This window comes from Kitasatospora sp. NPDC007106 (assembly GCF_040634455.1).
Taxonomy (GTDB): Bacteria; Actinomycetota; Actinomycetes; order Streptomycetales; family Streptomycetaceae; genus Kitasatospora; species Kitasatospora arboriphila.
Genome location: NZ_JBEYFP010000013.1, coordinates 1 through 42041 on the forward strand (window position 1 = coordinate 1; position 42041 = coordinate 42041).

Consider the following 42041-nt stretch of genomic DNA (forward strand, 5'->3'; position numbering starts at 1 on the left):
GCCCCGGCCCGCCCGGTGCGTCAGCGGCCGGTGCCGCCGTAGACCACGGCCTCGTCGGTCTCCGTGTCGAGGCCGAAGGCGGTGTGCACGGCGCGCACGGCCTCCGGGATGTCCTCGGAGCGGGTGACGACCGAGATGCGGATCTCGGAGGTGGAGATCAACTCGATGTTGACCCCGGCCTCGGAGAGCGCCTCGAAGAACGTGGCGGTGACGCCCGGGTTGGAGCGCATGCCGGCGCCGACCAGCGAGAGCTTGCCGATGGCGTCGTCGTAGCGCAGCGATTCGTAGCCGATGCCGTCCTTGGCCCGGCCGAGCGCGTCGATGGCCTTCTGGCCGTCGGTCTTCGGCAGGGTGAAGGAGATGTCGGTCAGACCGGTCGACGCGGTGGAGACGTTCTGCACCACCATGTCGATGTTGACCTCGGCGTCCGCGATGGCACGGAAGATCCGGGCCGCCTCGCCCGGCTTGTCCGGCACTCCGACGACGGTGATCTTCGCCTCGGACGTGTCGTGGGCGACTCCGGAGATGATGGCCTGCTCCATCTCGCCCCCTTCGGGCTTGTTGGGGTTGTCGGCGCTCACGATAGTCCCCGGCAGGCCGGAGAACGACGAGCGGACATGGATCGGGATGTTGTAGCGGCGCGCGTACTCGACACACCGGTCGAGGAGCACCTTGGAACCGGACGAGGCCAGCTCCAGCATGTCCTCGAAGGAGATCCAGTCGATCTTGCGCGCCTTCTTCACCACGCGGGGGTCCGCGGAGAACACGCCGTCCACGTCGGTGTAGATCTCGCAGACCTCGGCGCCGAGCGCCGCCGCCAGGGCGACGGCCGTGGTGTCCGAGCCGCCACGGCCGAGCGTGGTGATGTCCTTGCTGACCTGCGACACGCCCTGGAAGCCGGCCACGATCGCGATGTTGCCCTCGTCCAGGGCGTTGCGGATCCGGCCGGGCGTGACGTCGATGATGCGTGCCTTGTTGTGCGTGGCGTCGGTGATGACGCCCGCCTGGCTGCCCGTGAAGGACTGGGCGTCGAAGCCCAGCGTTTTGATCGCCATGGCCAGCAGAGCCATGGAGATGCGCTCTCCTGCGGTCAGCAGCATGTCGAACTCACGGCCGGACGGAATAGGGGTCACCTGTTCCGCGAGTTCGATGAGCTCGTCCGTCGTGTCTCCCATCGCGGACACCACGACGACGACCTCATGGCCGGCCTTCCTGGTGTCGACGATCCGTCGGGCGACGCGCTTGATGCCTTCGGCATCCGCAACGGATGAGCCGCCGTACTTCTGCACGACAAGGCCCACGTGCGCTCCTCGACTTGTGTCGTTTCGGGGGTGGTGGCCCCCTTCTGCGGTCGCGGCCAGTCTATCGAGCGGGGCGCGGGCGACCGGAGCCATCCATATGACGAGACGACCATATCGCCTGGTGAGCAGCGGCAACAGGCAGGTCTGCGGGCGGACGGCCGCCCGCCGAAAGAAAATCCGGGGCCGGGCACCAGCCCGACCCCGGATTTCACGATGTGGAGATTCGGTGGAACCTTCGTCACAGCCCCAGCTCGGCGGCCATCAGGTCGCCCGCCTGCTGCTCCAGCTGCTCGTCGGTGAGACCGTCCTGGTCGGTGTCCGCGCCGTCCACCGCCGCACCGATCGGGCTGTCCAGCCGGACGTGCGCGATCAGCGACTGCAGCGCCCGCAGCACCGCGGTGCAGGTCGAGCCCCAGTTGGACAGGTACGAGAACTGCCACCACCACAGCGCCTCGCTGACCCGGCCCTCCCGGTAGTGCACCAGGCCGTGCCGCAGCTCGGCGACCACGCCCGCCAGGTCGTCCGAGATCCGGAAGGCGCTCGGCTTCTCCGGCGGACCGTAGGGGTCGAAGACCTCGTGGTACACGTCGATCGGCGCCAGCAGCTCGGCGAGCCGCTCGCGCAGCTCGACGCCGTCCGGCTCCGGCCCGGTGTCCGGCTCGAAGCGGTCCTCCGGCACGACGTCCTCGATCGCCCCCAGCCGGCCGCCCGCCAGCAGCAGCTGCGAGACCTCCAGCAGCAGCAGCGAGATCGCGCTGCCCGGCTCGTCGCCCTTGGCCACCTCGGTGACGGCGAGCACGAAGCTCTCCACCGAGTCGGCGATCTGCACGGCGAAGTCGTCGGGCTCGCTGGTGTGGGCGGTGTCCCTGTGGTCAGACATCGAGCAGTCGTCTCCCTTCGAAGGCCCGGCCGAGGGTGACCTCGTCGGCGTACTCCAGGTCCCCGCCGACGGGCAGGCCGCTCGCCAGCCGGGTCACCTTCAGACCCATCGGCTTGCACAGCCGGGCCAGGTAGGTGGCGGTCGCCTCCCCCTCCAGGTTGGGGTCGGTGGCCAGGATCAGCTCGGTGACCGTGCCGTCGGCGAGCCGGGTCATCAGCTCCCGGATCCGCAGGTCGTCCGGACCGACGCCCTCGATCGGGCTGATCGCGCCGCCCAGCACGTGGTACCGGCCGCGGAACTCGCGCGTCCGCTCGATCGCCACCACGTCCTTCGGCTCCTCGACCACGCAGATCACCGCCAGGTCGCGGCGCGGGTCCAGACAGACCCGGCACTGCTCGGACTCCGCGACGTTGCCGCAGACCGCGCAGAACCGGACCTTCTCCTTCACCTGCATCAGCGCGCCGGCCAGCCGCCGGACGTCCACCGGATCGGCCTGCAGGACGTGGAAGGCGATCCGCTGCGCGCTCTTGGGCCCGACGCCGGGCAGCCTGCCCAGTTCGTCGATCAGGTCCTGAACCACGCCCTCGTACACGTCACGCCTTCCTTCGGCCGGGGCCACGGCCCGGAACCCAGTGCTCCGGGGCCCGTCGCTCCGGTGCCATCATCCAACGAATCGGGCGCCGGACACACCGTCCGGCGCCCGACTCACCCATAAATCACACAGCACCGGCGCGTACCGGCACACTGCACGCCACCGGAGTGCCACCCGCCGTGCACCGCGCGCGGCGGGCGGCCGCGGCGGTGGTGCCCGATCGGACCCGGACCCGGACCCGGACTCGGGCCCGGACTCAGAAGGGAAGGCCGGGGATGCCGCCGCCGCCCAGGCCCTGGGTCAGCGGGCCCATCCGCTCGGCCTGCAGCTTCTGGGCCGCCGCGTTGGCGTCCCGCACCGCGGCCAGCACCAGGTCCGCCAGGGTCTCGGTGTCCTCCGGGTCGACCGCGGCCGGCGCGATCGCGAGCGCGACCAGCTCGCCGGAGCCCGTCACCGTCGCCTCGACCAGGCCGCCGCCCGCCGAACCGCTCACCTTGGTCTCGGCCAGCTCCTTCTGGACCTTGCCGAGCTCCTCCTGCATCTTCTGCGCCTGCTTCAGCAGCTGCTGCATGTTGGGCTGGCCACCAGGGAACACGGCACATCTCCTGTCCTGTACGACATCGTCGCCCCCGAGCCTACGCGGCCCGGACAGCCGCCGTGGCTGCCCTGCCCACCCCGGCCGACCGGTGGCCGGTGAGCGGCCGACCGGTGGCCCGGAACGGCAGGTGAACGGCCGCCGGGGTGGCCGGAAGCCGGCCGGGACGGGCGGCTCAGGTGTTGTGGTGGATCTCCTCCAGGACGGTCGCCCCGAGCTCACGGATGATCAGCTCCTGGCCGGAGAAGGCCTCCTCGGTCAGGTCCGGGTCGTCGTCCTCCGGGACGTCGTCCTCCGGCGCGACCGGCGGCGGCTGCGGCGGCTGGTACGTCCCCGCCGCCTGCGGCGGTGCGGCCGAGGGCGGAGCCGCGGCCTGCGGGGCCGGGCGCTGCGGCTGCATTGGGGCCGCCGGCTGCGGGGCCGCGGCCTGCGGCGGGGCGGCCGGCTGCGGCTGGAACGGCTGGGCGGGCGGGGCCGCGGGGCGCTGCGGCGCACCCCAGCCACCGCCACCACCGCCGGCCTGCGGCGCCGCGGGCGCACCTGCGCCGCCGGCCCCGCCGGACGGGTCCACGATGCACTCGACCCGCCAGTCCACCTGGAGGGCGTCGGCCAGTGCCTGGCGGAGCACCTCGTCGCTGTTGCTGCCCACGAAGCTGTCCCGGGCACCGGCATTGATGAACGAGACCTGCAGCACCTTGCCGTCGAAACCGGCCACCTGGCCGTTCTGGCTGAGCAGGATCCAGGTGAAGCGGCGCCGGTTCTTCACCGCGTCCAGGATCTGCGGCCACATCTGCCGGATCTGGGCGGCGCCCTGCTGTGCGGCGGCCGACGGCTGGCTGCCGGACGCCGCGGCGGGGGCTGCCGGGGCCGGTACCTGGGCCGGCGGAGCCGCCGGCGGGGTCGGGGCCGCGGCGGATGCCTGCGGAGGTGCGGACGGCTGCGGGGCCGGCGCGGGCGCCTGGACCGGGGCCTGCCCGGAGGCCGGGAAGCTGCGCGGGATCGGCCAGGCGCCGGGCGCCGGGGCGCCCGCCGCGGGGGCGGCAGCGACCGGGGCGGCCTGGGGCGGAGCGGCCGGGGCCTGGGCTGCCGGCTGCTGGGCGGCGAACTGCGGCACCGCGGGCGCGGCCGGCAGGTCCGGCACGGCCGCCGGCAGACCGGGCATCGGCCCTGCGGGCATCTGCAGGCCGCCCGCGGGGAAGCCGCCGGCCGAGGCGCGCCGCTCCAGCTTGTCCAGCCGGGCCTGCAGCGACAGCTCGTCGCTGTACGCGCCGGGCAGCATCACCCGGGCGCAGATCAGCTCCAGCTGGAGGCGGGGGGCGGCGTTGCCGCGCATCGCGGTGAGGCCGGTGTTGACGATGTCGGCGGCGCGGCTGAGCTCGGCCGCACCGAAGCGGTCCGCCTGCGCCTGCATGACGGCGATCCGGTCGGCCGGGGCGTCGATCAGGCCCTTCTCGCCGGCGTCCGGCACTGTGGCGAGGATCACCAGGTCGCGCAGCCGCTCCAGCAGGTCCGTCACGAACCGGCGGGGGTCGTGGCCGCCCTCGACGACCTGGTCGACCACCTGGAAGACCGTCGCGCCGTCGTGCGCCGCGAAGGCGTCCACGACCTCGTCGAGCAGCGCGGAGTCGGTGTAGCCGAGCAGGGCGGTGGCCATCTGGTACGTCACACCGGCCTCGCCGGCACCGGCCAGCAGCTGGTCCATCACCGACATCGAGTCGCGGACGGAGCCGGCGCCGGCCCGGACGACCAGCGGGAAGACCGCGTCCTCGACCTGGATGCCCTCGCGGCCGCAGACCTCGACCAGGTAGTCCCGCAGGGTGCCGGGCGGCACCAGGCGGAACGGGTAGTGGTGGGTGCGGGACCGGATCGTCCCGATCACCTTCTCCGGCTCGGTGGTCGCGAAGATGAACTTGAGGTGCTCCGGCGGCTCCTCCACGACCTTCAGCAGGGCGTTGAAGCCGGCCGAGGTCACCATGTGCGCCTCGTCCAGGATGAAGATCTTGTACCGGCTGTGCACCGGCGCGAAGAAGGCCCGCTCGCGCAGCTCGCGTGCGTCGTCGACGCCACCGTGCGAGGCGGCGTCGATCTCGATCACGTCGATCGAGCCGGGGCCGCCGGTCGCCAGGTCGCGGCAGGACTGGCACTCGCCGCAGGGCGTGGGCGTCGGGCCCTGCTCGCAGTTCAGGCAGCGCGCCAGGATGCGGGCGCTGGTCGTCTTGCCGCAGCCGCGCGGCCCGCTGAACAGGTACGCGTGGTTGACCCGGTTGTTGCGCAGGGCCTGCTGGAGCGGGGCGGTCACGTGCTCCTGCCCGATGACCTCCGCGAAGGTCTCGGGGCGGTAGCGGCGGTACAGGGCTAGGGACACGCCACCGACGATATCGGGACGGGCCGACAAACGCGGCCTCCCTCGGCGCGCCCGGGGCCGCCCGCAAACGCAAGGACCCCTCGTGCACCCGCCAGAGCCCTCCTACCCTTGCTGCCTTCCGGCCCTGGGGGGGTTCAGAGAGATGACGCCACACGAGGGGCTGCCCCAAGAGTAGCGGATCGCGAGCCCCGGGTGGTCCACCCCGGCCGGTCTGAGATCCGCAGGCACCCGCGCACGACCACCTGCGGGATAGCGGTTCGCGAGCACCCCTCGACATGTACTAAGCTCTCCCACGGAGGATTCGCCTAGAGGCCTAGGGCGCACGCTTGGAAAGCGTGTTGGGGGCAACCCCTCACGAGTTCGAATCTCGTATCCTCCGCCTCCGCCCGCCAGGGCGAACGAAAGGCCCCGACCGGTTTCCGGTCGGGGCCTTCTTCGTGTCGTGGTCTCAGTTCCGGTCCCAGTTCGCCGGCACGGCGTGAACTGCTCCGGTTCCTCCGGTGACGCCGAAGCCCCGGAGAACCCGACCGCGGCCACGCACGTGCGGGCCGAACTCCCCGTGCTCCCGGACAGTCGCCGTCGTCGCCGCGAAGCCCCGCCGCCCCGGCGACGGGCGGCAACCTCCGTGGCCCCGGAGCCGCGGCTCCGACTGAGGCGGCGGCTCAGGCAGCCGTGACCGCGAGGAGGCTGGTGACGCGGTCGGCCCGGAGGACTCCGAGGATGCGGCCGTCCTCGTCGACGACGGGCCAGACCACCAGGTGTTTGATCCGCATGGCGATCGCGGCCAGGGCCAGCCCCATGGTCGGCCAGGCGAACGGGCCGCGCTGGTGGGAGGTGGCGCTGATCGCGGTTCGCTCGGCGGACCGGGAACGGGCCAGGAACGGGCGGAGCCCGGCGCGGGTGACCAGCCCCTCGCACCGGCCGAAGTGGTCGCGGACGAGCAGGAACTCGACGTCGGCGGCGCGGAGTATGTCGTCGGCCTGGTCGACGGTGCTGTCGTCGGCTATCCGGTAGTCGCAGGGGTCCATGGCGTCGGCGACCGTGAGGCCGTGGCCGGGCCGGGCGGACCGGGGCGAGTGAGTGGTCCGGGCGAACTGGGGCGAGTGAGTGGTCACGGCGTCCACCGTTCCCGTCTCCGGCTGCCCGCCGCAGCGGGGTCTGCCGGTCTGTCCTCCACCCAGAACGAAGCCGGAACGGGGACCGGGATGCGTGATGCCCTGGATGCCTTCGAGGCTACTCCCGCGGTGGGCCGCCCGGGAGGGTACGACGGAGTAGCGTGGAAGGCAACCGAGGACATTCCGCACACCGGCATCAGCGTCGACGTCGCCCTGGGTCATAACGGGTCCCTCGCGGACCGGACGGGCGGCCTCGCATGATGCCGATTCCTCTCCCCAGCTTTTCCGCTTCCAGGCCGTGGACGGTACCCGGCGCCCCGCTGCTGCCCCGCCTGGAACTCGAGCCGACGATGTCGCGGGAGGGCGTCTTCGACGGCGCCTGGTGGCCCCGCTCGAACCACGTCCGCGTCGAACTGCCGGACCTGATCACCGCGCTCGGCGCCCACTTCGGACGCATCGTCCGGGTCGGCCTCGACACTTCCGCCTGGGACGGCGTCCCCGGGGCCGTCGCAGCGAACGGGCTGACGATCAAGATCAACCGGATCACCAGCAGCGAGGCGACGATCAGCATCACCAGGGGCTTCCAGGACCACTTCCTGCTGCTGGTGGTCCCGCCCGGCACCGCCCCGGCAGCGGCCGCCTCGGCCATGGCCGGCGCCTCGGTGACCGGAAACCACACCCCGGCGGCAGAACTACTGCTCGGCTGAGCGGCCCGGACAGACGCCGGCACCACCGTGCGTCGGACCGCTCCGGGTCGGCGCGGCGGGGAGGGGCGACGCCGGTCGCTTGCGCCGGCCCTCCGGTGTCGCTTGTGCCGGGCCTCCGGCGTGAACCGGCCGTCGTCGCTCGTCCGGGCAGGCGGCCGTACCGGGGTCAGCCGATGATGGATCCGAGGGGCGCGAGACTTTCGAGGCGGCGTATGGCTGTATGGCATGTCCGGGACTTCACGCCGGACGACCTCGAAGCGGTGGTCCGGCTCGACGCCGAGAGCACCACCACGGACCGTGCCGCCGTCTTCCGGCTCTCCGACGTGGTCGCCGCTCTGCAGGCACGGAATCCGAGCGTCGTGGTGATGGCCGACGGACGTCTCGTGGGCGCGGCGGTGGGCCGGGTGGACGGGGACCGGGCATGGGTGCTGCGCATCGCCCTGCACCCCGCCTGGCGGAACCTGGGCATCGGTTCCGCCTTGCTGTCGGCGTTGGAGCGCCGTCTGCGGGACGCCGGTGCCAGGATCGTCGCGGCGCTGCTGCCCGACGAGGAGACCGGAGCCACCGCCCTGGCCAACTCCGGATTCCACCCCCACCGAGGGCTCACGTACTTCGAGAAGCCCGAGGTCGTGAGTGCTCAGGGCGCGACGGTCCTGGCGCTGCTCGGCGCGGTCATGCCCGAAGCCGGTCTCTGGGAGCGGCTCACCGGCATGGCCGACGAGAAGCGGCTCATCGAACGTCGTCTGGTGCTGCCCCTGGCGAATCCCGAGCTGGCGGACGCCCACGGGGTGGAACCACCCCGCGCGGTGGTGCTGTTCGGTCCGCCGGGCACGGGCAAGAGCACGTTCGCCAAGGCCGTGGCCGGCCGGCTCGGCTGGCCGTTCGTCGAGCTCTTCCCCTCCCGGCTCGCGGCCGAGGACGGGCTGGCCAGCGGACTCGGCCGCCGCTTCGAGGAGGTGGCGCAGCTCGACCACGTGCTGCTCTTCATCGACGAGGTCGAGGAGGTCGCCGGTACGCGCAGCCTCGCCGCCCCCGCGTCGGTCGGCGTGGTCAACGAACTCCTCAAGTCGATCGTGCGGTTCCGTGACCGCGACGGCCGGCTGCTCGTCTGCGCCACCAACTCGGTGACCGCCCTGGACCCGGCGTTCCTGCGTCACGGCCGGTTCGACTACGTCCTTCCGGTCGGGCCACCCGACTCCGTGGCCCGCGACGTGCTGTGGGCCGGCTACACGGCGAAGACGGGTACCGCCGCCGACACCGCGGTCCTCGCCGGGGCCAGCGAGGGCTTCACTCCCGCCGACATCAGGCAGGTCGCCATGGCGGTCGCCCAGAGCGTGTTCGAGCGCACGCTCGACACCGGGGAGCGGACCCAGCCCAGTACCCAGGACTACCTGGAGGCCATCCACCGCACCCGTCCGACCGTTTCCGACACGATGGCCCAGGAGTTCGCCGACCAGGCAATCCGCTACGGGCGCGTCTGACGGCGCCCTCGCCGTTGCAGGGTGTCCACCCGGAGGTGCCGGGCATCGAACCGACCACCGCGACCATGCCGGGTTCGGACCGGGCCGAGAATGGCCTGGACATCACCGAAGGCACCTCGCATGCCGGCACCGGACACCGGCGTCGTCTCCGGCGAACGGCAATGCCGGTCCCGGCCCCGCGGGCCGGGTGTGCCACTCGCGATGACCGTGCGACCCCGGCCTGGCGTCGGCCGGCGATCCCGCGTCGGACAACGGCGGGACGGGCGGGGCCGACCGGTGGATCCGCCCGGCCACCGCCGAGCAGCCCGAGCAGCCGTCACCAGGGCCCGCGCTACGCCCGGAACGGGTCGCCGTCAGTGCCGTCAGTACTCGGCGCCGCTTCGCAGGTAGTTGCCCACGACCTGGAGCCACGCCCCGGGGCCGAAACAGACCTCGATCCGGTACGGCGTGTCCTCGAAGACCCGCAGGACGCGCAGCGCACCACTTGGATGCAGGTCGTACTCGAAGGTGACGCCGTCCGCGCCGTCCTCGTACTGCAGGTCCAGCGGCCCCTTCGACGGCTCCGCCGGCGCCCGGGCGTCGACCGAGAGTTTCACGTAGACGGACATCGCTCCGCCCCGCCTTTCCTGTTCGCCCGAGGAACCCGGCCCGTGTGGCCACCCCTCAGGACGCTTCGCCCGGCGCCTCGGAGCCGCTGCCGGTGGTGACGAGGATCTGCTGTGCCGAGTCGCTCCCGCCGGCCTCGACCGCGCGGGCCATCGCGGCCAGCGCCGCCTCCCGGCTCGTCTGCGGGGGGACGACGAGCAGGCTGAAGTGGTCCTGGTCGCCCCGAGTGACGATCACCGTGTCGTCGCCGACCGGATACCGGTCGATGTGCACCGACCGGCCGTCGACGAGCAGCCGGGCCGGTACGTCGTCCCAAGCCTCCGCGTCCAGCCCGACGCTCGCCACGGGGCCGATGTGTTCGGTCAACGCCCTGACCAGACCAGGAAGTTCGGAACCGGCGTCCCGTGAACGCGGCCACCACGCGCCGTCCAGCACACCCTCGCGGGACCGGGTGGTCTCCAAGCGCAACAGGGCCGTCCCCGGCTTCACGGCCTGCCGGAACCGGTCCGGCAGGAACCCGTGGCGCGAAGCGCCGACTTCGTCCGACATGGCTCGCCCCTGTCCGCGGGCACGGGCCGCGCCCGCCGAGCGAGGGCGGCCTCCGGGGAACGGCCGGATCGGGCCGCTCCGACATCCCCACGGTACTCCGCCCCTGCCGCGCCGACCCGGAGGGTGACGAAAGCCTTGGTCGGGGCCGGTCCGTCAGCGCCACTCGATCAGGAAGAGGGTGGCGTCATCGCTCGTGCGACCGCCCCGCTTCTCCTTCAGGACGCGGGAGAGAGCGCACCACGGCCCGCACCCCGGCCCGCGGGCACTCGACGCGGTCGACCCCCGCCCCGGACGCGGCGCCGGCACCACCTGTCCGGAGTGCTGCAGACCGGAGTGCTGCAGAGGAGCACCCGGTCAGGGCCGCCGAACCCCGCACCGCGCCGACGGCCGGTGGGGCGACCAGCCGGGGCGGCAGCCCGTGGGACCGATCGAGCGGCGCCCCCCGGCAGGCGTTCGCCGTGCCCCTCCGGCCGATCCCGTCCCGCTGCGCCGGCCCGCTGCTCACCGCTCATCCCTCACTCACCGCCCGGCTCTCCGGTACCGCCGCCGGGCCGGGCGGAGGAAAGCCTTCGCCGCACTGCAGCTTCGGTTGCATTCAGCTCGGCCCATTGCCGTTCGGAGCCGTGGAGGCACGGCGGTGCCCCTGGGCGGTGGGCCGCCTGCGGGTGCGGGTGGAGGCAGGCCTGACCAGGTAGCCGGCGAGGGCGGCGGTGGCGATCAGGGCGAGGGTCGCGGCGGTGAGGGAGGCCCAGGGGACGACGAGGGCGGTGCCCTTCGGCCAGAGCTGGGCTCCGGCGAGGACGAAGCCGGTGAGGAGTCCGCAGCCGAGCGAGAGCGAGGTGATCACCGCCGACTGCGTCGCGGACACCAGCCGCTGGGTGCGGCCGCCGAAGCCGATGACGTGGAGCAGCCGCAGTCGGGGCCGCAGTTCCTGGGCGGAGGCGGAGACCGCGAGCAGGGTCGCGGCCAGGACGGTGGTGCCCGCGATCGCCATCATGACGTTCCACCGGGCGGGGACGGGCTGGGTGCGGGGCCGCTCGACCCGCAGGGCGGTGGCGGGGATGCCGAGGGGTTCGAGGGCGGTGCCGAGCCGGTCCTCGATGCCCGCGGGCAGCGCGTCGTCGGGGGTGGCGAGGTAGGTCGTGGTGACGGGGAACAGGCCGAGGCCGCGGGCGGCGGCGCCGGTGAGCACGCCGGTGGCCCGGTTCCGCGTGGTCCGGTCCACGGGGTCGCCGGGGCGGGCCGCGGCAGTGAGCGGCGGCCGGCCCGGGGTGCCCGGCGTCGGTTCGAAGGCGAGCGCGGCGTTCCCGCCGCGGACGAAGGCGGGGTCGAACACCACGATCTCGCCCGCCGCCAGGGCGGCCGCCTCGTCGGCCGTCCGGTCCCGCTGGGTGAGCGCGCGGAAGTCCTCCTCCGTCTCGACGATCTGCAGGGTGCCGTGGGGGTTGGCGGCCTGGGGCGTCCGTGCGAGGAGGGCGACCTTCGGCAGTGCGAGCCGTGACGGGGCGTCGGCGGCGGGGCGGTCCGCGGCGTACACGCCCCGGACCGGGACGACGGAGGCCCGCGGGCCGAGGACCCGGCGCACCGCGGCCTCGACGGCGGCGGACGGCGGTGCGTCCCGCAGCACCACTTCGATCTGGCCGGGGTGCCGCGAGCCGGCGTGTTCGCGGGCGTCCCGGGCCGCGTTGCTGCCGACGAAGACGGCGGTGGAGGCGGCGAAGGCGACGGTGACCACGCCGAGGACGACGGCCGCGGCGGGGCGGCGCCGGTCCCTGGCGAGGTCGCGGAGGCCGAACCGCGGTCCCGGCCCGAGCCCGCGGGCGGCCCGGCCGAGCAGCAGCAGGAGGTCGGGGACCACCAGCACGGTGGCCACGAGGAGGGCGGTGCCGCCGACCACTCCGGGGGTGCTCGACCCGGAGGCGGCCCCGAGGGCGACGGCGGCGGCCGCCAGCACGCCGCAGGCCGCCGCCGCCCGCCGCCGGTGCCGTCCGGTGGTGTCGGTGGGGACGCGGCTCAGCCGCCGGCGGACGGTGTGCCCGGCGGCGAGCCGTGCGGGCAGCCAGACGGCGAGGGCGCCGCAGAGCACGGTCGCGGCCAGCAGGACCGGCGGACGCGGGGACGCGAGGTCGACCGGCGCGAGGTCGCGGTGGACGACGGCCCGGACGGCCGGCCGGACGGCCGCGCCGAGGGCCGTTCCGAGGAGCACGCCGGCGGTTCCGCCGACAGCGGCGGCGAGCAGACCGGCGGCCCGGGCCAGCCGGACGAGCCGCGCGCCGTCGAACCCGACGGCGGACAGCAGGCCGAACTGCCGCTGCAGGCGGCGCATCCGGATGCCGAAGGCCGCGGCCGATCCGGCGAGCACGAGGAGCAGGCCGGGGAGGGCGACGAGTCCGGGCTGGGCCGCGAGCAGGGTCCGGGCGGCCGCGGCGACCTGCGGCCTCGTCCGGACGGCGAGGTGGAGCCGTGCGGCCTGCGGGCCGATCCGGCCCGCCGCGGCGGGGCCGGTCACCAGCCAGCCGCGGGTGACGCCCGATTCGGCCGCACGGTCCGGGTCGGACCACCGCTCGAACAGGCCGGGTCCGCCGGCCACGAACTCGGCGTCGTGGGCGGTCGGGTCCTCGACCAGGCCGACGACCACGGCCGGGGTGTCCGACCCGCTGAACCGCAGGGTGCCGCCGAGGGCCAGGTGGCGCGCGGCGGCGAGGTGTTCGGAGACGGCGGCCTCGCCGGGGCCGGCGGGCGGTCGCCCGGCCTTCGTCCGCAGCCAGCCGCGGGTCGCCGCCGCCGTCCAGTCGCTCTCCCGGTAGGCGGCGTACCGGGTGAGGCCGCCGACGACGACGGGGACCTCGGGCGCCTTGTAGTAGGGGACGGCCGCGGTGCCGGCGGGCAGGGGCCCGATCACGGCGGACAGGTCGGCGGGGGCCGGGCCCGGCTCGATCCGGTCGATCTGGAGGTCGGCGCGGGCCATCGCGGCGGTCGCGAGCTGCTGCGGCGACAGGTTGAGCGTGTCCACCACGGAGGCGGCGGCGGTGGCCAGCAGCACGGGGACGGCGAAGATCAGCAGCAGCATGGCGCGGCGGCGGCCCGTGCCGATCACGGTCGACCAGGCGATCCGGAGGTCGACCGGGAGGTGCCGGTGGATCATCGGACGTCCTCGCGGGCTGTGCGCGGGGCCCGTTCCTCGATCCGGTCGAGCGTGCCGTCCCGCAGGTGCACGACGCGGTCCGCGAAGTCGGCGTTGGCCGGGTTGTGCGTGCTGAGCAGCACGGTGGTGCCGTTGTCGCAGAGCTGCCGCAGGAGTTCCATGATCTCGGCGCCGGTGTCCGAGTCCAGGGATCCGGTGGGCTCGTCCGCGAGGACGAGGCGCCGGTCCCCGACGACGGCGCGGGCGATCGCCACCCGCTGCTGCTGGCCGCCGGAGACCTCGTCGGGGAACCGTCCGCCCGTGCCGTCGAGGCCGACCCTGGCCAGGGCGGCCCGGGCGGCGGACCGCGCGGCGTGCCGGCCCGTCCCGGCGCCCTCCAGGGGCAGCGCGACGTTCTCCTCCAGCGTCAGCTCGGCGAGGAGGTTGAGCTCCTGGAAGACGAAGCCGACGGCGGTCAGCCGCAGGCGGGCCAACCGCCGTTCGGAGAGCCGGCCGAGGTCCTCTCCGAGGACGCGGACCCGGCCGCTGTCGGCCCGGTCGAGGCCGCCGGCGATGCTGAGCAGCGTCGTCTTGCCGGAGCCGCTGGCGCCCATGACGGCTACCAGTTCTCCGCGTTCGGCCTGCAGGGTGACGCCGGCGAGGGCGCGGACCTCGGCCCCGCCCGAGCGGAAGGTGCGGCCGACGGCCTCGAACTGCACTACGGACACGCTGGGTTCCCCTCGCTCTTCACCGGGCCGACGGCCCGGATCCGCGATACGCGGGATCCGGGCCGTCACGTGCGGGCTCGTCAGCAGGCGAGGTCGTCGGTGTAGACGCGGACCGAGCTCGCCTCGTCGTTGTTGTACCAACCGACGTACCCGTTGCTGGAGTTGGGGTTCATGCACTCGCTGCCGCCGGTGGCGTTGGCGCCCCAGAACCACTTGGCGTCGTTCGTCCAGGAGTTGTTGATCCACGAGGAGGTGCGGTCGTTGAATCCGGTGAGGTTGTACGTCCCCGGGGAGGCGCTCCGGTACCAGGTGCCGCCGTTGAAGTACGAGTCGTCGTAGAGGCAGACGTTCCCCACGTAGCAGGTGGTCGACACGGCTGCCGCCGGGCCGGCGAAGCCCACGAGGCCGACGCCGGCTGCCATGACCGCCGCGGCGGCCAGACCGGCCGCACGCTGTCCTGAGCCCATGCCACTTCCCCCTTGCACACGAACCGACCGACCGGCGGGCGCCGGTACCGGGCGGACACTAGCCACGCGTGTGGCGTGCGCGACAGCAGTGATCGGCCGACCCCGCCATCGAGTGACGTGTTCACGCCTACTTCTGCCCCGCGCACGGCCCGGCACGCGACGGTGCGCCGCCCCCGGCGGGCCGCGCCCGGCCCAAACGGGCGACAGCGGGGCGGCGGCGCCGTTCGGCAGGTCAGCGGCGGCGGCGATGCGCCGCACGGCAGCCGGTGCCGGCCTTCACGTCGCCGTCGGGCCCGGCTCCCCGCCGTCCGCACGGGACGATCACATCGGGAATTCCGGGCTCCGACAGGCCCGGCATCTGACGGGCTCCCGCGTTCGCGCCGGTGGGAGCCACGGTCCGGGCCGGCCGGTCGCAGTGCCCGACCGGCGGGCCGGGCCGGCGACGATTGGCCGGAATACGGCGCTTCAGACGGCGGCCGGGACCGGGGCGGCGGCCCGGGCGAAGCCGCGGGTCACCAGGCAGGCGGCGAGGGCGAGTTCCCAGGCGAAGACCGGGACGGCGGCCAGGGCGCCCCAGGTGGAGACCTGGGTGTAGCCGCCGAAGAGCACGGCGACGGCCGAGGCGAAGATCAGCGGTCCGCCGATCAGGCCGAGGACGGCGACGAAGCGCGGCACCAGGCGGGAGCGGTACATGAGGTGGGCCGCCAGCAGGGTGTTGGCGCCGCAGACGAAGTTGGGGCCGAGCAGGAAGGTCCAGTCGTGGACGGCGACCAGGGCGCGGGCGGTGGTGGCGAGTGCGGCCGGGTCGGCGCCGTCCGCACCGTGCCGGCGCAGGGTCACCACGGCGAGCAGGCTGACGATGCCGACCGCGATGACGGCGGCCTCCAGGACGCGCAGGGCGACGTAGCCGGTGGCGGCGGCCTCGTTGTGGCGCCTGGTGACCGGGTACAGCGTGACGGCGGTGCCGACGATGCCGAGGGCCAGCAGCACTTCGAGCAGGGCGCCGAGCAGCACCCGGCCGTCCGGGCCGGCGCCGAGGACGAAGCCGGGGTCGTTCAGGACGGGCCCGTAGAGGACGAGCCCGCCGATCGAGGTGACGTGGGTGACGAAGTAGCAGAGGCCTGCGGCCCTCGCGAGCCTTCCCGACGGTTCCACCGTTGCTCCTTGGTCGACGAACGGCCGGGGTCGCGACAGCGCGGCACCGGCAGAGGTGTACGGCGTACACCTCTGCTCGGAACGGTAGGGTGTACGCCGTACACCGGTCAAGGGGCGTCCGGGACCGGGCTCGTCGGACGAGCCCGGGAGGCGGACGGAGGAGAGGCGGTCGGAGATGGCCCGGCAGGCGGACGGCGAACGGCGGACCCCGCTGAGCAGGGACCGGGTGCTGCGCACCGCCGTCGCACTCGCGGACCGGTCCGGCATCGACGCGCTGAGCATGCGCAGCCTGGCCCAGGAGCTCGGAGTCGTCCCGATGGCGCTCTACAAGCACGTGGCCAACAAGGAGCAGCTCCTCGACGGCATGGTCGACGTCGTCGTCGGCGAGATCGGCCCCCCGGACGGGGGCGACGGCTGGAAGGACGCCGTCCGCGGGCGCATCCTCGCCACCCGGCACGCGCTGCTCCGCCACCCGTGGGCCGCGCGGGTGGTCGAGTCACGGCCCGGCCCGACGCCGGGCACGCTCGGCCACCTCGACTCGCTGATCGGGATGTTCCGGGCCGGCGGCCTCTCGGCCGACCTCACCCACCACGCGATGCACGCGCTGGGCGGCCGGGTGTGGGGCTTCACCCAGGAGCTGTTCCCCGCTCCCCCGCCCTCCGCCGATCCGGAGGTCCGGGCCGCCGTCCTGCGCGAGGCGGCCGTCCACTACCCGCACATCGTGGAGATCGCCACGGCCGGTGCCGCGCACGACGACGGGTCGGTGGTCGGCGGCGGCTGCGACGACCGGTTCGAGTTCGAGTTCGCCCTCGACCTGCTGCTGGACGGCATCGAGCGCCTGCACCGGCAGGGCTGGAGCTCCGCCCGGCACGGCTGACGTCCCGTCGGGCCGCGCCGGGCGACGGGTCAGGCCGGGCCGGGCGACGGGTCAGGCCGGGGTGCCGACGTCCAGGGTCCACAGGAGGCCGCCGGCCGGGTCCGGGGCCGTGCCGACGCCGGCGTCGAGGTAGCGGCAGTCGAGCATGTTCTGCTGGTGGTAGTCGTCGTCCATCCAGTCGTCGAAGACGTCGGCCGGGGACTTGCGGCGCTGGTCGATGTTCTCGCCCCAGGCCCGCCACCGGTAGCCGGCCGCGTCGATCCGGCTCTCCGGGCCGCGGCCGGCGGGGTCGTCGTGGTCGAAGTAGCGGCGTGCCGACATGTCCTCGGAGTGCCGCTGGGCGGCCGTGTGCAGTTTGGCGTCGACGCGCAGCGCACGGCACCCGCGCTTCGCCCGCTCGGCGTTGATCAGGTCGACGAGCTGCCGCTCGGGGCTCCGCGGCGTGGGGCTCGGGCTCGCCGAGGGCGACGGGGAGGGGCTGGGCGGGGCCGTGGTCGGCGACGGGGAGGGCGCGGGGGCGTCGAGGGCGACGGTCCGCGGGCCGGGCACCGAGACCGAGGGGGCGGGCGGGGGCGGCGGGACGGCGTCGTCGGGCAGACCCCGGACGACTCCGAGCACGGCGGCGGTGACGGCGACCGCACCGGCCGCCTGGAGCGCGCGGCGGGCCCGGCGCCGGGCGGCCCGGCGCAGGCTCCGTGTCCCCCGAGGTCCGATCAGGTCGAGCACCCGGTCGCCCACCCCGGACGGCGCGGGCGGCACGGCCGCGGATCCGGCGGAACCCGTGTGGGTCAGCACCGAGGTGACGGCCGTGCCCGGGCCGGGCAGGGCGGCGAGCTTGGCCGCGAAGAACTCCGGACCGAGCGAGAAGCCGTGCATCGGTACCACCAGGACGAGGCCGGCGAGCAGTCCCTCGGCGGGAACGAGGCCGCGGGCCGTACCCTCGCAGATGCGGCAGGTCCGCAGGTGGCGGGCTATTCGCTTGCGCCAGAGCGCGCTCGGGCGGCCGTCCCAGGCGGCGGTGAGCTCGCCGAGGGAGGGGCAGCGCGGCTCGGCGGAGAGCGCCCGGACGACGGTGCGGCCGACCTCCAGCTGTTCCTTCATCCGCTGCACCCGGACGGCGGTGTGCTGCGGGGAGAGCTCCAGCGCCTCGGCGAGTTCGGTGCGGGTGAGTCGGCCCGCGGCCTCCAGCCACCAGAGCGAGAGCAGGTCGCGATCGCGGTCGTCCAGCCAGCGGGTCGCCTCGGTGACCTCGCGGCGCTGGCCGGAGAGGCCGAGGCGCAGCACGGTGAGGTCGACGAAGTCGCCGGCCGGGTCGGCGACCTGGGCCATGCCGTCGATGTCCGGGACGGGCCCGGCCTGCCGGGCGTTGCGGCTGCGGCGCACCTCGTTCATCGCGACGGCGACCAGCCAGGAGCGGAAGGCGGTGGTGTCGCGCAGACCGGACAGGCCGCCGACCATGCGGATCATGGTCTCCTGGACGACGTCGTCGACGTCGGGGTGGCCGTTCATGGCCCGGCCGACGATGTTGTAGACCAGCGGCAGGCAGTCGGCGACCAGCCGGTCGCGGGCCGCCCCGTCGCCGGCCTGCGCCGCCTCCACCACCTCGGTGTCCATTGCGCCGTCGTTGCCCATGTGCCCTGTCCTCGCTCGTCCTCAAGCCACGGCCCCCACTGGACGGAGACCTGGGCGGACGGACCGGATAACAGGAATCCGGGTGTGTGATCCGCCGCTGTCCTTTTCCGTTATGGCGCCCCCGTGGCGTGGTCTCCCAGGGCGTCGGCACGAACACCGGCGCGAATCGGCCCAGGGAGCAGCCAGTATGAACGACGACCCGACGACCCCGTTCCACCTCCCGCCGCACCCGGCGGACCAGGACGGCTCCGGCAGTCGCGGCCGGGCGGCGCGGCGCCGGTCCCGGCGCCGGGCGGGCGGCAACCGGCGGGTGGTGGCGGTGGCCGGGGCGGCCGCGCTGGTGCTGGCCTGCTCGGCGGCGTACACCCTGGCGTCCTCGGGCGGCTCGGGCGGCTCGGGCAACGCAGCCGCGGCCTCGGTGCAGTTGGCGCCGGCGCCCGCGCCCTCCGCGGCCGGGTCTGCGCCGGCGTCCGCCTCGCCCTCGGCGGGCACCGCCTCGCCGTCCGCCTCCCCGTCCGTGTCGGCCTCGGCCTCCGCCGCGGCGAGCGCCTCCGCCTCGGCCGCGAAGAGCGCGAAGGCGTCGAAGGCCCCGGCGGCGGCCGCGAAGCAGCCGGCCGGTTCGGCGCCGACCGGCAGGGCCGCGCAGTTCGCCGCGGAGGTGACGGCACTGACCAACGCGGAGCGGGCGAAGGCGGGCTGCGGCCCGGTCACCCTGGACGACCGGGTGTCGGCGGCGGCGATGGCGCACTCGGACGACATGGTGGCCCGGCACTACTTCGAGCACGCGGACCCGGAGGGGCGGCACGCCGACAGCCGGCTGCGCGCCGCGGGCTACAAGCCCGGCTGGTGGGGCGAGAACATCGCGTACGGGCAGCCGGACCCGGCGGCGGTGATGGACGACTGGATGCACAGCGAGGGCCACCGGGCGAACATCCTCAACTGCCACTTCACGGTGATCGGGGTGGGGGTGAACTTCGGCGCCGGCGGCCCCTGGTGGACGCAGGTGTTCGCCTCCCCGGCGTGAGCGGGCGCGGACGGACGCGGACGGACGCGGACGGGCACGGACCGGCCCCACCGGGCCCGGGTGGGCCGGGGCGGCGGGGCCGGGTGGGGCGGGGCGGCGCGGTGTCAGACCACGTCGGTCATCGCGGGCATCTCGCCCGCGACGCGGCCCATGTCGATCACGGCGAAGGCGGCGTCCTGCGGGTCGACGAGGGCGGCGAAGCGGCCGAACGGGCTGTCCATCGGGCCGAAGACGAGCTTCCCGCCGAGCTCGGTGGCCTTGGCCACGGCGGCGTCGCAGTCGGCGACGCCGAAGTAGACGCTGATGAACGGCGGCACCTCGGCGGGGAAGTCCGGGCCCATCTCCATCCGGCCGAGCACCGGGTTCCCGCCGATGCTGAAGACCCGGTAGTCGATCTCGTTCCCGCCGTCCATCTGCCGGGCGCGGTACGGGAACACCTCCATCAGGAAGGAGTCGGCGCGGGCGGTGTCGCGGGTGCAGAGCTCGGCCCAGGAGTAGGCGCCGGCCTCGCCGGCCTTCTCGAAGCCCTCGTGCGCGGCGCCCTGCCAGACGCCGAAGACCGCGCCGCCGGGTTCGCGGGCGAGCGCCATGGTGCCGAGGCCGCCGACCTGCGCGGGCTCCATCATGAGCTCGCCGCCGGCGGCACGGATCCGTTCGGCGGTGGCGGCGGCGTCGGGCGAGGCGAAGTAGAGGCACCAGGCGGAGGGCATCTCCTCGCCGGGCATCGGCGGGACGAGCCCGGCGACCGCCCTGCCGTCCTTGTGGGCCTGGGTGTAGCCGCCGAACTCGGACGAGGGCTCGCCGAACGTCCAGCCGAGGACGGCGCCGTAGAAGTTCTTGGCGCCCTCCACGTCGTGGAACATCGCGTCGACCCAGCAGGGGGTGCCCTCGGGTTGCACGGCCATGTCTGCCTCCTCGTGTCGTGAGCGGGTGGGTGGGGCCGGGCCGGGTCAGCCCATGGTCTTGGCCCCGTCCAGGGATTCGCGGATGATGTCGGCGTGCCCGGCGTGCTGGGAGGTCTCGGCGATGACGTGCAGCAACACCCGCCGGACGGACCAGGTGGCGCCCGGCTCGAACCAGGGCGCCTCGGGCAGCGGGTGGGCGGTGTCCAGGTCCAGGTCGGCCACCAGGCGGTCGGTCTCGGCGGCCGTCCGCGTGTAGGCGTCCAGCAGGCCGGCCAGGGTCTCGCCCTCGCCCATCCTGAACTGGCCCTCCCAGTCCACGGGTTCGCTGCGCATGGCGGTCGCGCCGCCGACCGCGAACCGCATCCAGCGGGCCTCGACGCCGGTGACGTGCTTGATCAGGCCGCCGAGGCAGAGCTCGCTGGCGGTGGTGCGCTGCGCGGCCTGGTCGTCGGTGAGGTTGCGGACGGTGAAGCGGAGGAATCCGCGGTGCTTGTCGAGGGTCTCCAGCAGGTCGGCGCGCTCCCGGGAGAGCTCCCGGTCGCCGGTGCCCGCGCTCCGGTCGGTCATGTCGGTCCTCCGTGTCAGGCGGGTACGGTCCAGCGCTGGGCGCCGGTGCCGTTGCAGTCCCACAGTTGCAGTCGGGTGCCGCTCGCGGTGTTGCTGCCGGGCAGGTCCAGGCAGCGGCCGGAGGGCGGGTTGAGCAGCGATCCGTCGGCGCGCGGCCACCACTGCTGGGCGCCGGTGCCGTTGCAGTCCCAGAGCTGGACGGCGGCCCCGTTGAAGACCGAACTGCCGTCCACGTCGAGGCACTTGGCGAGGGCGCGGAGGGTGCCGTCGGAAGCGGTGGTCCACTGCTGGGCGGCGCCGCCGGTGCACTCGGCGAGCTGGACGGGCGTCCCGTTCTCGGTCGAACTCCCCCGCACGTCGGCGCACTTGGCGCCGAGGCCGGTGACCGCACCGGTGGCCGGGCGGGCCGGGCCGACGTCGAAGGACGGCGGCGCGTCGGCGCGGGCGCCGCCCCAGGCCGGGTCGGGCGCGTCGGCGAGGGTGTAGGCCAGGGTGCCGCCGCGGCGGACGAAGTCCTCGCTCAGCCAGGGCCGGTTGCTCGCGGCGCCGTCCACGGCGAGCGCGTGCACGTAGCGGACGGCGGCGGAGGCCCCGGGGGCGTCCACGTCGATCACCGCGCCGTTGCCGCGGCGGATCGTGATCCCCGGGAACAGCGGGCTGGCCAGCACGAGTTCGGACCGGCCGGGAGCCTGCGGGTACATCCCGAGCGCCGCCCAGACCACCCAGGAGGACATCTGCCCGAGGTCGTCGTTGCCCGGCTCGCCGTCCGGCGCGTCGGCGAACAGCGTGGTCAGCGCCCGGCGCACCACGTCCTGGGTGCGGTAGGGGCGGCCGGCGTAGGCGTAGGCCCACGGGGTGTTCGCCGAGGGCTCGTTGCCGAGGTAGGCGTGTTCCGAGTCGGGGCCGCCGTTGAGCTCGGTGAAGAAGTCGTCCAGCCGGGCGACCGCCGCCGCGTCGCCGCCCATCGCGTCGAACAGCCCGCGGTGGTTGTAGGGGACCATCCAGGCGTACTGGGCGGCGCTGCCCTCGACGAACTGGTCCTGCTGGGCGGGCCGGAAGTCGGGCCAGGAGTGGTCGGTGTCGCGGGGCTGGATCCAGCCGCTGCCGCTGTTGATCAGGTTGCGCCAGTTCGCGGAGCGGTGCATCAGCGCGTCGTGGGCGGCGGTGTCGCCGATCCGGCCGGCGAGTTGGGCGAGCGCGAAGTCCGCGCTGGTGTACTCCAGGGTGGTGGCGGCGGAGCCCCAGACGCCGCCGGCGTCGGCCGGGATGTAGCCGATGGTGTCGTAGGGGCCGTGGCCGGGCCGCTGGCGGGTGTCGCGGCTGCCGTCGGTGGCGATCCGCAGCAGGGCGGCCGCGTCGAAGTCGGTGCCGCCGAAGGCGTGGATCGAGCTGGCGACGATCGGCAGCGGGTCGCCGACCATCACGCCGGTGCCGCCGTTGGCGAGGGTCCAGCGGTCCAGGTAGCCGGCGCTCGCACCCTGGTCGGTGACGGACTGGGCGACGTCGGCGGCCCTGGCCGGGTCGAGCAGGGCGAGCAGTTGGACCTGGGAGCGGTAGACGTCCCAGCCGGAGAAGTCGGCGTACTGGGTGTGGCCGGGCCTGGCGGTGCGGATCCTCCCGTCGAAGCCGGGGTAGCGGCCGTCGGCGTCGCTGATCGCGCTGGGGTGCAGCAGGGCGTGGTAGAGCGCGGTGTAGAGGATGCGCCGCTGGGCGGTGGTGCCGCCGTCGACGGCGATCCGGCCGAGCAGGTCGTTCCAGCCGGCGCGGGCGGCGGTGCGGAGCTCGTCGAAGGGGGCGCCGCGCTGTTCGGCGAGCAGGTTGGCGCGGGCGCCCTCGGCGCTGACGAAGGAGAGGCCGACCCGGGCGGTGACGGTGCGGTCCTGGCCGGTGTCGAAGGAGACCAGCGCCTGGGCGCCGGAGGCGGCCCGCTCCCGGTCGGGGTGCTGGTCGACGCCCTGGCCGGAGCGGCGTTCGCGCTCCCCCTCGGTGCGGGCGGGCTGCGGGGCGATGCCCTCGCTCGCGCCGGTGGCGCTGCGCCGGTCGGTGTCGACCGTGCCCTGGCCCGCGCCGCCGGTGCGGACGATCCCGGCGCTGCTGAACGGCCGGTCGAACTGGGCGTGGAAGTAGACCCGGTAGCGGTTGCCGGTGCCGCAGAAGCCGCCGCTCTCCGTCCAGCCGGAGAGGTTGTCGGCGCCGATGGTGATCGAGCCGGTGGCGCTGTTGAAGGCCTTGCCGGCGTCGACGGTGAGCGAGGCGGTGTGGCCGGCGGGGTAGGTGAAGCGGGCGATGCCGGAGCGCTGGGTGGCGGCGAGTTCGGTCCTCAGCCCGTTGCCGAAGGTGACGGCGTACGCGCCGGGGGCGGTGCTCTCGTCGGCGTGCGAGAAGTCGGAGTGGGCGACCGGCCTGCCGTCCAGGACGGGCATGAACGGGGTGGTGCCGTAGTCGCCGCAGCCCGCGCCGGAGATGTGGGTGAGGCTGAACCCGCTGATCCGGTGGTCGTCCCAGGAGTAGCCGCCGTGCTGGTAGGTGGCGGTGTCGGGGCTCCACTGCACCATGCCGAGCGGGGCGGACGCGCCGGGGAAGGTGTTGCCCGCGCCGCCGCCGTTGCCGAAGTCCGGGGCGCCCTGCTTGGTGCCGACGAAGGCGTTGACGTACTGGGCCGGGTCGGCGACGGTCACCCGGCCGGGTGGCGCGGCGCCGGCGGGGGCGGCCGCGGCGACCGCCAGCAGCACCGCCGAGGTGCCGAGGGCGAGCGCGGACGAGAGGAATCTGGAACGGTGCACGGAGCCTCCTGCGACCCGCCGTCAGCCTGCGATGCGCGTGGCGCACGGTCCGGCGGCCGCGGTGGGCGGCACGGCGGGGCCGCACGGGCGAGCAGGTCGGCCCCGGCCGGTACGGGGAGTACCGGCCGGGGCCGACCATCTGCTCGTCGGTTCATCGTGCGGTCCGCACGGGGGAGGCCGCGGCGGCGACAGGCCGCCTGTCGCCCGCCCGGCGCAATCGCGCAGGCGTCCGATGGACCGTCAGGAGGACGTGTCCGCGACCGCCTTGCGGCGGTGCACCACCTGCGCGGCGACCAGCGCGACCGCGGCGGCGACCAGCGACAGCACCATCTGCATCCGTCCGTCGTGGGTGGTGAACATGTACGCCACCACGAAGGCGATCATTCCGATCGTGGCCCAGGTGAGGTACGGGAACAGCCACATCCGGACGGTGAGCTTCTCCGGGGATTCCCGCTCGATGATCCTCCGCATACGGAGCTGGGAGACGCTGATCACGAGCCAGACGAAGAGCGCGACGGCGCCGGAGGAATTCAGCAGGAACTTGAAGACGGTGTCCGGGAACTCGTAGTTGAAGAACACCGCGACGAATCCGAAGACCACCGAGGCGAGGATCGCGGTGAGCGGCACGCCGCGGCCGGTGACCTTCGCGAAGGCCTTCGGCGCGTCGCCGCGCTGCCCGAGCGAGAAGGCCATCCGGGAGGCCGTGTAGAGGCCGGAGTTCAGGCAGGACAGCACCGCGGTGAGCACGATGAGGTCCATCAGCGGGGCGGCGCCGGGGATGCCGACGTGCTTGAGCACGGCCACGTACGGGCTGTCCAGGACCTCCGCGGAGTCCCAGGGCAGCAGGGTGACGACGATGGCGATGGAGCCCAGGTAGAAGACGCCGATGCGCCAGATCACGCTGTTGGTGGCCTTGGTCACGGCGCGGGCCGGGTCGGGAGACTCGCCGGCGGCCAGGGTGACGATCTCGCTGCCCATGAAGGCGAAGACGACCGTCAGCATGCCGCTGAAGACCGCGCCGATGCCGTTCGGCAGGAAGCCGCCGTGGTCGAGCAGGTTGGACGTGCCCACCGCGGTGGTGTCCGGCAGTACTCCGAAGACCGCGAGGCCGCCGACCACCAGGAAGGCCGCGATGGCGACCACCTTGATCCCGGCGAACCAGAACTCGAACTCGCCGTAGGAGGAGACCGAGAACAGGTTGGTGGCGGTCAGCACGGCCATCACCAGCAGGGCGAAGCCCCACTGCGGCACGCCCGGCACCCAGTTGTGCAGGATCTTCGCGCCGGCGGTGGCCTCCACGGCCAGCACGACGACCCAGAAGAACCAGTAGAGCCATCCGATGGTGAAGCCGGCCCAGCGGCCGAGCGCGCGGTCCGCGTAGGCGGAGAAGGACCCGCTCTGCGGGTCGGCCGCGGCCATCTCGCCGAGCATCCGCATCACCATGACGACCAGGGCGCCGGCCAGGGTGTACGAGAGCAGGATGCCGGGGCCGGTGGCGGCGATGCCGGCGCCGGAGCCGACGAACAGGCCGGCTCCGATCACTCCGCCGATGGCGATCATCGACAGGTGGCGGTTCTTCAGTCCGGCCTTGAGGTGGCCGTCCCCGGCGGCACCCGGTGGGGTGGCGGGGGCGGCCTCGGCGGGCCGGCTCGAGCGCGTCGTGGTGTCCGGGCTCATGGTCGTTGCTGCCTCTCCGGTGCGGCGGGGGTCGGCCGCACACCCGCAGGAAGGTAGCCCGGAAATCCTGATTCCGTAACCCCGGGCCTGAATTCGGCACGATTTTCTGAGCATTATTTGAGGTTCGCGGAATGAATTATGACACCGGCTGACATCTCTACTCGCAGGTCATCGGAAATCCCGATCCGCCGTCAGCCGCGGTGCCGACCCGGTGCGCCGCCCGCCCCGGGGCGGTGGCATGGTGCGGACGGCGGCCGCGGCGGGGCTGCGACGATGGAGGTCCCGACCGTCCCTCCGCACACCCCTGGGGCCGCCCCGATGAGCACCACCGTCCACCTCGCGCAGCAGCCGGAGGCCGACGAACTGCTCGGCCGCAGCCCGCTGGCCGCGCTCACCGGCATGCTGCTGGACCAGCAGATCCCGATGGAGTGGGCGTTCACCGGCCCGTGGACGATCGCCCAGCGGCTCGGCGCCGACGACCTGGACGCGCACCGGATCGCCGCCGCCGACCCGGAGGAGTTCGCCGCCCTGCTGTCCGAGAAGCCCGCGGTGCACCGCTACCCGAGCTCGATGGCCAACCGGGTGCAGCAGCTCTGCCAGTACCTGGTCGAGCACTACGACGGCGACGCCGAGGCGGTCTGGCGGGACGCGCCAAACGGCCGGGAGTTGCTGAAGCGGCTGGGCGAGCTGCCCGGCTTCGGCAAGCAGAAGGCGCAGATCTTCCTCGCCCTGCTCGGCAAGCAGTACGGGGTCGCCCCCGAGGGCTGGCGCGAGGCGGCCGGCGCGTACGGCGAGGAGGGGTCCTTCCGCTCGGTCGCGGACATCACCGGGCCGGAGTCGCTGGTGAGGGTGCGCGCCTTCAAGCAGGAGGCGAAGAAGGCCGCCAAGGCGGCGAAGTCCGCGAAGCAGGCGCAGGGCTGACCCGACGGTACGGGTGGCGGTTGCGGATCTCCCGGTCGAGGAACCGGCCGAGGCCGTCCGCGGCGAGCAGCCCGGCGACCGCCTCCGCGGTGTGCCCGTACGGCCCCGGGCACGAACGCACGGCCGGGCCGCTCCCCTCCGCGGGGGCGGCCCGGCCGGACGGCGGCTCAGCTGCTCGCGTACTCCACGGTCAGCAGGGCGCGGGCCACGGTGTGGAAGGTGATGTTGAAGCCGACCGTGGCGGCCGGGGTGTCCGGGGTGAGCCCCAGCGAGGGCACGTCCAGGGCGTGCACGGCGAAGACGTAGCGGTGCGCCGGGCCGGGCGGCGGGGCGGCGCCGTCGTACCTGTGCCCGGGGAAGTCGTTGCGGGCGTGGAAGGCACCGCCGGGCAGCGCGGCGTCGGAGGCGCCGGCGCCGCGGGCCAGCTCGGTGGTCTCCACCGGCAGGTCGAGGGCCAGCCAGTGCCACCAGCCGCTGCCGGTCGGCGCGTCCGGGTCGTAGCAGGTCACCGCGAAGCCGCGGGTCTCGGCGGGGAAGCCGGACCAGGCCAGGTGCGGCGACCCGTTGCCGAGCGCGTGCACGTGCGCGTCCGGCATCACGGCGCCCTCGGTGAGGTCACGGCTGGTCAGCTCGAAGGCCGGGACCTTCGGCAGGAATTCGTAGGGCAGCGGCGGACGGTTCGTCATGGGCCGGGCACCTTCTCCTTCGTCGCACTGCGGGTGGCGGTACGACGGCAGTCTAGGCAGCCGACTGCGCCGCCACGGCGGCGCCGAGCGGGGTGTCGGTGCGGCCCAGGTCGAGCGGCAGGTCGAAGTGGTTGCGCCGGGCGGCGACCGCCGTCTCCACCGCGGCCCCGGCCCGGCGGGCGGCGGCCGCGAACTCCTCCTGCTGGCGCCCGAACTCGGCGGTCTCGTGCTCGCCGCGGACGAGCAGCAGCGGCGGCAGCGCCGGGCCGTCGGCGAGCAGGTGCAGCGGGCTGTTGCGGCGGGCTGCGTCGGCGTCCAGGCCGAGCGCGTCGTTGACGTAGGTGAGGGCGATCGGTTCCAGGTCGTAGACGCCGCTGAGCAGCACCGCACCGGACACCCGGCGGCCGCTCGGGGCGGCCGGGCCGAGCAGGGCCATGGCGGCCAGGTGGGCGCCGGCCGAGCTGCCGCTGAGCTGGACGCGGCCCGGGTCGACGCCGAGCTCCTCGGCGTGGTCGAGCAGCCAGTGCAGGGCGCGGCGGACCTGGTCGACGATCGCGTCCAGCGGCCAGTGCGGGGCCAGCCCGTAGCCGACGGCGGCGTACGCGGTGCCGCGGGCGGTGAAGTCGGGGGCGGCGAACGCGGAGTCGGTCTTGTCCAGCTCCTGCCAGTAGCCGCCGTGCACGAAGACGTGCAGCGGGGCGCCGCCGTCCGGAACGGGCCCGCGGGGCGGGAAGAAGTCGACCAGCTCGGGCTCCGCCGGGCCGTACCGCAGGTCGCGGCGGACCTCCAGCGTCGCGTACGCGTCCTCGCTGCGCGCCGTGTAGGCGGCCAGCTCGACCGCGATGTCCTCGACGCAGCTGCTCGGCGAGTACTCGCGCGCGAGCTCCTCGTGGTCGTAGTCCCGGTACACCGGCGCCATTGCCGTCCTCGCCCGCTCTCGCTCACCGGGCCCGCCACGACCCGTCAGGTATAGACCAATGCCGGGTGCCGGGCTAGCGTGGAGGACGCACCCGCACCCGCACCGCCTGCTCCGGAGCCGCCCCGTGGAGTCGTCCGTCCTCGCCTTCGCCACCGACCTGCTGGACGAGGGCGCCGACACCTTCTTCGGCCACCTTACCGACCGGGCCGGCGTGGGCGGCCTGACCCTCGCCTCGGTCTACCACGAGGCCCGCGACGTCTTCCCGCACAACCCGCACCGGGTGGTCCGCTACCTCGAACCGGGCGCCGCCTACTTCCGCCCCGACCCGGCGCGCTGGGCCGGCCGGCGCCTCGCCCCCGCGCCGTCCACCGCGATCGGCGACCGCGACCCGTTCGCCGAGGCCGCCGCCGAGGCCGGCCGCCGAGGCCTCAAGCTGCACGCCTGGACGGTCTTCTGCCACAACGACCGGCTCGGCTTCCAGCACCCGGACTGCGCCCCCGCCAACGCCTTCGGCGACCGCCACCTCACCGAGCTGTGCCCGGCCAACCCCGAGGTCCGCGAGTACGCCCGTACCCTGGTCGAGGACCTCGGCCGGTACGGCGTGGACGCGATCCGCGCCGAGTCCCTGCACTTCCACGGCCTGCGCCACGGCTACCACCACGAGCGCTACTTCGAGGACCTCGGACCCGTCGCGGAGGCCCTGCTCGGCATCTGCTTCTGCCCGCACTGCCTGGCCGCCGCCTCCGCCGACGGCGTCCCCGCCGAGGAGGTCCGCACCGCCGTCCGGGACGAGCTGCGCGCCCGGCTCGCCGACGAGAAGCGGGCCGCCGAACCGGCCGCCCTGGACGGATTCGCCGGCGGCGCCCTCGCCGCCTACCTGGACGCGGCCACCCGCACCGTCACCACGCTCGCCGCGGAACTCGCCGCGACGGCCGCCGCCGGCGGCATGCGGCTGACCTTCATGGACGGCGCCGGGCCCGGCAAGGGCTGGCTCTCCGGCATCGACCTCCCGTCACTGGCGGGCGCCGCCCACCAGATCGAGACCCTCGGCTACGCCCGCACCCCGGAGGCCGTCCGCGAGAAGGTGGCCGCCTTCGCCCTGCACGGCGTCCGGCCGGAGGCCATGGCGGTGATCCTCCGCCCGATGGCCGAGGACTGCGACGGCCCGGCGAACCTGGCCGCCAAGATCGCCGTCCTGCGCGAGCTCGGCGTCCCCGAAGTCGAGTTCTACCACTACGGCCTGATGCGCCTCTCCTCCCTCGACCGCATCGGCGCCGCCCTGCTCCCGTGAGAGGCAGTGGATCCAGGGGCGCGGGGAACCGCGCAATCCGGGGGCGGGGTGTCCCCACGCGCGTCCCCGACGTGACCACCCGGGCGCCCTCTCGGACCGGCCCTACCGGCGGCGCCGCGAGGTGCCGAACAGGCTCCGGGTGATCTCGCGGCCGAGCTGGGTGCCCGCCGACCGGGCGAAGGACTTCAGCGCCGGGCTGCGCAGCAGCGAACCGATCAGCCCGCCCTCCTCCTGCTCCGCCGCCTCCGGCCGGTGCCGCTCGGCCGGTGCGGGCCGCTCGCGGGCCTCCGGCCGGGCCGGCTCCTCCGCGCGGGCGGCCGGCCGTGCGGCGAGCTTCTCGTACGCGGACTCCCGGTCGATCGCGTCGCGGTAGCGCGGCGCCAGCGGCGAGCCGTCCACCGCGGCCCGCAGGACGGCCGGCTCCAGCGGCCCCATCAGCGACTGCGGGGCCATCAGCCGGGTCGGCGCGACCGGTGTCGGCGCGCCCCGCTCGGACAGCACCGTGACCACCGCCTCGCCGGTGCCCAGCCCGGTGAGCACCTCGGCGAGGTCGTACGGGGACCGCGGGAAGGTCGAGACGGTGGCCTTGAGCGCCTTGGCGTCGTCCGGGGTGAAGGCCCGCAGCGCGTGCTGCACCCGGTTGCCGAGCTGCGCCAGCACGTCGGCGGGGACGTCCTTCGGCGTCTGGGTGACGAAGAAGATGCCCACGCCCTTCGAGCGGATCAGCCGGACGGTCTGGGTGATCGCCTCCAGGAAGGCCTTGGAGGCGCCCTTGAAGAGCAGGTGCGCCTCGTCGAAGAAGAAAACCAGCTTCGGCCGGTCGAGGTCGCCGACCTCCGGCAGCTCCTGGTACAGGTCGGCGAGCAGCCACATCAGGAAGGTGGAGAACAGCCGCGGCCGGTCCTGCACCGCCGGGAGTTCCAGGACGGAGACCGTGCCGCGGCCGTCGGCCGCGGTGCGCAGCAGGTCGGCGGTGTCGAACTCGGGCTCGCCGAAGAACGCGCCGGCGCCCTCGTTGTCGAGCACGGTCAGCGAACGCAGGATCACCCCGGCGGTCGCGGCGGACAGCCCGCCGATGCCCTTGAGCTCCTCCTTGCCCTCCGGGGAGGTGAGGAAGCCGATGACGGCGGAGAGGTCCTTGAGGTCGTGGAGTTCGAGGCCCGCCCGGTCGGCGTAGTGGAAGACCAGGCCGAGCGAGGCCTCCTGGGTCTCGTTGAGTTCCAGCACCTTGGCGAGCAGCAGCGGGCCGAAGCTGGTGAGGGTGGCCCGGACGGGGATGCCGGTGCCCTGCCCGCCGAGGGCGTAGAACTCGGCGGGGCAGCCCTGCGGCGTCCACGGCCGGCCGACCTCGGCGGCGCGGGCGGCGATCCGTTCGCCCGGCACGCCGGGGGCGGCGATGCCGGAGACGTCGCCCTTGACGTCGGCGAGGAAGACCGGGACGCCCTGGGCGGAGAGCTGTTCGGCGATGAGCTGGAGGGTCTTGGTCTTGCCGGTGCCGGTGGCGCCGGCGACGAGTCCGTGCCGGTTGAGCACGCCGAGCGGGACGCGCACCTGCGCCGCGGGGTACGCGGTGGTGCCGTCGATCGCGGCGCCGAGGTCGAGCGCGGGGCCGGTGAAGGCGTACCCGTCGGCGATCGCCCGGACGGCGGCGGGGAGCGCCGCGGCGTCGGGGGTGTGGGGGTCGGTCATCTCGGCGGGCTCCCGGGCAGAGCTGGCAAAAGGGATTTCCACCATCAAACCGCCGTACTCGGAACCGGACGGGTAACGCCGCGCTTGCTGCGCCCCCCGCACGCATGACGGTAGGCTTTCCGTGTGATCTTCAAGCGCATCGGCAACGGGCGGCCGTACCCGGATCACGGCCGGACCAGCACCCGCCAGTGGGCGGACGTCGCGCCGCGTCCGGTGCGGCTGGACCAGCTGGTCACCACCAAGGGTCAGCTCGATCTGGAAACGCTCCTCGCGGAGGACTCCACGTTCTACGGGGACCTCTTCGCGCACGTGGTGAAGTGGCACGGCGACCTCTACCTGGAGGACGGACTGCACCGTGCGGTGCGGGCCGCGCTGCAGCAGCGCCAGGTGCTGCACGCGCGCGTGCTGGAGATGGACTGACCGGCCCCGGGCCGGGTACGAACCACCTCTCACGGACCCCTGCGGACAGTCCGGAAGGACGCCGGTACATCCTTTCGGGTGCCGGGGTACTCCAGATGATGATCATTTAGTACCTTCACAGCAGCTGTAGCACTAATCTGCTGAACAACGGCCGATTTCCCGGCGTACGCCCCTTTTTGGCCGCACCCGAGACCGAGCCTGTCCGAGCCTGTCCTGGCACGAGGGGGACACCGACGTGAGCATGCTGACCCCCCAGGGACTGAAGGGGAAGCAGTACCGGATCACCGGTAACTCCTACCCCCGCCTGGGCCGCCCTCCCCGCAGGAGCCGCAAGGTGCTGGCCGGCATCGGCGTCCTGCTCGCCCTGTCACTGGTCGCCCTCGGCGGCGTCCAGCTCTACGACATCTTCCGCGGCCGGCACGCCTCCGCACAGGCGTGTCCGGCCCCCGGCGCCTCCGGCAAGCCGCTGGCCGCCCCGGCGGCGTCGGGCGCCGCCTCCGGCGCGGCCTCCCCGCCCCCCGGCGCCACCAGTACCGCCGTCCCGCAGCCGCAGGCGGTGACGGTCAACGTCTACAACGCCACCGACAAGTCCGGCATGGCCGCCCGCACCGCGGAGGAGCTGAAGAAGCGCGGCTTCACCATCGGCCAGGTCGGCAACGCCCCGGCCGCGCTGGACAAGAAGGTGCCCGGCACCGTGCAGGTGATCAGCGGTCCGGCCGGCCTCGGCGCGGCCACGCTGCTCGGCTCGCAGGTGGCGAGCGCCGCCAGGACGGCCGACGCCCGGACGGACGCGACGGTCGACTTCGTCCTCGGCGACAGCTTCGCCGCCCTGCTCGACCCGACCCAGGCGGCCGCGGCCCTGGCCGAGGCCACCAAGCCGTCCCCGACCCCGTCGCCGCAGCCCGGCTCCTGCTGAACGGCCCGGCTCCGGCCGGCCGCCGCACACCGGCAGCCACGCGAAGGGCCCCGCTCCTCCCGGAGGAGCGGGGCCCTTCGTGCTTCCGGCGCGGTGGGATCAGCCAGCGGTGCCGTACAGGCGGTCGCCCGCGTCGCCGAGGCCGGGGACGATGTAGCCGTGCTCGTTGAGGCGCTCGTCCAGCGCGGCGGTGACGATCTTGACGGGCTGGTCGGCCAGCTCCTTCTCGACCACCGCGACGCCCTCCGGGGCGGCCAGCAGCACCACGCCGGTGACGTCCGTGGCGCCGCGCTCGAGCAGCATCCGGACGGCGGCGACCAGGGTGCCGCCGGTGGCGAGCATCGGGTCGAGGACGAAGACCTGGCGGCCGGAGAGGTCGTCGGGCATCCGCGTCGCGTAGGTGGACGCCTCCAGCGTCTCCTCGTTGCGGACCATGCCCAGGAAGCCGACCTCGGCGGTCGGCAGCAGCCGGGTCATGCCGTCCAGCATGCCGAGACCGGCCCGCAGGATCGGGACGACCAGCGGCCGCGGGTGGCTCAGCCGGGTGCCGGTGGTGACGGCGACCGGGGTGGTGACCTCCACCGGCTCGGTCCGGACGTTCCGGGTGGCCTCGTAGGCGAGCAGGGTGACCAGCTCGTCGGTCAGGCGGCGGAAGGTCGGCGAGTCGGTGCGCTCGTCGCGCAGGGTGGAGAGCTTGTGGGCGACCAGGGGGTGGTCGACGACGTGGAGACGCATGTCTCGACCATAACGGGCACGGGCACGTGCGTACGACTCGCCGGGGAGCGGCCGGGAACGAGGTGTGGACGGGCCGGGACCGGGGAAGCCGAACCGAGACCTTCGCCCTGGTATCAAGCGGACACTTCTGGGAAAGTCGGACCGTATGAAGAGCAACCCGGACCCCGGGGCCGGCTCGACAGACGAGTCGGGGCCCGACGCCCCCGAGACCGAGGCGCAGCGCCGCAAGCGCCGCGCCCTGTTCCTCCGCGAGCTCGCCGAGGCGCGCGAGCTGCGGGCCCGGGTGCAGCCCCGGCGCACCAAGGAGCGGCGGATGCGCGAGGCCATGCGGATGCGAACCTTCCGCATCTGACGGAGGAGTCCGCGACTGGTCGGCCGCCGACCAGCCATTCCGACACGACCTGCAAAGACGCGCTGCAGAACACCCCCCGCAGCGCCGGGCTTTCTGTCACGATGCCGGAGGGACGGTCCGAACAGCGGACCGTTTCTGGCGCGGGGGCGGCCAGACCGCGTTCGCCCGAGATCGCCTACAGCCGAGACCAATCTTGGGAGTGTCCCTGGTGGCGTACTTCGCTGCAGTGCTTGCTCGCACCGATGGCGGGTGGGATGTGAGCGAGACGGAGCTCGACGACGTCGAAACCCTGGCCGACCTGGCCGACCTGGCCCGGGAGGCCGCCCAGGACGACGACAGCGTCCTGGTCTTCATCGAACAGGAGGACGCCTGGTTCGCCGTCGTCCGCGTGGACGGCGAGGAGGACCCGCGCATCTTCGTCTCCGACGGTGCCGCCGCGGCGCGCAGCTCGTACGGCTCGGTGCTGACCGACGAACTGATCGAGGCCGAGGACTTCGACGACATCGACGCCCTGGTCGCGGACGTCGAGGACGACGAGGAGGCCGCGCTGGAGGCCGCGGACGACGCGGACGAGAACGAGGACGCAGCCGGTCCGGCCGGCGCCCAGGCGGGGCCGCTCGGGGACTCCGACCTGCTCGCCGACTTCGGCCTGTCCGCCAAGGACCTCCTGGGCCTGGCCGGCGAGGGCGCGGTGCCCGGCGACGCGCTCGCCGAGATCGCCGACGCGCTCGGCGCGGGCGAGGTCCTGGAGGCCGTTCGGTAGCGCCCGAGCCGGTGCCCGACACTGGTGCCATGCCGTCCGCACCCGCCCCGCAGATCCACCCCCTTCCGGCCCCCGTCCGCCCCGACCCGGTACGCGACCGGTGGAAGGACCTGATGCGCCTCGCCATGGACGAGGCGGCACTGGCCACCTCCACCGGGGACGTACCGGTCGGGGCGCTCGTGCTCGGGCCCGACGGCGCGGTGATCGGACGCGGCCACAACGTGCGCGAGGCGGACGGCGACCCGACCGGGCACGCCGAGGTGGTGGCGATCCGGCAGGCGGCCGCGGCCGTCGGCGAGTGGCGCCTCGGCGGCTGCACCCTGGTCGTCACCCTGGAGCCGTGCACCATGTGCGCCGGGGCGCTGGTGCTCTCCCGGATCGACCGGGTGGTCTACGGCGCCCTCGACCCCAAGGCCGGCGCGGCAGGCTCGCTCTTCGACGTGATGCGCGACCGCCGACTGAACCACCGCCCCGAGGTCGTCCCCGGTGTGCTCGCCGAGGAATGCTCCGCACAGCTGCTGGCCTTCTTCGAGACCCAGCGCTGAATACGGATTTCGTCACCGCCCGACCCGTCCGGTAGAGTCTCTCTCGGTAGCGTGTCCGAGCGGCCAAAGGAGCACGCCTCGAAAGCGTGTGTGGGGGCAACTCCACCGTGGGTTCGAATCCCACCGCTACCGCTTCACGAAGGGCCCCGACCGAACCGGTCGGGGCCCTTCGACGTGCCCCCGGGCCGCGCGGGTGAACGCGCGGGCGGCCGGGGGCCGCTGGCGGGACGTCAGGGGAAGCAGGAAACGCCACCGGGCTCGGGGCCGGGTGGCGTTCGGGGGGTGCGTTCGGGGTGCCGGAGGGGGCGCGGCCCCGGGGGAAACGGGCCGCGCCCCCGTCGGGACTCCCACCACCGGCGCCGCATCAGGGGGAAGCTGCGGCGCACGGTCCCACAGCGGGGAGTCCCGGTTCCCTGCACCGGGGATTCCTGCCAGATCCCGCGGCACTCCTCCATCGTGCGCCACCGCCCGCGGGCGGGCACCCGTACAAAGCCCCCACTCGCGGGGACCTTCGTCCCGGGGAGTGAACGCCGCTCTCACCCGATGGGCCGTCCGGTGGATAAGCTGCGCAGCAGCAGGAGGGCGCCCGGGGAGAGCGACGGCGGCCCCGCGGCAGGGAGGCAGGCCCGTTCGATGGCTCAGGCGAAGAAGATCGGCATGTATCTCCTGCTCATCTTCGTGATCTACACGATCATCACGTCGCCCACCCGGGCGGCGGAGCTGGTGCAGTCCGGCTTCGTGGGGATCTCGGACGCCGCGAAGGCGGTCGGGACCTTCATGACCGGCCTGGTGAACTGAGCCCGGCCGGTCAGCGGCTACCGTGGCGGGGTTCGTCCACCCTTCCAGCTAGGAGCGGCATCGTGATCCGGCACCTGGTCCTGTTCAAGCTCAACGACGGCGTCCTGAAGGACGACGAGCGGGCGATCGCCGGCGCGAAGGCGTTCGAGGAGCTCGGCCCGCAGATCCCCGAGCTGCGCGAGTGGGAGTGCGGCTGGAACACCACCGTGCGCGACATCGCCTACGACTACGCGATCAACAGCCTGGTCGAGGACCGGGACGCGCTGCAGGCCTACCTGACCCACCCGGCCCACCAGGCCGCCGCGGGCCAGTGGCGGGAGTTCGCCACCTGGGTGATCGCCGACGTCGAGGTCTGATCCCCGCACAGTCGCATCGCATACGCACTACCACTCGGCCCTCCGCCCCGACCCCGGGCGGGGGGCCGCAGCACACATCGGCCGACGGTGCACTGTCAGCCAACACGCCTACGAGCGGTGCTTGCCGCCGATGTGGACGACTTGTGATGCTATGACCGGTTTTGCCGGATCTGGCGAGGTGGTGAGCACGGCCGGGCCGCCCAGGCGGCGGCCGGATCGCAGATGTCGACTCTGGGAGGGGTGACGTGTCCGTGCGGACACAGGACAGCGCGCGGGGCACCGACGGGGAGCAGTCCGCCCCGCCGCCCGCGGACAGTCTCGTCGCGGAGCTGAAGGCCGCCGGGCTGAGGGACCGCCAGAGCGGCACCCGCACCCCGGTGGACGTCCGCACGCTCACCCGGGTCCTCTTCGAGCGGCTCGCCGAACTGCCCCCGGACGCCCCGGAACGCGAACGCGTCCGGGCCGCCCTGATCGAGATCAACGTCCCGCTGGTCCGGTACGCGGCCACCCGCTTCCGCAGCCGCAGCGAGCCGATGGAGGACATCGTCCAGGTCGGCACGATCGGCCTGATCAACGCCATCGACCGCTTCGACCCGAGCCGCGGCGTGCAGTTCCCGACGTACGCGCTGCCGACCATCCTCGGCGAGATCAAGCGCTACTTCCGGGACAACGTCCGCACCATGCACGTGCCGCGCCGGCTCCAGGAGCTGTGGGTGCAGGTCAGCGGCGCGATGGAGGAGCTGACCGTCACCCACGGGCGGTCGCCCAAGGTGCCGGAGATCGCCGCCTGTCTGCGCATCCCCGAGGAGGACGTCCGGGCCTGCCTGGACGCCGGCCGGGCGTACAACGCCGCCTCGCTGGAGGCGGCGCAGGAGCACGAGGGCGGACTCGCCCTGCTGGACCGGCTCGGCTACGAGGACTCCGCGCTCGCCGACGTCGAGCACCGGGACATGGTCCGCCACCTGCTGGTGCAGCTGCCCGAGCGGGAGCGGCGGATCATCATGCTGCGCTTCTTCGCCAACCTGACGCAGTCGCAGATCTCCACCGAGCTGGGGATGTCCCAGATGCACGTCTCCCGGCTGCTGTCGCGCATCCTCACCCGGCTGCGGACCGGCAACTCCTGGGAGGAGTGAGCCCGTCGGAAGATCGCGCCGCGTTACCGCCGTGTGACATCTCGCGACGGCCGGGTTTGCCGGGGCCGGTGGGCCGGTATGGGGGGTGGAGGGAGGGTCCGATGCGGGAACCACGCTGTGCTGGTGCCCGTTGAACAGTCAGTCACGAGGGGGTGGGGCGCGTGTCCGGAGAACCGGTCGGTGCGGTCGTCGAGGAGATCCCTGGGGAGCGGGCGGCCGGGGTGCGGGCCGTGCTGCGGGCGTTCCCGCAGCAGCAGGCCGGGGAGCAGGAGCCGGTCGGCGCACCGCCGCCCGGGGCCGCCGCAGGGGACGTCGGTGCCACCGGCACGACGGAGGCCGCCGGGGCGGCCGGGCCCGTGCGGACGGCCGACCCGGTGGTCGGCGAGCGCCCGCTGGACACCCGGACGCTCTCGCGCTCGCTCTTCCGCCGGCTGGCGGCGCTGGAGCCGGGCAGCGCGGAGCACACCTACGTCCGCGACACCCTGATCGAGCTCAACCTGCCGCTGGTGCGCTACGCCTCGGCGCGGTTCCGCAGCCGCAACGAGCCGATGGAGGACATCGTCCAGGTCGGCACGATCGGCCTGATCAAGGCAATCGACCGCTTCGACCCGGACCGCGGGGTGGAGTTCCCGACCTTCGCGATGCCGACGGTGGTCGGCGAGATCAAGCGCTTCTTCCGGGACACCAGCTGGTCGGTGCGGGTGCCCCGGCGCCTGCAGGAGCTGCGGCTGGCCCTCACCAAGGCGGGCGACGAGCTCTCGCAGAAGCTCGACCGCTCCCCCACCGTCGCCGAGCTGGCGGTCTGCCTCGGCGTCAGCGAGGAGGACGTCGTCGAGGGCCTCGCCGTCGGCAACGCGTACACCGCCTCCTCGCTCGACTCCGCGCCCAGCGAGGAGGACGGCGAGGGCCCGCTGGCCGACCGGCTCGGCTACGACGACCTGGCGCTGGAGGGCGTGGAGTACCGCGAGTCGCTGAAGCCGCTGCTGGCCAAGCTGCCGCCGCGCGAGCGGCGGATCATCATGCTGCGCTTCTTCGGCAACCTGACGCAGTCGCAGATCGGCGAGGAGATCGGGATCTCCCAGATGCACGTCTCCCGGCTGCTCACCAAGACCCTCGCCCAGCTCCGGGCCGGGCTGACCTCGGAGGGCTGACGGAGGGCTGACGAAGGACTTCCGGGAGCCGCCGGGGAGGCCCGGGGCGACCGGGGGCGGCGGACGGTCCGGGCGGCGCCGGGGCGGGTCAGGCGAGCAGGTTGGCGCGCAGCCCGTCCAGTACGGCGCCGTCCAGGCCGAGGCCGTCGCGCCAGAAGTCCTCGAAGGTCGGCCAGCCCGCGGCGACCTCCTCGAACGCGGCGTCGAGGTAGTTCCGGTCCGCGCGGAAGATCGGCAGCAGCAGCGCGGGCTCCTTCATCAGGCCGCGGGTGCCGAAGCTGTCCACCACGTGCTCGACGATGGCGGCGGAGCGCTCGTTGGTGAGCAGGTAGTCCGCGTAGACGGTGTCACGGTCGACGCCGAGGGCGGTCAGCACCAGGGCGGCCACCCAGCCGGTGCGGTCCTTGCCGGCCGAGCAGTGGAAAAGCAGCGGGGTGCCGCCGGGCTCGGCGAGCAGCCGGACCACCGTGGCGAAGCGCTCGCGGGCGACGGCGTCGGTGACGAACCAGCGGTAGAGGCCGATCATCATGCCCTCGGCCCGGCCGTCGCCGAGCAGGGCGCGCTGCTTGTCGGCGTCGCGGTCGGCGAGCGCGTTGCGCAGCGCGACGTAGATGTCGAACTCGCGGGCGAAGACAGGCAGGTGGTGCAGGGTGATGCCGTCGTCGGTGGTCCGCTCGACGGTCATCGGGGTGGCGGAGAGCTCCGCGGCGGCGATCTCGGCGGTGGGCAGCCCGCGGACGATGTCCGGGCCGGCCTCGCGGACCTCGTCGAGGCTGCGCAGGTCGACGATCTGGCGCAGCCCGTGGTCGGCGAGCAGGGCGAGGTCGTCCTCGCCGAGCCGGTTGAGCGCGTCCGCGCGCAGGGCGGTGCCCGGCTTGAGCACCCGGCCGTCGGCCGTCCGGTAGCCGCCCAGGTCACGGGCGTTCACGGCACCTCTGAGGCCCAGACTGCGCGCGGTCTCGGTGGGCTGGGTCACGGAAGGCCTCCTGGTGCGCGGGGGACGGCGGGCGCGGGCCCGATCAGTGTAGGGACCGCGCCGCACCCCGGGGCCCGCGCTCCGGGCCGCCTGCTCGACGCCGGCTACTTGACGGCGAGCCAGACCACGCCGCCGACGACGAGGAGGGCGACCACCACCACGGCGGCGATCACACCGCCCCGGCCGGAGGAGCTGCTGCCGTAGGTGTTGACGGAGCCGGGGGCCTGCGGGGCCGGGGTCTCGTCGACGAACGCCCGGAACATCTGGGTGCTGCCGGCGGGGTCGTAGTCGTTGTCAGCCATGGCGAGGACTCTAGCCAACGCGGCCGCCCGCGGAACACCCCGGACCCCTCGGTGGGGTGATCTCCACACGCTCCCCCCACCTGCACGTGCTACGCCCGTGCGACAGCGCCGTGAACTCCGGCCGGGCTGCGGAACAGCCCGCCCGCGGATCGGGTTGACTCGCGGCATGACCGACTACCGCACCGACGCCCGCCGGGTGACCCTCGGCACCTCCGACCTGGCCGTCTCGCCGCTCTGCCTCGGCGGCAACGTCTTCGGCTGGACGGCGGACGAGGCCCAGTCCTTCGCCGTCCTCGACGCCTACGCGGCGGCCGGCGGCAACTTCGTCGACACCGCCGACATGTACTCGTCCTGGGTGCCCGGCAACACCGGCGGCGAGTCCGAGACCGTGATCGGCACCTGGCTGCGCAGCCGCGGCAACCGCGACGGGGTCGTGATCGCCACCAAGGTCGGCATGCACCCGGACGCGCCCGGTCTGCGGGCGTCGAACATCAAGCGGGGCGCCGAGGAGTCGCTCGTCCGGCTGGGCATCGAGCGGATCGACCTCTTCTACACCCACCGGGACGACCCGGCGACGCCGGTGGAGGAGATCGTCACGGCGCTGGACGAGCTGGTGCGGGAGGGCAAGGTCCGCGAGATCGCCGCCTCGAACATCGGCGCCGACCGGCTCGCCGAGTCGCTGGCCTTCTCCGACCGCGAGGGCCTGGCCCGGTACGTGGCGGTGCAGCCGCACTACAACCTGGTCTCCCGCGGGACCTACGAGGGCCCCCTGGCGGGCGTGGTGGCGGCGAACGGGCTGTCCGCCGTGCCGTACTACGCGCTGGCCTCCGGGTTCCTGACCGGCAAGTACCGCCCGGGCGGCGGTGAGGTGCCGAGCGCCCGCGCCCAGGGGGCGGCCCGGTACCTGGCGGAGCCGCGGGGTCCGCTGGTGCTGGAGGCGCTGGACAAGGTGGCCGCCGCCCGCGGGGTGGAGCCCGCCACGGTGGCGCTGGCCTGGCTGGCCGCCCGGCCGACGGTGGCCTCGCCGATCGCGTCCGCCCGTACCGCCGAGCAGCTGCCGCCGCTGCTGGCCGCGATCGACCTGCGGCTGGCGGAGGAGGAGCTCGCCCTGCTGGACGCGGCTTCCGCCTGAGGGTGCGTCCCCGGACGGCAACCGCCCGTCCACGGGCTGTGGACGGGCGGCTGCCCCGGACGGGCGGAGCGGTCGAGCGGGTCGAGCGGGTGGAGCGGGTGGAGCAGGTGGGCAGCGACCGGCGGGCGCGGTCACGCCGGCCGCCCCTCCTTGCGTCCGGCGGGCTCCTTGCGGGCCGGCCGGACGGCCGGCGCGGGCACCGGGGCACTGACCCCGGCCGGGGCGACGAAGGCCACCAGCAGTTGTTCCATCAGGGCGCTGCGGGCGGCCTCGTCGAGCTGGTGGGCGGTGGCGCGTTCGAGGCGGCGGACGGCGAGCGCGGCGGCCTCGACGGCGTCGTCGACCAGGACGGTCCGCAGTCCCGCGTCCAGGTCGGCGAGGCGGCGGCGGCGCATCGACTCGGCGACCTCGGGTGCGTAGTCGAGGGCGATCGGCTGGACCGAGTACACCTCCAGGCCGGCCGGGTGGGCCTCGGCGGCGAGGGCGCGGCTGAGCTCGTCGGCGAACCACTGGCCGTCCCGAAGCGCGGGGCCGGGGCCGGCGTTGGAGTCGCAGGGCAGCCGGCTGGCGGTGCGGCTGAGCACGGCGTGGATCTGTTCGCGCAGGTACGCCTCGTGCGCGGCCACCGACAGCACCGCCCGGGCGGTGTCCCGGACCCGCCAGACGACCAGCAGCCGGACGACGATCGGGGTGCCGGTGCGGTCGGTGACCGTCACCGGGTCGCTGCGCCAGTGGCGCAGCCGTACGTCGACGCGGCGGCGGCGGACCAGCGGGTTGACCCACAGCAGGCCGGCCCGGCGGACGGTGCCGCGGTAGCGGCCCCAGCGGGTGAGCACCCTGGCCTCGCCGCCGGGGTTGGAGAGCAGCCCGGCCAGTACGGCCACCAGCAGCAGGCCGACGGCGGCGACGGCGGCGATCTCCGCGCCGCTCAGCCCGGTGGGCCCGCCGCGGCGCACGGCCCCGGTCCGGATGTCCGGCAGCGCCTCGAACTCGGGCAGCACGCCGGCGCGGACGAGGATCACCAGCAGTCCGGTGGTGCCCAGCAGCAGGAGCAGCAGCGCCAGCCAGCCGGGCAGCGCGAAGGCGTGCCGTTCGCGCAGCGCCTGGTCGACGCGGGGCGGCCGGCGGGTCGCGGGGGTCTCGGTGTCCGAGTCGGCGCGGACGGGGGTCAGCTGGCGGGTGGGCGGGTCCTCCGGCGCCGCGGCCCGGGGGGTCCTGCCGGGGCCCGGGGCGGTGAGGCCGCCGCTGTCGGCGCGGACGGGCTGGGCCTTGCCGGTGGCGGCGGTGGATCCGGCCGTTCCGGCTCCGGGGCCGCCCGCCGCCGCGTCGGGCGGGCCGGCGGGCCGGGGGGCGGGTCGTGGCGATGAGTCGCGGGTGACGTCCATGCACGGTCCTCGGGTTCGGGTGCGGCAAGGCGGGGCGGCCGGATCGGGCGAGGGCGGCCTGCACCGGATTCCAGGCTAGGTTGACAAGTCATCAAATGGGACATTTCAGGCACGTTGGGCGTGTCGACTCCCCGCCCACCGAAACGAACTGACGATGCATCAGTCTTTGCGGCGACTGCCCGGACCGCGGGCGAACACCCGCCGCAGCAGCAGTCCGGCGGCCGCCAGGCACGCCAGGCCGGCCAGGCCGGCCAGGCCCGCGAGCAGGCCGCCGTGGGCAGCGAGGACCCGGCCCGCGGCGGACACCGGCTCCCCGGCCGGACGGTGCCCGGCCTGCGGCGGAACCGCACGGACCCGTCCGGACGGGTCCGCCCCGGCCCCGGCGGAGGGCGCCCCCGGGTCGGCCGCGGGCGGCGAAGCGGCCGGGGTGCCCGCCTCGGC

Annotated in this window: 40 protein-coding genes, 2 tRNA genes, 1 other RNA gene and 1 pseudogene; 18 read left to right on the forward strand and 26 right to left on the reverse strand. The window is 74.2% G+C overall.

Annotated elements, in window-relative coordinates:
* Window positions 1-20 precede the first annotated feature (20 nt).
* From ABZ641_RS02895 to ffs, 6 genes are all read right to left on the reverse strand, one after another.
* Window positions 21-1301 carry an aspartate kinase gene (locus ABZ641_RS02895; RefSeq protein ID WP_344622871.1) on the reverse strand — a complete coding sequence of 427 codons (1281 nt, stop codon included), beginning with the start codon at window positions 1299-1301 and terminating at the stop codon, window positions 21-23.
* 238 nt (window positions 1302-1539) lie between these two features.
* Window positions 1540-2181 (reverse strand): DUF5063 domain-containing protein, encoded by a 642-nt coding sequence (locus tag ABZ641_RS02900; protein WP_263104627.1) that lies wholly within the window; start codon window positions 2179-2181, stop codon window positions 1540-1542.
* Complete coding sequence (recR, locus tag ABZ641_RS02905) at window positions 2174-2773, reverse strand: recombination mediator RecR (protein ID WP_263104626.1); 600 nt, start codon at window positions 2771-2773, stop codon at window positions 2174-2176. The genes ABZ641_RS02900 and recR overlap by 8 nt, the downstream gene beginning before the upstream one ends.
* Window positions 2774-3029: 256 nt before the next feature.
* Window positions 3030-3368 (reverse strand): YbaB/EbfC family nucleoid-associated protein, encoded by a 339-nt coding sequence (locus tag ABZ641_RS02910; RefSeq protein WP_263104625.1) that lies wholly within the window; start codon window positions 3366-3368, stop codon window positions 3030-3032.
* Between the two features lie 175 nt (window positions 3369-3543).
* Window positions 3544-5733, reverse strand: coding sequence for a DNA polymerase III subunit gamma and tau (locus tag ABZ641_RS02915; RefSeq protein WP_359978732.1), 2190 nt, complete (start codon window positions 5731-5733; stop codon window positions 3544-3546).
* 71 nt (window positions 5734-5804) lie between these two features.
* Window positions 5805-5895: signal recognition particle sRNA small type (ffs, locus tag ABZ641_RS02920), an RNA gene on the reverse strand.
* 132 nt (window positions 5896-6027) lie between these two features.
* On the opposite strand from ffs, the gene ABZ641_RS02925 reads away from it, so the two are divergent.
* Window positions 6028-6112, forward strand: a tRNA-Ser gene (locus ABZ641_RS02925).
* Window positions 6113-6395: 283 nt separating this feature from the next.
* Here the strand turns inward: ABZ641_RS02925 and ABZ641_RS02930 are convergent.
* Entirely contained in the window at window positions 6396-6848 is a 453-nt protein-coding gene (locus ABZ641_RS02930; protein WP_359978735.1) for a CBS domain-containing protein, read from the reverse strand.
* Between the two features lie 260 nt (window positions 6849-7108).
* Between ABZ641_RS02930 and ABZ641_RS02935 the strand changes: the two genes are divergently transcribed.
* Together ABZ641_RS02935 and ABZ641_RS02940 are read left to right on the forward strand one after the other, a co-directional pair.
* Window positions 7109-7555 carry a DUF5994 family protein gene (locus tag ABZ641_RS02935; RefSeq protein WP_344625030.1) on the forward strand — a complete coding sequence of 149 codons (447 nt, stop codon included), beginning with the start codon at window positions 7109-7111 and terminating at the stop codon, window positions 7553-7555.
* Window positions 7556-7767: 212 nt separating this feature from the next.
* Window positions 7768-9036 (forward strand): GNAT family N-acetyltransferase, encoded by a 1269-nt coding sequence (locus ABZ641_RS02940; protein ID WP_344625029.1) that lies wholly within the window; start codon window positions 7768-7770, stop codon window positions 9034-9036.
* Window positions 9037-9398: 362 nt separating this feature from the next.
* Here ABZ641_RS02940 and ABZ641_RS02945 read toward each other — a convergent pair whose 3' ends face one another.
* The 6 genes from ABZ641_RS02945 to ABZ641_RS02970 all read right to left on the reverse strand — a co-directional run bounded on the left by ABZ641_RS02945 (window position 9399) and on the right by ABZ641_RS02970 (window position 15665).
* On the reverse strand, window positions 9399-9644 hold the full coding sequence (locus ABZ641_RS02945; RefSeq protein ID WP_359978738.1) for a hypothetical protein: 246 nt from the start codon (window positions 9642-9644) through the stop codon (window positions 9399-9401).
* A 55-nt stretch (window positions 9645-9699) separates the two neighbouring features.
* Entirely contained in the window at window positions 9700-10191 is a 492-nt protein-coding gene (locus ABZ641_RS02950) for a DUF5994 family protein (RefSeq protein WP_344625027.1), read from the reverse strand.
* 595 nt (window positions 10192-10786) lie between these two features.
* Window positions 10787-13336: a hypothetical protein gene (locus ABZ641_RS02955; protein WP_359978740.1), complete on the reverse strand. Its 2550-nt coding sequence runs from the start codon at window positions 13334-13336 to the stop codon at window positions 10787-10789.
* Complete coding sequence (locus ABZ641_RS02960) at window positions 13333-14043, reverse strand: ABC transporter ATP-binding protein (protein ID WP_344625024.1); 711 nt, start codon at window positions 14041-14043, stop codon at window positions 13333-13335. The genes ABZ641_RS02955 and ABZ641_RS02960 overlap by 4 nt, the downstream gene beginning before the upstream one ends.
* 80 nt (window positions 14044-14123) lie before the next feature.
* Window positions 14124-14510 (reverse strand): peptidase inhibitor family I36 protein, encoded by a 387-nt coding sequence (locus tag ABZ641_RS02965; protein ID WP_344625023.1) that lies wholly within the window; start codon window positions 14508-14510, stop codon window positions 14124-14126.
* Window positions 14511-14975: 465 nt separating this feature from the next.
* Entirely contained in the window at window positions 14976-15665 is a 690-nt protein-coding gene (locus ABZ641_RS02970; RefSeq protein WP_344625022.1) for a DUF4386 domain-containing protein, read from the reverse strand.
* 175 nt (window positions 15666-15840) lie between these two features.
* On the opposite strand from ABZ641_RS02970, the gene ABZ641_RS02975 reads away from it, so the two are divergent.
* Window positions 15841-16542 (forward strand): TetR/AcrR family transcriptional regulator C-terminal domain-containing protein, encoded by a 702-nt coding sequence (locus ABZ641_RS02975; protein WP_359978744.1) that lies wholly within the window; start codon window positions 15841-15843, stop codon window positions 16540-16542.
* Window positions 16543-16593: 51 nt separating this feature from the next.
* Here the strand turns inward: ABZ641_RS02975 and ABZ641_RS02980 are convergent, their stop codons facing one another.
* On the reverse strand, window positions 16594-18174 hold the full coding sequence (locus ABZ641_RS02980) for a sigma-70 family RNA polymerase sigma factor (protein ID WP_359978746.1): 1581 nt from the start codon (window positions 18172-18174) through the stop codon (window positions 16594-16596).
* Window positions 18175-18361: 187 nt separating this feature from the next.
* On the opposite strand from ABZ641_RS02980, the gene ABZ641_RS02985 reads away from it, so the two are divergent.
* A complete protein-coding gene (locus ABZ641_RS02985) occupies window positions 18362-19198 on the forward strand; it encodes a CAP domain-containing protein (RefSeq protein WP_344625019.1) in 837 nt (278 codons plus the stop codon).
* Between the two features lie 104 nt (window positions 19199-19302).
* Here the strand turns inward: ABZ641_RS02985 and ABZ641_RS02990 are convergent, their stop codons facing one another.
* The 4 genes from ABZ641_RS02990 to ABZ641_RS03005 form a co-directional block, all read right to left on the reverse strand.
* Window positions 19303-20103 (reverse strand): VOC family protein, encoded by an 801-nt coding sequence (locus tag ABZ641_RS02990; RefSeq protein ID WP_344625018.1) that lies wholly within the window; start codon window positions 20101-20103, stop codon window positions 19303-19305.
* A gap of 45 nt (window positions 20104-20148) precedes the next feature.
* Entirely contained in the window at window positions 20149-20670 is a 522-nt protein-coding gene (locus tag ABZ641_RS02995; RefSeq protein WP_344625017.1) for a DinB family protein, read from the reverse strand.
* A gap of 14 nt (window positions 20671-20684) precedes the next feature.
* Window positions 20685-23453 (reverse strand): lectin, encoded by a 2769-nt coding sequence (locus ABZ641_RS03000; protein WP_359978750.1) that lies wholly within the window; start codon window positions 23451-23453, stop codon window positions 20685-20687.
* 240 nt (window positions 23454-23693) lie between these two features.
* Window positions 23694-25130 carry an amino acid permease gene (locus ABZ641_RS03005; protein WP_344625015.1) on the reverse strand — a complete coding sequence of 479 codons (1437 nt, stop codon included), beginning with the start codon at window positions 25128-25130 and terminating at the stop codon, window positions 23694-23696.
* A gap of 318 nt (window positions 25131-25448) precedes the next feature.
* Between ABZ641_RS03005 and ABZ641_RS03010 the strand changes: the two genes are divergently transcribed.
* A complete protein-coding gene (locus ABZ641_RS03010; protein ID WP_344625014.1) occupies window positions 25449-26051 on the forward strand; it encodes an HhH-GPD-type base excision DNA repair protein in 603 nt (200 codons plus the stop codon).
* Between the two features lie 167 nt (window positions 26052-26218).
* On the opposite strand, the gene ABZ641_RS03015 is transcribed toward ABZ641_RS03010, so the two are convergent.
* The gene (locus tag ABZ641_RS03015) at window positions 26219-26737 is read right to left on the reverse strand and encodes a YbhB/YbcL family Raf kinase inhibitor-like protein (RefSeq protein ID WP_344625013.1); all 519 of its coding nucleotides are present in this window, start codon (window positions 26735-26737) and stop codon (window positions 26219-26221) included.
* A 52-nt stretch (window positions 26738-26789) separates the two neighbouring features.
* Window positions 26790-27656: an alpha/beta hydrolase gene (locus ABZ641_RS03020; protein WP_344625012.1), complete on the reverse strand. Its 867-nt coding sequence runs from the start codon at window positions 27654-27656 to the stop codon at window positions 26790-26792.
* 124 nt (window positions 27657-27780) lie between these two features.
* Here ABZ641_RS03020 and ABZ641_RS03025 point away from each other — a divergent pair, with 124 nt between their 5' ends.
* On the forward strand, window positions 27781-28947 hold the full coding sequence (locus ABZ641_RS03025; protein WP_344625011.1) for a hypothetical protein: 1167 nt from the start codon (window positions 27781-27783) through the stop codon (window positions 28945-28947).
* Between the two features lie 102 nt (window positions 28948-29049).
* Here the strand turns inward: ABZ641_RS03025 and ABZ641_RS03030 are convergent, their stop codons facing one another.
* A complete protein-coding gene (locus ABZ641_RS03030) occupies window positions 29050-30636 on the reverse strand; it encodes a helicase HerA-like domain-containing protein (RefSeq protein ID WP_344625010.1) in 1587 nt (528 codons plus the stop codon).
* A 123-nt stretch (window positions 30637-30759) separates the two neighbouring features.
* Between ABZ641_RS03030 and ABZ641_RS03035 the strand changes: the two genes are divergently transcribed.
* Both ABZ641_RS03035 and ABZ641_RS03040 read left to right on the forward strand, forming a co-directional pair.
* A complete protein-coding gene (locus ABZ641_RS03035) occupies window positions 30760-31056 on the forward strand; it encodes a type II toxin-antitoxin system VapB family antitoxin (protein WP_030273186.1) in 297 nt (98 codons plus the stop codon).
* A gap of 241 nt (window positions 31057-31297) precedes the next feature.
* Window positions 31298-31972: a LytR C-terminal domain-containing protein gene (locus ABZ641_RS03040; RefSeq protein ID WP_359978754.1), complete on the forward strand. Its 675-nt coding sequence runs from the start codon at window positions 31298-31300 to the stop codon at window positions 31970-31972.
* Between the two features lie 99 nt (window positions 31973-32071).
* Here the strand turns inward: ABZ641_RS03040 and upp are convergent, their stop codons facing one another.
* Complete coding sequence (upp, locus tag ABZ641_RS03045; RefSeq protein WP_344625009.1) at window positions 32072-32707, reverse strand: uracil phosphoribosyltransferase; 636 nt, start codon at window positions 32705-32707, stop codon at window positions 32072-32074.
* A 145-nt stretch (window positions 32708-32852) separates the two neighbouring features.
* Between upp and ABZ641_RS03050 the strand changes: the two genes are divergently transcribed.
* The 8 genes from ABZ641_RS03050 (at window position 32853) to ABZ641_RS03085 (ending at window position 37805) form a co-directional block, all read left to right on the forward strand.
* Window positions 32853-33059 carry a hypothetical protein gene (locus ABZ641_RS03050; RefSeq protein WP_344625008.1) on the forward strand — a complete coding sequence of 69 codons (207 nt, stop codon included), beginning with the start codon at window positions 32853-32855 and terminating at the stop codon, window positions 33057-33059.
* Window positions 33060-33267: 208 nt separating this feature from the next.
* Window positions 33268-33822, forward strand: a complete 555-nt coding sequence (locus tag ABZ641_RS03055) for a hypothetical protein (RefSeq protein WP_359978756.1) — start codon at window positions 33268-33270, stop codon at window positions 33820-33822.
* A gap of 29 nt (window positions 33823-33851) precedes the next feature.
* Window positions 33852-34367 carry a tRNA adenosine(34) deaminase TadA gene (tadA, locus tag ABZ641_RS03060; protein ID WP_344625006.1) on the forward strand — a complete coding sequence of 172 codons (516 nt, stop codon included), beginning with the start codon at window positions 33852-33854 and terminating at the stop codon, window positions 34365-34367.
* 45 nt (window positions 34368-34412) lie between these two features.
* Window positions 34413-34499, forward strand: a tRNA-Ser gene (locus tag ABZ641_RS03065).
* A 501-nt stretch (window positions 34500-35000) separates the two neighbouring features.
* Entirely contained in the window at window positions 35001-35165 is a 165-nt protein-coding gene (locus ABZ641_RS03070) for a hypothetical protein (protein ID WP_263104601.1), read from the forward strand.
* A 62-nt stretch (window positions 35166-35227) separates the two neighbouring features.
* A complete protein-coding gene (locus ABZ641_RS03075; RefSeq protein WP_344624985.1) occupies window positions 35228-35521 on the forward strand; it encodes a Dabb family protein in 294 nt (97 codons plus the stop codon).
* A 329-nt stretch (window positions 35522-35850) separates the two neighbouring features.
* Complete coding sequence (locus tag ABZ641_RS03080) at window positions 35851-36654, forward strand: RNA polymerase sigma factor SigF (protein WP_344625034.1); 804 nt, start codon at window positions 35851-35853, stop codon at window positions 36652-36654.
* 356 nt (window positions 36655-37010) lie between these two features.
* Window positions 37011-37805 (forward strand): RNA polymerase sigma factor SigF, encoded by a 795-nt coding sequence (locus ABZ641_RS03085; RefSeq protein ID WP_344625033.1) that lies wholly within the window; start codon window positions 37011-37013, stop codon window positions 37803-37805.
* An 88-nt stretch (window positions 37806-37893) separates the two neighbouring features.
* Here the strand turns inward: ABZ641_RS03085 and ABZ641_RS03090 are convergent, their stop codons facing one another.
* Together ABZ641_RS03090 and ABZ641_RS03095 are read right to left on the reverse strand one after the other, a co-directional pair.
* On the reverse strand, window positions 37894-38781 hold the full coding sequence (locus ABZ641_RS03090; protein ID WP_359978760.1) for a tyrosine-protein phosphatase: 888 nt from the start codon (window positions 38779-38781) through the stop codon (window positions 37894-37896).
* Window positions 38782-38885: 104 nt separating this feature from the next.
* Window positions 38886-39083, reverse strand: a complete 198-nt coding sequence (locus tag ABZ641_RS03095) for a hypothetical protein (protein WP_344624983.1) — start codon at window positions 39081-39083, stop codon at window positions 38886-38888.
* Between the two features lie 166 nt (window positions 39084-39249).
* Here ABZ641_RS03095 and ABZ641_RS03100 point away from each other — a divergent pair, with 166 nt between their 5' ends.
* Window positions 39250-40215 (forward strand): aldo/keto reductase, encoded by a 966-nt coding sequence (locus ABZ641_RS03100; protein ID WP_344624982.1) that lies wholly within the window; start codon window positions 39250-39252, stop codon window positions 40213-40215.
* 131 nt (window positions 40216-40346) lie between these two features.
* Here the strand turns inward: ABZ641_RS03100 and ABZ641_RS03105 are convergent, their stop codons facing one another.
* Together ABZ641_RS03105 and ABZ641_RS03110 are read right to left on the reverse strand one after the other, a co-directional pair.
* A complete protein-coding gene (locus ABZ641_RS03105) occupies window positions 40347-41600 on the reverse strand; it encodes an SPFH domain-containing protein (RefSeq protein ID WP_359978764.1) in 1254 nt (417 codons plus the stop codon).
* A gap of 159 nt (window positions 41601-41759) precedes the next feature.
* Window positions 41760-42041: pseudogene (locus tag ABZ641_RS03110) on the reverse strand (hypothetical protein); the annotation flags it as partial.

Coding starts and splice junctions, on each gene's coding strand:
- ABZ641_RS02965 (WP_344625023.1), bottom strand. CDS start 14,510: ATGGGCTCAGGACAGCGTGCGGCCGGTCTGGCCGCCGCGGCGGTCATG.
- ABZ641_RS03010 (WP_344625014.1), top strand. CDS start 25,449: ATGAGCACCACCGTCCACCTCGCGCAGCAGCCGGAGGCCGACGAACTG.
- ABZ641_RS03030 (WP_344625010.1), bottom strand. CDS start 30,636: ATGACCGACCCCCACACCCCCGACGCCGCGGCGCTCCCCGCCGCCGTC.
- upp (WP_344625009.1), bottom strand. CDS start 32,707: ATGCGTCTCCACGTCGTCGACCACCCCCTGGTCGCCCACAAGCTCTCC.
- ABZ641_RS03015 (WP_344625013.1), bottom strand. CDS start 26,737: ATGACGAACCGTCCGCCGCTGCCCTACGAATTCCTGCCGAAGGTCCCG.
- ABZ641_RS03105 (WP_359978764.1), bottom strand. CDS start 41,600: ATGGACGTCACCCGCGACTCATCGCCACGACCCGCCCCCCGGCCCGCC.
- ABZ641_RS02995 (WP_344625017.1), bottom strand. CDS start 20,670: ATGACCGACCGGAGCGCGGGCACCGGCGACCGGGAGCTCTCCCGGGAG.
- ABZ641_RS03005 (WP_344625015.1), bottom strand. CDS start 25,130: ATGAGCCCGGACACCACGACGCGCTCGAGCCGGCCCGCCGAGGCCGCC.
- ABZ641_RS03020 (WP_344625012.1), bottom strand. CDS start 27,656: ATGGCGCCGGTGTACCGGGACTACGACCACGAGGAGCTCGCGCGCGAG.
- ABZ641_RS03070 (WP_263104601.1), top strand. CDS start 35,001: ATGGCTCAGGCGAAGAAGATCGGCATGTATCTCCTGCTCATCTTCGTG.
- ABZ641_RS02985 (WP_344625019.1), top strand. CDS start 18,362: ATGAACGACGACCCGACGACCCCGTTCCACCTCCCGCCGCACCCGGCG.
- ABZ641_RS02975 (WP_359978744.1), top strand. CDS start 15,841: ATGGCCCGGCAGGCGGACGGCGAACGGCGGACCCCGCTGAGCAGGGAC.
- ABZ641_RS03040 (WP_359978754.1), top strand. CDS start 31,298: ATGCTGACCCCCCAGGGACTGAAGGGGAAGCAGTACCGGATCACCGGT.
- ABZ641_RS02900 (WP_263104627.1), bottom strand. CDS start 2,181: ATGTCTGACCACAGGGACACCGCCCACACCAGCGAGCCCGACGACTTC.
- ABZ641_RS03100 (WP_344624982.1), top strand. CDS start 39,250: ATGACCGACTACCGCACCGACGCCCGCCGGGTGACCCTCGGCACCTCC.
- ABZ641_RS03050 (WP_344625008.1), top strand. CDS start 32,853: ATGAAGAGCAACCCGGACCCCGGGGCCGGCTCGACAGACGAGTCGGGG.
- ABZ641_RS02955 (WP_359978740.1), bottom strand. CDS start 13,336: ATGATCCACCGGCACCTCCCGGTCGACCTCCGGATCGCCTGGTCGACC.
- ABZ641_RS02945 (WP_359978738.1), bottom strand. CDS start 9,644: ATGTCCGTCTACGTGAAACTCTCGGTCGACGCCCGGGCGCCGGCGGAG.
- ABZ641_RS02940 (WP_344625029.1), top strand. CDS start 7,768: ATGGCTGTATGGCATGTCCGGGACTTCACGCCGGACGACCTCGAAGCG.
- tadA (WP_344625006.1), top strand. CDS start 33,852: ATGCCGTCCGCACCCGCCCCGCAGATCCACCCCCTTCCGGCCCCCGTC.
- ABZ641_RS03095 (WP_344624983.1), bottom strand. CDS start 39,083: ATGGCTGACAACGACTACGACCCCGCCGGCAGCACCCAGATGTTCCGG.
- ABZ641_RS02980 (WP_359978746.1), bottom strand. CDS start 18,174: ATGGGCAACGACGGCGCAATGGACACCGAGGTGGTGGAGGCGGCGCAG.
- ABZ641_RS02990 (WP_344625018.1), bottom strand. CDS start 20,103: ATGGCCGTGCAACCCGAGGGCACCCCCTGCTGGGTCGACGCGATGTTC.
- ABZ641_RS02935 (WP_344625030.1), top strand. CDS start 7,109: ATGCCGATTCCTCTCCCCAGCTTTTCCGCTTCCAGGCCGTGGACGGTA.
- ABZ641_RS02950 (WP_344625027.1), bottom strand. CDS start 10,191: ATGTCGGACGAAGTCGGCGCTTCGCGCCACGGGTTCCTGCCGGACCGG.